Genomic DNA, 57,671 nt, shown 5'->3' on the forward strand with positions numbered 1-57,671 from the left:
GATAAAAGAGGTTGTCAATTTGATCGAGAGTTATAATTATAAAAAAATTCAGATCAACGATTCTATATCTTCGATTATTTTAGATAAGTATATCAAGTCGCTGGATCAGGGCAAAAATTACTTTTTGGCTTCAGATATCAAGGAATTTGAAAAATACAGATATACTTTAGATGATGATTTCAAAAATGGCGATCTAAGTGGCCCGTTTTTCATCTATAACGTTTATGCCAAAAGGTTAAACGAATATTTCACCTATTCTTTAGCGCAGATTAAAACCAAATACGATTTTAATCAAACCGACAGCTATGTTTACGACAGGGAGAAACAGCCTTGGGCAACTTCTTCAGCGGCCTTAAACGATACCTGGAAAAAACGTATTAAATATGAACTGATTAATTTAAATCTGGCTGGCACTGCCGAAGCCAAGAACGTAGAAACCTTAACTAAGCGTTACCAGAACCTACAATCGCAGACTTCAAAAACCAATAATCAGGATGTTTTCCAGATTTTGATGGATGCCTTTACTGAATCTATTGATCCACATACCAATTATTTTAACCCAACCAATGCAGCAGCATTTAACGAAGATATGTCTCGTTCTTTCGAAGGCATTGGTGCCCGTTTACAATTAGAAAACGAAGTCGTTAAAATTTCTGAAATTATTGCTGGCGGACCTGCATTTAAAGGCAAACAACTAAGTGCTGGCGACCGCATTATTGCCGTAGCCCAGGGTGATGGAGAATTTGTAGATGTGGTAGGCTGGAGATTGGATAACACCGTATCTAAAATTAAAGGTCCGAAAGGAACCAAGGTGCGTTTAAAAGTAATCCCAGTTGGAAAAGAAATGTCGTCTAAACCGGTAATTATCGATCTAGTTCGCGATAAAATTGTTTTAGAAGAAACATCGGCCAAGAAAAAAGTTAAAACCATTAATAGCAATGGTAAAGATTATAAAATCGGCATTATCACCCTTCCAGCCTTTTATGCTGATTTTAAAGCGGCTAATGCAGGTGATAAAAACTACAAAAGCACCACCCGTGATGTTAGAAAATTAATCGACTCCTTAAAAACTTACGATAAGGTAAATGCCATTGTAATGGATTTACGCGGAAACGGTGGAGGTTCACTAGTTGAAGCCATTTCATTAACGGGTTTATTTATCGATAAAGGACCTGTTGTTCAGGTAAAAGATTTACGCGGTAAAATTGAAGTAGATGAAGATGAAAACAGCGGTGTAGCCTGGGATGGCCCTTTTGGCGTGATGGTAGACCGTTTAAGCGCGTCAGCATCTGAAATCTTTGCCGGAGCAATACAAGATTATGGACGTGGTATTATTATGGGTAGCCAAACCTATGGTAAAGGTACCGTTCAGTCTTCTATCGATTTAAACAAACTGGTAAACCCAAGTATGTTGCAAAGGGTGGCCGGATTAATTTCTAAAGATAAAACAGTTGGTACATCCCCAAGCGGAGCAAATCCGGCTGATATTAATTTAGGACAGATTAACCTAACCATGGCTAAATTTTACCGTGTAGCAGGAAGCAGCACGCAGCATAAAGGTGTAACACCTGATGTTGTTTTCCCTTCAGTTTATCCGATGGATAAAATTGGTGAAGATACTGAATCATCAGCATTACCATGGGACGTTATTCCAAGCTCAAGCTTTAAACCGGTTGCAAATCTGACTCCTGTTAAAGCACAGTTAATCAAAAATAGCGAACAGCGTATTGCAAATTCATTGGATTTTAAATACCTGAAACAAGATATTGCGGATCTTAAAAAACGCGATACTGAAGTTTCTGTAACTTTAAATGAAGCAAAACTTAAAGCCGAGCGCGATGCGCAGGAAGCTAAAACACTTGCCAGACAGAATGAATTAAGAGCGCTGAGAGGCTTGCCTGCCATTAAAAAAGGAGATAAGATTACCAAGCAAGATGCTTTCGATTTTATTGAAGATGAATCGTTAAAAGTAATGGGCGATTTTATGCAGCAATCTGGCAACTATGTGATGAACTTAGGCGTGATGCCAAAGAATAACTAAAAAGAAATATATTCAACAAAAAGGCCGCTTTAGCAAAACTAAAGCGGCCTTTTTTATAATTGGATTTCAGAGTTGTCAACTTTAATAACCAATTTGCTAGAAAGTTGACAACTCTAAAGGCAATTTTCTCGTGGTGTCGGATATTTCTATCCGACACTGAATGACATTTATCTTTTTATTTATATTAACTGTCAGATGGTAACATCTGACAGCACTAAAGAATTACCCCTTCTTCGCCGTTGGCTCAGTCTGTTTGTTTAACTGCATGGCCATCATTTCTTTCATGGTCCTGTTCATGCCTTCACTGCTTCCATCAAGGAAAATCACGTTTCCATCACCATTCTCTGCAAAGTGTTTAATCGATTCCGTCCACATGGTAAATAAGATTACCGAAATATCCAGATTGGCTTGTTCCATTTCCTGAGCGGCTTTACTCATCCCATGCGCAACCTCGGCACGGAATAAAGCAATACCCTGCCCGCGCAACTGTGCAGCCTCACGCTCGGCAGTAGCCGCAATTTTGATAGCATTACCATCCGCTTCGGCAGCTTTGGTTTTGGTAATCAATAAGGCCTGACCTTCATTCTCAGCCGCTGCTTTTAAGTTGTTTGAAGCTACCACGCGACTCATCGAACGCATAATTTCTTCATCAAAAGTAATATCATTCAATTGAAGATCCTGAAGATGGTAACCCCATCCGTCTAAAACCTGATCAATCTGTTCCTTCACATGAAGCACAATTTCATTACGTTGTGCCAAAACATTTGCCTGCTTTTGTGTGGCCACATATGCCCTAATCGAACCTTCGATGGTTCTGATTAATGCCTGCATTAAGTTGGTTGCATCTACAAACTTAAAAGCTACATTTTTAATTGTTTCCTCATCCTGGTTCACCACAGAATACAATAGCATGGCCTTAAAATATACATTGGCCTGATCTTGCGTTACCGCTTGAAAGGATAGCTCAACCGAGCGGTTTTGAATGGAAATACGAGAATAAATCTGCTCTATTAATGGAATTTTAAAGTTTAAGCCTGGTCTTAACTGGCGGCGGTATTTACCGAAAACGGTTACCACCGCAATGGTTCCCTGTTTAACAGTAACAAAGGAGCTCAGCAGGATGATAAATCCTACCACAGCTATAATGTAAATGGTGTATTGCATAATTAGATTTTTTTATGAAGTTATAAAAAATAAATGCAATATACCTAGACCTCTAATTCGTGATGGATTTAAAAAGCGCGGTTCCGCCGGGCTAAGGGCTATATATAAAATCGTAAGGAAGTTGTTCAGCGAGCCTCCTGTTTCCCATATCCCCGGTCATCAATAACCAGTTTGGTGTTACGTATCCCATAGGATCTATCACTACACCTTCTTTATCAGTTAAATGTAACAGTGTTTTTAGGTCCACAGTTGATAACTCTTTAATTGCACCCAAACGCAACATGGTCAAACCTCCCAGCATGTTATGATTTCGTTTATATACCACCATAAGTGTATCATTAAACTTGAACGTCATTTTGTGATTTAGGCTATCGAAGCTCAAAAACTGTTTGTAATCCACCCTCGTGGTATCCCACTTTAAAATGCTGCTTTGCATCAATACTTTTTTATAATACGAGGCCGAATCAGGGTTATCTGATAATTTAAGTAACGCATTGCCAGTTCGCCCAGCCGCCATTTTAGCCGCTCTATATTGTTGCACAGCTCTAAAAACATTTTCCCGCTCTATATTCTTTACAGCGGTATAACGGTACACTTGAAAGTTTTCTTTTTCGAGCGTATTTGCATACAAGCTTCTATAAAAATGCATCCTTGATCCTAAATAATTAACCTTGATCGCTAATTGTCTGCTTTTATTTGGTTTATTGCCAAAACCATCATAATAAGCGTAAGAGCTGTAGGTAAGGTTATCATCGGTAAAGTGATAACCAAACTCATAAATATCCAGATGCACGAGGCAGTCCATAGCACTATTTTTGATCAGAATCGGCTTTTCAGCTATTACTTCCAGGTATTGTTTATCCTCATCATAATAAAATTTAATGTCGTTCGGATTCATTATTTTACAATTACGCCGATTAAACGGATTGTTACCCAATAAAAGCATCGAAAAAAGATCTCCCCATTTGTTCCAGTCGTTTTTACCGGTACTTACCGTTACTTCCATAAGGCTATTGATTTTTTCTTTTAGCAAAATGGTGTAATTGGTAAGGTTAGCACTGGTATTAACGGTTTTACTTTCGTAGCCAATAGCAGAAATCACCAGGTCGCTATAAAGCCTTTTGGTGTATAATTTAAACTGCCCTTTCTCATCGCTTGTTGCACCAATTTGGGTATTATTAAAATATACACTTGCATTTTCAACAGGCTGTTTGGTTTCGGCATTTAAAATCTTTCCCTGTATCGTAATTTGGGCAGAAACTAAAGTTACTATGCAAGAAAAGAATATGCATAAAGAGGTCTTTTTGAGTAGCGTTTTATTCATTGTTAAATATTTGGCTGATAGCGTTTGTTGTATATCTATGTAAGAATTTGATGAAGTTATAAAAAAATTCATACAAACTACATCAGGCATTTTGTAGCTTTAAGCTTTTCTAACTAACTTATATACAATGAAAATTAAATTATTTCTTCCGGCTGCCGGCGTATTGCTTTTTGCTGCCTGCCAGAATAAAAGCCATCAGGATGCCGATGTGGCGAATGCGCGCACCGAATTTTTCGATAAAGCCGGCATGGACACTACTGTAAAACCAGGTGATAACTTTTTCCTGTATGCCAACGGGAAATGGATGAAAAACACCGAAATTCCAAAAACCGAAACAGGTTGGGGTTCTTTTTACACCCTATATAACGATAACCTGAAGAACCTGAACAACATTCTGGAAAACGCTTCAAAAGCCAATGCAGCCAAAGGAAGTACTGAACAGAAAGTTGGCGATTTCTACACCAGTGGAATGGACACGCTTACCATCGAAAAGTTAGGCATCGAACCTATAAAACCGCTCTTAAGTAAAATAGAAGGGATTAAAAATGATCAGGATTTAATCAACTTTGTTGCCGATGGTTATAAAAATGGCGAAGGGGATTTATTGGGCTTTGGTGTAGAACCTGATGACAAATTAAGCACCAAAAATGCTTTATCATTTTCGCAGGCTGGCCTTACCCTGCCAGACCGCAGTTATTATTTAGAACAAGACGAGAAGGCGAAGAAAATCAGGGTAGAGTACATCAAATACATCACCAAAATTTTTAGCCTCGCTGGCGATTCTTTAAATGCAGCAAAATATGCTGATAACATTTTAAAACTCGAAACAGCAATTGCCCAGTCGCATTCAACTCCTGTTCAGCTGCGCGATCCGCAGAAAAACTATAACAAAATGACCGTGGCTGATTTTCAAAAACAGACTCCAAATATTGAATGGAAATCCGTTTTAAGTAAACTGGGCGCAAGTACTGATACTGTTATTGTTAGACAGCCAAAATATTATCAAACCTTATCAGCCCTGGTAAAAAGCCAGCCTATCGAAATCTGGAAGGAAAAATTAAAGTTTGATGCTTTAAACAGATCGGCCAATGCTTTTACCAAAAAATTCAGAGATGCTAAATTCGATTTTTTCTCTAAAACGCTATATGGTCAACAGGCGCCAACAGAAAGATGGAAAGCCATTGTAAATGCTACTGATCGCAATTTAGGTGAGCTTTTAGGTCAATTATATGCCGAAAAGTATTTTAAGCCAGAGGCCAAGGAGCGTATGTTAACTTTGGTAAACAATTTACAGAAAGTATACGCAGAAAGAATCCAGAAGGTAGATTGGATGACCCCGGAAACCAAAAAGAAAGCTTTAGAAAAATTAAACGCATTTATCAAAAAGATCGGCTATCCTGATAAATGGAAAAAGTACGATGATGTTGAGGTTTCGAAAAACACGTATTATGCAAACCTTCAGTCGGCCAGTAAACATGCCTACAAGGAAATGATGGATAAGCTGGGCAAAAATGTAGATAAAACCGAGTGGGGAATGACTCCACCAACAGTTAATGCCTATTACAATCCGTCTTTCAACGAAATTGTTTTTCCGGCAGGAATTTTACAGTTCCCGTTCTTTGAATTTGCCGCTGATGATGCCATTAACTATGGTGCAATAGGTGCTGTAATTGGTCACGAAATGACACATGGTTTTGATGATCAGGGTCGCCAGTATGATGCCGTTGGCAACCTAAAAGAATGGTGGACAAAAGCTGATGCCGATAAATTTAAAGCCAAAGCAGGTAAAGTAGAAACATTTTACAACAACTTCTCGCTGTTGGATAATCAGCATGTAAATGGTTCGTTAACCTTAGGGGAAAACCTTGCCGATATTGGCGGATTAAACATCGCCTACGATGCCTTTAAATTAACAGAACAAGGGAAAGGCGATAAAAAGATTGATGGTTTTACCCCCGATCAACGTTTCTTTTTAAGCTTTGCCCAGGTATGGAGAATTAAAACCCGCGACGAAAGCATGCGCGTGAGATTAAAAACAGATCCACATAGTCCGGAGATGTTCAGGGTAAACGGACCTGTGTATAATATGGAAGCATTTTACAAAGCTTTCAACATTCCTGCAACCGCAAAAATGTACATAACTCCGGCAAACCGTTTAGGTGTTTGGTAAGTTATCCTTCACCCCATAAAAGAAGCCCATTTCAGTTGATGAGATGGGCTTCTTTGTTTGTTTAAAACAAAATCGATCATATTTTGTCTTTACCTTATTAAATAATAAACCATATGAATGTAAAACGCACTTTTGGAACAATATTAACCGTACTGGGCATAATTGGATTAATATACGCTGGCTATGGCTTTGTTAGCCACAGCGAAAACACAAGGGGATTGATGGTTTACGGCATCATCGGACTTATATTCTTTGTATCGGGAATTGGCCTGGTGAAGAACACCAAGGACGAAAGTTAGTCAGGCTTTTCTCCTGAACTTTTTAGATAGCACAAAAAGTAAAACCGCCGCTCCGATGGCTAAAGCAAGGTAGATGCTATCTTTAGCATTTCCAGTCTTTGTGACCTGGAGTATAGTCGCAATCATACTATTGCTTCTTTTTGTGCTTGATAATCTGGTACTGGCTAAAAGCGACCAGGCAACCCGCCAGAATAATAATCCCTGCCGACAGTAAATTATCGGGGTTTTGGTTGATGTAGTAGGCTGCTGCCAGTACTAAAATAGCGGCGGCTATACCTATAATATAATGAAGTATTAATCCTTTTTTCATCCCTATGATGTTGTTTTAATCAATGATGAAGCTATCATGAGTAGTGTGGTAACGGTGTTCAAGAAGGCTTGAGCCGTTTATTCCTGTCACTAGGTGATTTAAAAAATCATGATGCTTTCATCCAACAAATATTCTGAAATAAATTGAGATTGATGTCGGAGAAAATTAATCTTTTAAACTAATCCTGTTATCTGCGAATTTTAACTGATGGCCAACAAAATCAATATCTGTCAGTTCTTTAATTCGTTTGAAGGCACCATGATTTTCATCGAGGGTTAAACGGCTAACCTTATCCTGTTTAACTGATACAATATCGGCATACAAAAAATCACCCTTAGCATTTACTTTTAACTGAAGCAAGGGCGCAATGCCGTTATTGCCTTTTAGGCTAAACATACCATAGGTGCAAAAATTACCTAAGCTGTAAGCGATGAATTTATTTTTATACACTTCAACAGCGCGGGTTACATGCGGACCATGTCCCAATACCACATCAGCACCAGCATCAATAACAGCATGTGCAAAGGCGTAAACATTCCCTCTGTTTTCTTTATAAAAAATCTCATTTTTACGGGGAACATGTTCAAACCTTGCGCCTTCACCACCACCATGAAAAGAGACAATCACAATATCGGCCATCAATTTTAGACGGGCAACCAAAGCTTTGGCGCTGTCGATTTTATTGATCGATACCGTATTCTCGTTCGGCGCAAAAGCACAGAAGGCATACTTTACATTGTCTTTTTCAAAAACTTCAAAAGGTTTATTTACCTGTCCAGCATAATGGATCTGCAGCGAGTCTAAAATCCTGGCTGTATTTTTTCTTCCCCTGGCATCAAAATCACCCACATGGTTGTTGGCGATACTCAAAACATTAAATCCTGCATCCTTGTATATCCCGGCATAACGTTCCGGCATTCTAAAAGCGTAACAGTTATTCGGGTTAATGCCATTGCATTTGTTCGAATTGCCTGAGTTAAGGAAACAACCTTCCAGGTTACCAAAAACAATATCTCCTTTTAATAAACTATCTACTGCCTGAAAACTGTTTACAGCATCATCAGGAGGGAGGTTTGTTTTGGATGGAAAAGCAGAGCCAAGCATAATATCGCCTACTGCCGTAATGGATATGGTATCTTTTATTTTTCTGATCACCGTATCTTGTTTGGCTACAGGTGTAGTAATCTGCGCATTATTGCTCGTGCAGCTAATTAAAATAATTAGCGCAAGAGCGGATATTATAAGGGTATTGATAAACTTCATTCTTGATTTAGATGTATAAAAAAATCCTCCAAAATTTCTTCAGGAGGATTGTATATGTTTTTAACTGTTAACTGAAAAATGTCAACTGATCTATTCTACTGTAAATTCTTTCTTAAACGATTCTAACACACGCCCACCTTTGTAAAAATAACGGCTGTAATAAGGTTCGTTGAGGTTGCTGATTACGACACCACGAGAGCTTGATGCATGTGCAAACCTGTTATCGCCCAGGTAAATACCAACATGTGAAATACTTCTGCTTTTAATCTTGAAGAAAACCAAATCACCTTCTTTTAAATCTTCTTTAGAAAGTGGATCTACCATACTAAAAATATCTCGCGAGTTTCTTCTGATGGTGGTGTTGAAAACTTTATCGTAAATCGCTTTAGTGAAAGCCGAACAGTCTATCCCTCTTTTGGTGTTTCCACCATAACTATAAGGTGTTCCGATCCATTCGTAAATAAATTTGTACAGTTTTAAATTCGAAGTTGCATCTACCGCAACACCCATAACCTGCGAAAAATATTGCGATGCAAGGTTGTCGGGATCATTTAATTCTTTACCAGATTCTTTTGTTTTTGTTTGCGCAAATGCGGCTGAGAGCGTGCAAATAGCAATTAGAGTAGAAAACAAAAATTTTTTAATCATGTTATACAGTTATGTTTGGGTATTCACTTACACATTAACGTACACCACATGGGCTTATTGTTGGTTGCCAAAAGTATTAATTATACAAATGTTATCCAAATGTTAGACGTTAAAAAACGAAAGTTATTAACATTTTTATTTTTTGCTCCTCATTTTTGTTCATAAACTTAGCTTAAAATTATCTTTTTAAAAAAAACGATTTAGTTCAATATTCTAAACAGGAATAAATCGGTGTTATTTTAAATTATGGAAATAAGCACATATGCAGAATTAAATTTCAGAATAAATTGATTCCATATTATGATAAAGGGCGTTGATTTAATTATAAGAAATCGCTATTAAATCGATATCGGTTCCCTGGTTTTATATTTAATTGTAAAACAACTGTTAAATCTGATTACAACCCTAATACTATGATGTTTTTACACTAAAAAGTGCCAAAAATTACAATAAAAAAATTAGATTTGCTGTCGCAAAAAACAAATACCCTAAAATGAGTGCAGTAGAAATAAATAAAGATACCTGGTTAAAGTGGTTTGAGTCGATGTTGCTGATGCGCAAATTCGAAGAAAAAACTGGCCAGTTATACGGACAACAAAAAATACGTGGCTTTTGTCATTTATACATTGGACAAGAAGCTGTAGTTGCAGGTGCAATATCTGCAATGCAAAAAGGTGATTCAATGATTACAACATACCGTGATCATGCTCATGCCTTAGCTTTAGGAGTTAGTGCTGATAGTATTATGGCAGAAATGTACGGTAAAGCTACAGGTTGCTCTAAAGGTAAAGGTGGTTCAATGCACATGTTCAGCAAAGAGCATAACTTCTACGGTGGTCATGCCATTGTTGGTGGTCAGATTCCATTAGGTGCTGGCGTTGCTTTTGCAGAAAAATACAAAGGAACTGATAATGTTAACATTTGTTATATGGGCGATGGTGCAGTGCGCCAGGGTGCATTAAACGAAACTTTTAACATGGCCATGCTTTGGAAATTGCCAGTTATTTTTGTTTGCGAAAACAATGGTTATGCAATGGGTACCTCAGTACAACGTACAACCAACATGACCGATATTTATAAAATAGGTTTAGGTTTTGATATGCCATGTGCACCAGTTGATGGTATGGATCCGGTTGCGGTACACAATGCAATGGACGAAGCGATCCAACGTGCACGTAAAGGTGAAGGACCTACTTTCTTAGAAATGAGAACTTACCGTTACCGTGGTCACTCGATGTCAGATCCGGCAAAATACCGTACCAAAGAAGAATTAGAAGATTATAAAGCAAAAGATCCGGTTGAGCACGCAAGAGAAACGATTCTTAAAGAAAAGTATGCAGATCAAGCCTGGATTGAAGAAGTAGAAGCTAAAGTAAAAGCAATTGTAGATCAGGCAGTAAAATTTGCTGAAGAATCTCCTTGGCCTGATGCATCTGAATTATACAAAGATGTATATATGCAACAGGACTACCCTTACGTAATGGACTAATATTAATAAGATTTCAATTAATTAGATATAATGGCTGATGTAATTAAAATGCCCAAAATGAGCGACACCATGACCGAAGGGGTTTTGGCAAAGTGGCATAAAAAAGTGGGCGATAAAGTGAAAAGCGGCGATGTTTTGGCAGAAGTAGAAACTGACAAGGCAACAATGGATATGGAATCTTATTGGGATGGTACGCTTTTATACGTAGGTGTAGAAGAAGGAACAGCTGTTCCGGTTGATGCCATCATGGCCGTTATTGGTAAAGAAGGCGAAGATTATAAAGCAGCATTGGAAGCAGAACAGTCGGGAAGTCAGGAGTCGGGAAGTCCGAAGTCTGAGCGCAAAGACGAAGCGCCTAAAGCTGAAGAGAAAAAAGAAGAAGCTCCTGCTCAGGGCGGTGGCTTAAGCGAAGAAGAATTAGCAGCAAAAGGTGTTACGGTTATCCGCATGCCTTTGTTAAGCGATACCATGACTGAAGGCGTAATTGCTGAATGGCATAAAAAAGTTGGCGATAAAGTAAAAGATGATGATGTGCTTGCTGATGTAGAAACCGATAAGGCAACTATGGAAGTAATGGGCTACGCAACCGGAACTTTATTACACATCGGTGTAGAGAAAGGTGCTGCTGCAAAAGTAAACGGAATTATCGCTATCGTTGGTCCTGAAGGAACTGATGTGAGCGGAATTTTAGCAGGTGGCTCAGCCCCGGCTCCAAAAGCAGAAAGTGCTGAAGCACCTAAAGCAGAAAAGTCTGCAACTGTTGCTGAAATTGAAACACCTAGAACTTCATCGTGTGGTACAACTACAGACAACGGTGATAGCCGCGTTAAAGCATCTCCTTTAGCTAAGAAAATTGCTAAAGACAAAGGGATCGACCTGGCACAGGTTGCAGGTAGTGCAGAAGGTGGCCGTATCATTAAAAAAGATATCGAAAACTTTAAACCAAGTGCAGCGCCAGCAAAAGCAGAATCTGCATCAGCTCCGGCTGCCGAGAAAGCTGCTGCTCCGGCACCAGTTATTCCTCAATATGTTGGTGAAGTTAAATTTACTGAAGCGCCCGTTTCGCAGATGCGTAAAGTCATTGCAAAACGTTTAGCAGAAAGTTTGTTCACCGCGCCACATTTCTATTTAACCATCAGTATTGATATGGACAACGCAATGGCTGCACGTACGGCTATTAATGCAGTTGCTCCTGTTAAGGTTTCTTTCAACGATATCGTAATTAAAGCGGTTGCCGTTGCATTGAAAAAACACCCTGCTGTTAACTCATCATGGGGTGGCGATAAAATCAGATTTAACGAACATACCAACATTGGTGTAGCTATGGCTGTTGAAGATGGTTTATTGGTACCGGTTGTGCGTTTCGCTGATGGCAAATCTTTATCACACATCTCTGCAGAAGTAAAAGATTTTGGTGGTAAAGCAAAAGCTAAAAAATTACAGCCAGCAGATTGGGAAGGTTCTACTTTCACTGTATCTAACTTAGGTATGTTTGGTATTGATGAGTTTACTTCAATTATCAACTCTCCTGATGGTGCAATTTTATCAGTAGGTGCGATACAACAAGTTCCTGTGGTTAAAAACGGTGCTGTTGTTCCTGGTAACGTAATGAAATTGACTTTGGGCTGCGATCACCGTGTGGTTGATGGTGCAACAGGAGCACAGTTCTTACAGACATTAAAAGGCTTATTAGAAGAGCCAATCAGGTTATTAGCTTAATCAGTTAGCAATTCACAGTTTTCAGTTTCATACTGATTACATATTAAGCCATCCCTTAGGGGTGGCTTTTTTGCGTTAAGGCGACCTACCGGTAAATGGCTAATAATTTGTTATTTTTGATTAGAACCTTAACTCAAAATAAATGAAAAAGATATTTCTTTTTGCAGCTCATCCACACCAAAAACATGAGCAGAGAAGCAGCTATTAAATATATGACAGACAATGAAGCCATTAGCACGGAAGGTGCTACTGCAGAAATTGAACGTTACATGGGCATACCTGCACAAGCTTTAGGTTATAAAACAGGTGCAATGAAAATAAGGGAGTTGAGAACCAAATATGAGAAAGAATTAGGTCCGAAGTTTAAACTGGCCGCTTTTCATACTGCAGTTTTAAAAGATGGATCATTCCCATTATCTGTTTTTGAAGCGAAAATGTATACCTGGGCGGAAAGCGAGAAGTAGTTTATATCTTTTGAATGATAAAAGAAAGATGTTTCCCGCAGATTTCGCAAAGAACGCAGATAGAATGATTCAACTCGGCGTTTTTCGTAGCGATCAGCGGGAAACATTTATCAAAGCCCATTCACTTTTCTCGATATCGACTGAGAAATGTCTGATGAATTAAAATTAACCAGTAACGCAAGTTTGAGACCGGAAAGCTTGAGGTATGTAAGCACTTGTTTATGATGTACAGGAGCAACTGTTTCTACAGATTTGATTTCAATAATTACCAAGTCATTTATTAACAAGTCTATCCTGTAGCCAGTATCTAGGGTTATACCTTCAAAAACAATCGGTAATTGCACTTGCCGCTTAACATTTAACCCATTTTCTGTTAAAACATAAGCCAGTACAGTTTCATAAGCAGACTCTAGTAGCCCTGGTCCTAATGTATTGTAAACTGTAAATATTGCTCCCCTTATTTGATAAGAGATATTGTTCTCATCCATGTTGAAAATTAGTTAGGTATTCTTAATCAGGATGATGAAATAAAAATATGATAATCTTGGTAATTATAAAAGTTGGTTCTTTGTTTTCTGTAGAATTAAAGTATATGACTCTGCGTTAATCATCTTAAATCTGCGGGAGAAAAACCCGCGAATTGTAAACCCTTTGCCAATTACTTTGTTAAATAATAAAACACCCAAATCATGGACAAAGAAAAATTGATTCAGGAAGCTTACCTGGTTGCGCATAAAATAGAGGAGAACGGCGATTTTCCGAATAATCCGAATTTGCCGCTAATGATTTACAAAGGTACCTTTAGGTTGCACCCTGATGATACTGAAGAAGTAATCAAAAGGGTTTTCGCGCAGAACGGATATACCAACGCCTGGGTAGATGGTATTTTTGATTACCACCATTACCATAGCAACACGCACGAAGTAATGGGCGTATTCTGTGGCAAAGCCGACGTACAGTTTGGGGGCGATCATGGTGTTTGTATAGAGCTGGACAAAGGTGATGTGGTTATTATCCCTGCAGGTGTAGCACATAAAAAACTGAACTCAACCGACGACTTCACTGTTGTTGGCGCCTATCCAAATGGTTTAGATTATGATATAAAATATGGCAAAGCTGAGGAGCGTCCTGAAGCAGATGAAACCATTGCCAAAGTGAAAAATCCAGACAGCGACCCTGTTTATGGAAGTAAAGGTCATTTATTTGAGTGCTGGTACAATCAAAATTGCGAAAATGTGTAAAACTCTTTCGTTTTAACCGTCTAAAATTCTTTAATTTTCGGGTTTTAAATACACTATCCTTAATATAAATGAATTTTCGATATATATGTTCAGCATTAGCCCTCTCTGTAACTTTACTAACCGCATGTTCAAGCAAGAAATCTGAAGAGAAAAAGGCCGCTGAAAAAAAAATCCGCACTAAAGACGACGACAAAGCAGATAGCCTCTTATTGGTTTATAACCCACAAAAAGGCGATAAATGGATTGCTGATTTTGTAGATAACCTGCACCGGAAATTCAATTTTAACGGCAATATGCTGGTCGCCAAAGACGGAAAAATTCTTTACGAAAAAGCCGTTGGATGGGCCGATTACCTGCACCGCGATAGTTTAACCATTAACTCAGAATTTGAGCTGGCTTCGATTACCAAAACATTTACCGGCACAGCGATTATGCAATTGGTAGAAGCAGGGAAACTTTCGTTGAACGATAATGTAAAAAAATTCTACCCCAACTTCCCATATGAAGGCATAACGGTGAAATTACTGCTTTCTCACCGCAGCGGTATGATGAATTATGTGTACTTCATAGATGATATCTGGCGTAAGGAAAAACGCAATATGAAAAAAGGCGTCACCAATCAGGAAGTAATGAATGTTATTGCTGAGCGGAAACCAAATCCATATACTAAACCCGATAACCGTTTTCACTACAATAACTCAAACTTTATGGTTTTGGGCGCCATTATAGAAAAGGTAACCGGACAACGTTATTCGCAGTATATGATGGAGCATGTGTTTAAACCTGCCGGATTAAAACATACACATGTGTACAGCACCACTGAGTATGAAAAAATTCCGGTTGATGTGGTTGGTCACGACCGCAATAGTTTTAGATACTCTGTAGCACAGAATTTTTTAGACGGTCCGGTTGGAGATAAAGGCATTTATAGTACGGTACACGATTTGGTATTATTTGATAAATACCTGAAAAACGGAAGATTACTGACCAAGAAGAGCCTGGATTCTGCGTATGTTGGTCGTAACAAACCAATAAACGGTCATTTTAACTATGGCTACGGCTGGAGGATGTTCGATGGCGACAAAATGGACAAAGTGGTTTACCACACCGGCTGGTGGCATGGTTTCCGCCATATTTATGTGCGGGATTTAGACAAAAACATTGTCATTATATTTTTAGGCAACCTTACTAACGGAAGTTTGATGCATCTTGACGAACTTTATAAACACTTCAATATGCCGGTTATCCGTAAGGGGGCTTATCATGGCAACGGCAGTTTACCGGGAAGCGACGAGGACTAATTAATATAAGGCCAGGAAAAAATCAGTATTTACGATCGGGGTTAATTGGCAAAGGCTTGTTAACGGAAGCTACGCGAACAGGACTTAATTGCTTAGCCCCGGGCGAAGCGGCATCCCTGAAGCGCAGCGAAAGGATATAGCGAAGAACGGGAACAAAGCTTAATCTGGTTGCTGTACCTGCGCTTCAAAAAACAAATATTTAGCTCACTAAAAAACAATTTACCCTAATTTCGTTTTATAATAAAAACACAAGTTATGTTCGATAAATTATTTGCGGCTCAACAAAAAGCCGAAGAAATTAAAAAACGCCTGGATACGATCTCGGTATTTGGCGAAGTAGAAAATGGTGCCATAAAAATCACCGCTACAGCAAACAAAGCCATCACCGGAGTTTCAATTGATGAGACGTTTTTGAAAAATGCCGATAAGGAAGAACTGGAAGAACTTTTGTTAACGGCTATTAATAAAGCTATGGCAAGTGCCGAACAGGTAAGCGCCGCCGAAATGCAGGCATCGGCACAAGATATGCTTGGCGGTTTAGGCGGTATGTTTGGGCAATAAGTGATACAATTGTTTTATTGTTAAATTGTTGTGTGCATTAATCTGAATGCGCAATACTAAATCCTGATACCACAATTATGAAATACACCTATTATGGCCAATCTTGTTTCTTGTTAGAGGCAGCAGGCAAAAAATTACTGTTCGATCCGTTTATATCGCACAATCCATTAGCTAAAAATATAGACATTAAAACCATTGAGGCCGATTATATCCTGGTTAGCCATGGCCATGGCGATCATGTGGCCGATTTGGTAGCGCTAGCTAGGCAAACACAAGCAACAGTTATAGCCATGCCAGAGGTAACAGATTGGGCAAGTAAACAAGGCGTTGAAAAAGTACATGGAATGAATTTTGGTAAATTTACTTTCGACTGGGGAGCGGTGCGCATGGTACCGGCTACACACTCATCGGGTTTACCAGATGGGAGTTATGGCGGAAATCCTGCTGGTTTTGTACTTGAAGTAGAGGGTAAACAGATTTACTTTGCCGGCGATACAGGTTTAACCATCGAGATGAAAGTTTTGGCGGATATTTACAACCTGGATTATGCCATCTTACCGATTGGAGGAAATTACACTATGGATGTGGATGATGCTTTGGTTGCAACGAAATATTTCGATTGCGACAAGGTAATCGGCGTACACTACAATACTTTCCCGGTAATCGAAATTGATACCAAAGCAGCTTTGGATAAATTTAAGCGGGAAAACAAAACCTTATTGCTGCCAGAAATTGGCGAAACGATAAGTTTGTAGCCTAATACGGATTACAAATCCGCCGTTCGAACAGTCGTGATTGCAAATCACGACCAACGAAAGGAGTGCAACGAAGTCGAGAGATCTATCTAGCAGATCTCTTCATTCTACTGCATTCCAGTCGATCACGACCAACGAAAATATTCATTATCTAAAATGATCGTCATGCTGAATTTAGTTCAGCATCTTTCCGGCTATTAAGACCCTTAAATGAATTCAGGGTGACGCCGCTAATATTAAATTGTTCTAAAACAAAAAAGGGCCTCCAAATTTCATTGGAGACCCTTCAAATTATAAACCTGAACCTAATTCTTTTTAGCGGCAGCAGCTTTGTTTGCTTTGTAACGCATATCAGCTGTTCCGTCTTTTTTAGTTGGACCAGCCACTTTAGTTACCGCTTTTGCTTTATTTTCTTTAAAACGCATATCTGGCGTACCATCTGCTTTTACTTTAGCAGCAGTAGTAGTGGTTTTAGTTTCTACTTTTTTAGCCTCTTGTTTTACGCCTGCTTTAACAGGTGCTGCGGTTGTTTTTACTTCTTTTTTTACAACTGTTTTAGCTTTAGCTGCAGGAGCCGTAGCTGGTGTCTGTGCAAATGCTGTTGTTAAACCAAATGCTGCGACTGCGATTAAACTCAATAACTTTTTCATAATACTTGGATTTGTTTTTTAGTAGTGATGAAGCTTCTTTGTTTCACTCGGAGGTTTCATCTTTTTCGATTTTTGTTTACTCGTTATTTGTTGATATAAAATTGATTAATCTGAATGAAGTTTTAATGAAGATAATAATTTTTAATAATTTATTACATGGTTTGGTATTATTACACTCTCGCTTTCTTAAGAATAAAGCTATAGCCTTTTAGTTAGCGATATCCCTAACTTCGGATAGTTGTTAGTTGCTGGGCACTAATTTTACATCTACTTTATCTTTCCAACTAAATTCCTTTTAGGAAGGTTCAGTTATCAAAAAAAATCATCAGTTAATCGTAAAGTTGATTGCAATTTTGATTTGCATAGCCATAGGTTCACCAAACAAAGTACCTGGAAGCCATGGAGGTGATAATTCGAGCACCCTAATGGCTTCCTGACTTAGGCTAACATGCGATGAGGAAAATATTTCAATGTTTGATAAATGGCCATCAGTATTTACCATTGCGGAACAAACTACCCGGCCAGTTAGATCGGGGTCGGGAAAACGAAGGGTTTTAGCTAGGAATTTATAAAACCTCGGATAACCGCCCTTGAAAATCGGCTCGGTTAAAATGTTTTTCTTCACTGTTGGCCGAGCATTTTGATCAAAATATGCACTCTCTGTTAAATCGCCTGTTGTATTATAAAGCTCTTTGCCTGCCAGTTGTTGGTTGAGGTAAAAGATTTTCCATTCCCCAGTTTTTAAACCCTGGCTAAAATTGCCCTGATATTTTACATGGTCCTTATTCCAAAAAGATTTAAATGGACCATCAAATTTATTGTTTAGGAAATGAATCTCTTGCGCTGTGTAGCCCAGAGAATCGTAAATTATCCATTTTCCTGTTTTAGCATTTTTATCATAATGTCCGTGGATAAAAAGCTTGCCATTCAAAAATTCCTGGTAACTCCCATTATGTACGGTCAGTTGTTCATCGGCAAAGGTCTCTTTTTTGAGTAGAACAAAATTTTTATCGGCGGTAGTTTTAACCCACGCCGTTGTATCTCTCCTATTAATTTTATAGACGCTCACATTTTCCCCTTTTGCTGGGCTGCCGCCAAAATTATAGGTAATCAGTGTATCGCTTTTTTGCGCCAAACATCCAATGGATATGAAGCAGCATACAATATACATGGAGAACGCTTTCATGTTAGTGTGCGGCCAACCAATTATCGCCCTCACCAATTTCTACCACTATTGGCACCGTTAATTTAATGGCATTGGCCATTTTATCCTGAATAATTGCTTTCATTGCTTCTTTTTCTGATCTCAGCACATCAAATACCAACTCATCATGCACCTGCATGGTCATGGTTGATTGTAAATTTTGTGCTTTCATCTCTTTATGGATATTGATCATGGCAATCTTGATCATATCAGCCGCAGAGCCTTGAATCGGCGCGTTGATGGCATTTCGTTCTGCAAAACCTCTTACCGTTTGGTTGGCAGAGTTAATGTCTCTTAAATAACGTCTTCTGCCCATTATCGTTTCTACAAATCCGTTCTCGCGGGCGAAGTTCATCGTATCGCTCATGTAACGTTTAATACCCGGATATTGCGCGAAATATTGTTCTATAATTTCGGCAGCCTCTTTACGCGGAATACCTAAGTTTTGCGATAAACCAAAAGCAGACTGACCATAAATGATTCCGAAGTTAACGGCTTTGGCATTTCTACGCTGCGTTCCATCTACCTCTTCTATACTTACGCCATATACTTTTGCTGCTGTTGCCGTGTGGATATCGATTCCTTTATTAAAAGCATCCAGCATATTCTCTTCCTTACTGATTTCGGCAATAATGCGCAATTCTATCTGTGAATAATCGGCCGATAACAAGATGTGATTTTCGTCTCTTGCAATAAAGGCTTTACGCACCTCTCGGCCACGCTCGGTACGGATCGGGATATTCTGCAAATTTGGATTGTTTGAGCTTAACCTTCCCGTTGCCGCAACAGCCTGATTGTAGGAAGTGTGCACCCTGCCGGTTTTGGGATTAACCATTAATGGCAATGCATCCACGTAGGTCGATTTAAGCTTCTGTAACTGGCGGAAATCTAAAATATCCTGTACAATATCACTTTTACTGGCCAGAGCTAATAAAACATCTTCACCGGTTTGATACTGGCCTGTCTTCGTCTTTTTAGCTTTCGGATCGAGCTGAAGTTTATCAAATAAAACCTCTCCCAATTGTTTTGGCGAAGCCAGGTTAAATTTAATTCCAGCTTTGTCGTAAACATTCTGCTCAAACTTGATAATTTCGGTTTCGAGCTCTTTAGAATAGGCTTTTAAGGTTTCGATATCAATGCGAACACCTTCTTTTTCTATATCTGCCAAAACGTAAACCAAAGGGTTTTCAATTTCTTCGGCTAATTTAGCTGCATTTAGTTCTTTTAATTTTGGCTCGAAGATATGTGCCAGCTGTAAAGTCACATCGGCATCTTCAGCTGCATAATCTACCACATCAATTACCGGCACATCGCGCATGGTGCCCTGGTTTTTGCCTTTTGCACCAATCAGCTTGGTAATGGAAATAGGCGAGTAACCAAGATAGTTTTCAGACAATACATCCATACCATGGCGGGTATCAGGATCAATCAGGTAGTGGGCAAGCATGGTATCAAAGAGTTTACCTTTTACCTCTACGCCGTACCATTTCAGCACTAAAATATCGTATTTGGTATTCTGACCAATTTTTTCAATTTCTTCATTTTCCAATACCACCTTAAACTCATCAACAATAACCTGAGCTTCTTCTCTGGCCGCCGGAACGGGTATATAATAGCCTTTACCTGGTTTTATGGAGAAAGATAAACCAACCAAATCGGCCATGTTTGCATCGGTACCTGTGGTTTCCGTATCAAATGAGATCCGTTTTTCAGCCAGTAATAATTTAATCAGATCTGCACGTTGCTCAGCAGTGTCAACCAACTGATAATCGTGTTCGGTGTTTTCAATGGTTTTAGCCGGAAGCTTTTCTGCTGGTTCTTCTTCGAGCGTATTGGTATATTGAATGGCTTCCCCTGTCTGGTTACCGAATAAATCGGTCTGCGTACCTTCCTGAAAGCGTGCTGTAGTAACCGAAAATTCATCGCCAAATACCCTGCGGCCCAAAGTCCTGAATTCTAATTCGGTAAACAACGGTTCCAATAGATCGCGGCTAGGATCGCAGAGTTCTAAGCTGGCCTCGTCCAATTCAACGGGAACATCTAATAAAATCGTAGCCAGTTTTTTCGATATTAAACCTTGTTCAGCAAAATTTTCTACGTTTTCGCGTTGTTTTCCTTTTAACTCATGCGAGTTTGCAATAATGTTCTCCATAGAACCATATTGTTTGATCAAAGCTTTCGCTGTTTTCTCGCCAATGCCTGGAATACCTGGAATATTATCCACTGCATCGCCCCATAAACCTAAAATATCGATAACCTGCAGCACATTTTCAATCTCCCATTTCGCTAATATTTCCTTTACCCCCAATATTTCCATATCGTTACCCATACGGGCAGGTTTGTAAATGAAAATATTTTCGGAAACCAATTGAGCAAAATCCTTATCAGGCGTCATACAGTAAACCTGGTAACCTTTTAGTTCAGCTTTTTTGGCCAGTGTACCAATAATATCATCGGCCTCGTAACCATCAGAGGTGATTACCGGAATATTAAAACCAGTGATTAATTTGATCACATAAGGCATGGCAGCTGCTAGGTCTTCGGGCATGGCCTGACGTTGTGCTTTATAAGCCTCAAAAGTTGTATGCCTTTCAGTTGGTGCCTCGGTATCGAAAACGACCGCAATGTGCGTTGGTTTTTCTTTCTTCAAAACATCTAACAAAGTATTGGTAAAGCCCATTACTGCTGATGTATTGATGCCTGTTGAGGTAAAACGAGGGTTTTTACTTAATGCAAAATGCGCCCTGTACATCAGCGCCATACCATCTAGGAGAAAGAGTTTTTTATTCATGTGATTACACCGGTTTAATGATTAGACCGACAAATAGATTTATCGAGTGATAAAAGTAACCAAAGTTAGTCATATCACTAAAATGCTTTTTCAACAAAAAAAATAAATTATTTATTGAAATCTCTTATTTTAAGCATCATCAAAATAAAAACGCTTTTATGAAAACTTGCTACACCTTAATTTTTTGCTTAATTGCCTGCTTAACCAAGGCTCAACTCCCATCCGATACCTTGATGACCTACATCACTTTCGAAAACCTAAAAGGACCTGATGATGCTTATGGCGCATCAATAGACCGGCCCATAGGCAGTGGGGCTTTTAAAAACATCAGCGACCGAGATAATTTAAAAGTAAGAATGGCCAAACTGGAAAATTCTTACCGCTGGCCAAATGGATCAAAAATCGATTTTACTAAAAGAAGTAGTCAGCATTCAAGTACTGGTATTGTAGATCGCTATACTTTGATAAATCCCGATTCAAAAGATACGGTATTCCTTTTTGTTGACCCTTACAAAACCGATTCTACATTTTATATCCCCAAAGGATTGGTTGTGGTTAGCAAAGCGGCTCTGGCAAAAGAAATTGCAGTACAGCTAAAAGCAATTGATGATATTAATGCGGCTAAAGATGCTTTTAGCAAAGAGCAGGAAAATATTAACAAGATTGCCAACTACATAGCCAGTAATGTAGGGCTGGTTAATTTTATTGACCGGGAAAACTTACGTAAAGTGATGACTGATACGCAGGCTGATCCGGAGCTAAAGAATTACCTGTTTAAGCTTTATGTTTTGAATAAATTTTATGCATTGGGCAAAAACATCCCCAACACAAAAGCTTATGCCTTAAATAAAATGAAAGAATCATTTATTAATTTCCAAAAAGAACATCCTGATGTAGCAGCGGGCAATATCAAAATTAACCTGAATTAGTATGTTTTGGAATTAAGTTCCGTTATTTGTGAAAAGCAATTGATCAAATGAAATTTTTATTATCTGTTTTTCTTTTCTTATTTACGCTAAATCAACTTTCAGCTCAGGATTTTATCGTTAAAAACAATGATGATGTCATCCGCGGGACGATAAAGGGAACCGATTATTTTTCTGTGTTTATCAGTGCCAATGATGAAGCGGATGTAATTTTGCCGGCAAAGGATGTTAAAAACTTCTTCTGGAACGGTGATAGTTTTGTAAGCAAGGGTTTTGCAAATGGACGCAATTTCGAATATCGTTTTGTTAAGATAATCGAAATGGGAACGGTTAATCTTTATTCTTTTGGCGGAGGCACCCTGGTTCCAGAGGTGAAAGAGAAAAAAGTAAAATTCAGGCCATCAATTGGCATTGGTACCGGAACCGGCGGTTATGGTGGCATGGGCATGGGTGGAGGTATCAGCATCGGTGGCGGACGCAGCGCTTCACCAGAAAGACCAGCAGGAGCACCCGTTATCCGTTACTTTATTGAAAAGCCTGGTGCCGGACCTTTACAGGAAGTACCCATGAAAGCGATTACGGAGGATACCAAAAAAACAGAGGTTAAAAATATTCTATTACAAAAAATCGGTGATCAGCCCGCCTTAAAAGCCAAAGTAGAAGCCGGGACAGATTTTAACAGCCGGGATGTAATTGAATGGGTGAAGGAGTATAACGCGACAAAGAAATAGCGCTAGGATTAACTGATTTCAGGATTGCAAGATCCCTTTAAATATCTTCGGGCTTTAGTTTTACATAAATTGCTAAACTGATAAGCTTATCGTTTTTAATTTCACAGCTCTCCATTGTTTTTTGATAATCAAAATCAAGTTTTTGCAAGACCCTTTTACTGTTTTCGTTTTGAGTTTCAACCATAGCCTCGATTTTTCTTAAGCCTAATTTCTCGAAGACATAGTTGCAAATTGGATTAGCTACCTCTTTAATAATACCTTTTCCCCAATGTGTGGGCAAGAGCCAGAAACCTATTTCAGCCTTTTGATCCGTTTTACTTAAATCATTAAATCCTATGGCACCTAAAGGATCAAGGCTTTCTTTATCACAGATTGCCCACCAGATACCTGTTTCATTTTTTTGAAGGTCATTGAACCAGATCAATTGCTCATTGGTTTCCTCTAGGCTTGCATAACGCACACCATAATAGCGAATCACATCAGGATGTGATAATCCTTCAAAAATAAATTTTAGATCGTCAGAACAAAATTGCCTCAATAAAAATCTATCAGTGCGTAATGTAACTGAAGCAAACATTACCTTGCGCAACAGTTTAGTAAATGATCGTTAACCATGCCGGTCGCCTGCATGTGGGCGTAACAGATCGTGGTGCCGAAAAATTTAAAGCCCCGTTTTTTCATGTCTTTACTGATTTGGTCGGATAGTTCAGTCCTTGGCGGAACATCGCTCATTTTTTCGATGTGATTTTGGATCGGTTTACCTCCAGGAACAAAACCCCACATGTATTTAGAGAAACTGCCAAATTCTTTCTGGATTTCGATAAACAGTTTAGCGTTGGTAATGGCACCGTTAATTTTTAAACGGTTGCGGATAATGCCCTCATCGTTCATTAAGCGTTCTACATCTTTTTCAGTAAAAACAGCTACCTTGTTCACATCAAAACCAGCAAAAGCTTTACGGTAGTTTTCCCTTCTTCGAAGTATGGTAATCCAGCTTAAACCAGCCTGAGCACCTTCCAGTATTAAAAACTCAAATAAGATTTTATCATCGTAAACAGGCTTTCCCCATTCTTCATCATGGTATTTGATATAAAGCGGATCGGAGCCAGCCCAGGTGCAACGGGTTATTGAGTTTTGCATAATATCACCTTTCGAAAAATTTAAATTAAAATATTCTTTACAAACTGTTAAAACAGTGATCAATAAAATGTGCTCGTCACCCTGAATTTAGTTCAGGGTCTTTCCTCAAGATATTTTTATTGCAAAAAGATGCTGAAACAAGTTCAGCATGACGCGTGCGTAAAATAAACAGCTCTAAACGCCCAACTCCGAACTCAACTCATCCCAATACTCCACAGCTCTCCTGTAATGAGGAATTACAATACTACCACCCACCAGATTGGCAATCATGAAAATTTCGTTCATCTCCTCATGGTTTACGCCGGCATCAAAACATTTACCTAAATGGTATTTAATGCAATCATCACAACGCAAAACCATTGAGGCTACCAGACCTAACATCTCTTTCGTTTTAACATCTAAAGCTCCATCAGCATAGGAGGTGGTATCCAGGGCAAAAAAACGTTTAATATTTGTGTTCGCCGTTTCCATTATCCTATCGTTCATTTTCTCACGATAGCCGTTAAATTCTTCTACAAGCTTTCCCATATTCTAAAATCTTTTTTAACTATTATTTGTTAGAGATATAAACATTTGATTATGAAAATGATATCTCCAAAATTTCATGCTGTTTTAGACTACCTATTAGTAATGCTTCTATTGGCTTCACCTGATGTTTTTGTCCTTTCTAAAACTGCTTCAACACTGGCATATGTGCTGGGCATTATTCATTTTTTATTAACAGTGTGCACTAACTTTAGTGGAGGCATTTTTAAAATTATTAACCTTAAACTTCATGGCCTTATCGAATTTTTTGTCAGTATTGTTCTTGTCATTTTAGCCTTTACGCTTTTTAAAGGAAATTTAGTTGACGAAATTTTCTACGCCTGCCTGGGCTTATTGATTTTGATTATTTTTACCCTTACTGATTATAAGCGAAGTTTACCCGTTATATTGTAATTTCTTCAATCGGATTCCAGAATACCTTTTTAAAGTTAACCACCTTATCGTTCTTTACTTCAACGCCTTCGTTTCTTAACAGTTCTTCCATTAACTCCGGAGGTTTGAAATGAAACTTCCCGGTCAGTAAACCACTACTGTTTACTACCCTATGGGCAGGTACTTTGGGGTGGGCTGTTCCGGCATAAAGCATGGCATGCCCCACCATTCGTGATGATTTTGCAGCACCCAAACTTTTAGCGATGGCTCCATAAGAGGTTACCCTTCCCTTCGGAATTAACCGGGCAATCTCATAAACCTGTTCGTAAAAGTTGGTATCCATTATTCAAAAGAAAACTGAATATAATTAATATTTTTATCGTGTAGCAAGTATTTTTTCTCGTAATAGGTTTTGATCGACAATACCTCATCAACTAGATCAGAAGTATACAGATGATCGGTATTTTTATGTACAGGCAAGCCTAATTCTGCCACTTTTTCGCAAGTATAAGCATACAATTGGTCGTTATCTGTTTTCAAATTAACATTACCTCCCGGCTTTAAAACAAGTTTATAACGGTTCAGGAATGCTGGAAAAGTCAACCGTTTTTTCTCACGGCTATCTTGTGGTTGCGGATCGGGGAAAGTGATCCAGATCTCGTCAATTTCTCCTTCGTTAAAATAATCCAGTAAATTTTCAATCTGGATTCTTAAAAAAGCAACATTGTTAATTCCATCTTCAATAGCTGTTTTGGCCCCCCTCCAAATGCGGTTGCCTTTATAATCAACGCCTATAAAGTTTTTTTCAGGGAACAGCCTGGCTAAATTCACCGAATATTCGCCTTTTCCACATGCCAGCTCAAGCACAATGGGATTCGTATTTTTAAAATGTGCTGAAGCCCAGTTTCCCTTTAAAGCTTTTCCTTGTTCCAGTTGATATACGTTTGCAAATGTTTCGATTTCTGCAAAACGCCTAAGTTTATCTTTACCCAAAAGTTTTTTTTCTGCAAAAATACAATTAAATCAATAATCGAAGTTTCTTTTGCCAGAAAGATTAATGCCATTCTTATTTAGGAATCGTATTTTTGTAGCCTATAAAAAATACCGTGGAAAAAAACGCTAAAATATATGTTGCAGGCCATCGTGGCATGGTGGGTTCGGCCATTTACCGCAAACTGCAAAAAGAGGGTTATGAGCATATTGTAACTAAAACTTCGGGCGAATTAGATTTACGCAACCAACAGGCCGTTACAGATTTCTTTGCTGCAGAAAAACCAGACTACGTATTTCTTGCCGCCGCAAAAGTGGGTGGAATTGTAGCCAACAATACTTATCGCGCCGACTTTCTTTATGAGAATTTAGCCATACAAAATAATGTAATCCACAATGCTTATGTAAGTGGCGTTAAAAAACTCATGTTTTTGGGTTCGAGTTGTATTTATCCTAAAATGGCTCCACAGCCCCTAAAAGAAGATTACCTTTTAACCGGAATTTTGGAGCACACCAACGAGCCTTATGCCATTGCAAAAATTGCAGGCATCAAAATGTGTGATGCCTACCGCGATCAGTATGGCTGTAATTTTATCTCGGTAATGCCAACAAATTTGTATGGTTTTAATGATAACTATCACCCTCAAAATTCGCATGTTTTACCTGCTTTGATCCGTAAGGTACATGAGGCAAAAGCAAACAACGAAAAAGAAGTAGTGGTTTGGGGATCGGGTTCGCCCATGCGCGAATTTTTATTCGCCGATGATTTAGCAGATGCCTGTTATTTCTTAATGCAAAACTATAACGAGCCGCACCTGATCAATATTGGTACGGGACACGATTTAACCATTAAAGACCTGGCTTTATTGATTAAAGATGTTTTGGGCTTTGAAGGAAAATTGGTGTTTGATGCCACTAAACCCGATGGAACACCACGTAAATTAATGGACGTAAGCAAACTCCACAATTTAGGCTGGAAACATAAAATCGAGCTCCCTGAGGGTATAGCTTTGGCTTATCAGGATTTCGAAAGCAGATATTAAAATAATGATTGAATGAGAGGAGGGTTGAATCACAGAATGCTTTAATCCGCTTCCATTCAATCACTCATTAATTTGCTCATTCCATAATTTTATATAGTTAGAATTTATATATTTGAAAATATAAATCAATTTTACCTATATGACTTTAGTTCAGCTAGAATATATTGTTGCTGTAGATACTTACAGAAGTTTTGTTACTGCTGCAGATAAGTGTTTTGTAACGCAACCTACCTTAAGCATGCAGGTGCAAAAACTGGAGGAACTGATTAGCGTTAAAATTTTCGATAGGAGCAAACAGCCTGTAAGCCCGACTGAAATTGGCGCCCAGATTATTGCCCAGGCCAGAATTATTTTACAGGAAAGCGGCAAGATTAAAGAACTCATCAGCAGTCAGCAGCAGGATGTTCTTGGCGAATTAAGAATAGGTGTTATCCCAACTGTTGCACCATATCTGCTGCCCGAAGTGATTTCGGCCATGCTGGATAAATACCCTGAACTAAAACTTTTAATCTGGGAATATACCACCGAAGATATTATTCACCACCTAAAAACAGGTGTATTGGATTGCGGTATTTTGGCCACACCACTTACCGACCCGAACATTACCGAAACCCCATTATATTACGAAAACTTTGTAAGCTACATCAGTAAAAACAGCAAGCTTTACAAAAAGAAAGCAGTTGATGCCGAAGATTTGAATGACGAAAATATCTGGCTTTTAAACGAGGGTCATTGTATGCGCAATCAGGTATTGAACATTTGCCGTTCCACCAAAAACAACAGGTTACAAGGACTGGAATACAACACCGGTAGTGTAGAAACCCTGGTGCGCATGGTTGATTTAAACGGAGGTGCAACATTATTGCCTGAATTGGCCATAACCGAATTAAATGCAAAACAGACCAATAAAATCCGTCATTTTAAATCGCCTGAGCCTGTGCGCGAGATCAGTCTGGTCACACATAAAAACTTCATTAAAAAGCGAATGCTTAATGCTTTAAAAGATGAGATTTTAGAAATTATCCCTAAAACCATGAAGCAAAAAAAGAAAAAAGATATTGTTGGGATATAAGTTACAGCTCGCTTCACGATCGTCATTTCGAGCGGAGTGTAACGTAGCCGAGAACCACGAAGTGCTCAGCGAAGCTAAATCTATCCTATATAGATCTCTCCATTCCACTGCGCTTCAGTCGAGATGACGACTTTTCTATAAAATTGATTATTCTACGGCATCGGAAACTAATTTCTTATCTACATGTTCAGCTAATTTATAGCCTGCTGCAGCTGGATTTTTATCCTCTAAAAAGATCAAAATAATTAATGAAATAATGGGAATTAAAAAGGAAATGAAAAACCAGAACCAAAAATTCCGGCCGGTTCTTTTTGCCAAAAAACCTGCAAGTAATTGTGGCGACAATAATAGTCCGAGCACAATGGTGCCTAGTATTATCTCTGGCATTTGTTATTGAATTAACCGATTACAAAAGCGCTAAATGCTTAAAGATCTTGTTTTTGTATTGGAGGTGCAGATAGCAATCCTTTAATATCGCTTTCCACTTCTTCCTCTTCGCCTTTTTTCTTTTTCTTGTTTTTCGCTTTTAAACCTTTACCACTTAAACGTTCCTCAATGATTTTGTCATATTCGGTTTGTTGCTCTGGTCTTAAAACATTGCGGATATTCTTCGAGGTTTCATTCTGGAGTTTATAGAATTTATCTACATCCTCTTCGCGCGAGTTGCCTGCCTGTTGTCTTTTAATTAAATCAGCCTGTTCTTTAGCCTGGTTGTAGGTAAAGCTGTAGATTACGCTTTTTTGCGTTCCATTTAGTTTTAACCGCTTATCCAGATCCTCCACATTCTTCTGTGCAATTTCCGTTGGAGTTGGTACTTTATTCTGTTGTGCACGCACCAATCCATTTACACCAACAATAATTAAAAATAAAATTACAAGCCTTTTCATTTCGAACATTTTATACCTGCGAAGTTACTTAATTATCTTAAAACAAGAAAGTCCCGATTTACATCGGGACTTCTCTCAAATTTTATTGAATGTTTTGCTTATAAAGCTTTTTTGTAAAGCTCAGCAACTGCATCCCAGTTAATTACATTCCAGATTGCCGCTAAATAATCAGGGCGTTTGTTCTGGTATTTTAAGTAATATGCGTGTTCCCAAACATCGATACCTAAAATTGGTGTTCCTTTAACTTCAGCAACATCCATTAAAGGATTATCCTGGTTTGGTGTAGAAGAAACCTGAAGTTTTTTATCAGCACCAACTGATAACCAGGCCCAGCCAGAACCAAAACGGGTAGCACCAGCTTCTTGTAATTTAGTTTTAAGATCAGCAAATGAACCAAAAGTTTCGTTAATTGCTTTAGCTAAATCGCCAGTTGGCTCACCACCTTTATTTGGACCTAAAATGTTCCAGAATAAGGAGTGATTATAGTGGCCACCACCATTGTTTCTAACAGCAGCAGGGAATTTTGAAATGTGTTTTACAATTTCCTCGATGCTCGAAGTCGCCTCTGCTTTACCTTCTAACGCTTTGTTTAGGTTGGTAACGTAAGCTTGATGGTGTTTATCATGGTGGATTTCCATGGTAGTTTTATCAATATGCGGTTCTAATGCATCGGTTGCGTAATGTAACGCAGGTAATTCAAAAGCCATAATGTTTTATGTTTAAAGATTTAAAAATGTTTCTTGTAGCAAATATAACATTAGAACGTTAAGATTTGTTCATGTTATTATCATCAAATCGTTTTCTGTGTATTGTTGTAAAGCCGGGAGGGTTAAAAAGCTGTAAGGTTCAGGGCGATAGCCAAGTGGTTTTTAATGAAAAAATTGATCTTTAATCAATCGTTGATGGTCAATGGTAAATAGCCCATTGTCTATGCACGATAAACCATGAGCCATTAACTCATCTCATCTACCGCTTCTTCGCAAAAAAATCTTTCATCAGCGTTGCACATTCTTCCGCCATTACACCTCCTTTTAATACGGTTTTAGGATGAAGCAGATTTGCATTTTTGGATATAAAGCCTCTTTTTTCTTCGCGGGCGCCATAAACAATGCGACCAATCTGTGTCCAATAACTTGCACCGGCGCACATTACACAAGGCTCGATGGTTACATACAAAGTACAATCCCTTAAATATTTCCCGCCAATGGTTTGTGCGGCAGAAGTAAAGGCCTGCATTTCGGCATGTGCAGTTACATCGTTAAAGCGTTCAGTTAAATTATAGCCACGGCCAATAATCCTGTTTTTACTGACCACGATAGCGCCGATTGGAATCTCATCATCAGCCAAAGCTTTTTTCGCTTCTTCCAAAGCCAATTTCATATAATGGATATCTTCTTCTTCGGGATCGGTATTTTCGAAATTGTAAAAACTCATGAAGCAAATATAGGCTAACACTTCCGAAGTTTAATAAGGCAAAGCGCAAGGTATCTTCAAAGGTCTAGAGCAAACACTTTAATCAGGACTATTTTAGCATGGCCTGGAAAATAACTAGCTTATTTTCCCGCAGATAGGCACTGATGGAAACCGCAGATCAAACAGATTTAAAATTGCTTAAGAAAATCTGCGTTTCTTATCCTTTTAAATCTGCGGGAAATAGGAAAACGTGTGCAAACTAGACCAACTTACTCCCGTTAGGCACTTTACTTTGCACAGCTGTTAATACGATATCGCCGTTTTCATCGGCAAAACCAGTAACTAAAAATTCGGACATAAATTTGCCGATCTGTTTTTTAGGAAAGTTAATCACCCCAACAATCTGTTTTCCGGGTAATTCTTCCAATGTATAATGTTTGGTAATTTGTGCACTGCTCATTTTTATGCCGAATTCACCAAAGTCTACCTTTACTTTATAAGCCGGCCTTCGGGCTTCAGGAAATTCGAAAGCTTCTAAAATGGTGCCCACCCTTAATTCTACCTTTTCGAAATCGCCCCATGTAATCTGTTCCATAAATAACTAATGTATTGATGGCAAAAATATAAATTATTAAATAATTCGTCTTCGTTCCAAAATAAGACAGGTTGCGTTTCAAATGGCTGCATTCAATTCAACAGATTTGATAAAAAATTTGCGATTGATATTTTTCAGGCTATCTTTATGCAACCGTTTGCATAACCAGATATTAAAAGAACATTAAAGCATGTATTTATTAGGGATTGATTTAGGTACCTCATCTATAAAGGTTGCGGTTGTTGATGCAACTACGCAAAGAAACGTAGCCAGCGCTCAGTATCCGGAAGAGGAAACGGCCATCAAATCTTTACAGTCGGGCTGGGCAGAACAATCGCCTAACGATTGGTGGCAAAATGTGCAGCAGGCCATCCTCAAATTAAATTCGACAGGCTTATTTGATCCGAAAGAAATTAAAGCCATTGGTATTGCGTACCAAATGCACGGGCTGGTTGTTGTAGATAAAAACCAGGAGGTACTCCGCGATAGTATTATCTGGTGCGATAGCAGGGCTGTGGAGCTAGGTAATGGTGCTTTTGAGGCGATTGGAAACGAAAAATCGTTAAAACATTTATTAAACTCTCCAGGCAACTTTACGGCATCAAAACTGGCCTGGGTAAAAGCAAACGAACCAGACATCTACAGCCGTATCGATAAAATAATGTTGCCCGGCGATTTTATCGCAATGAAATTAACCGGGGAAATTACAACCAGTATTTCTGCATTATCTGAAGGCATTTTTTGGGATTTTGAAAACCACGAAATTTCTAAAGATGTAATGAATTATTATAGCATTTCTGTCGATCTTATTCCAACCATAAAACCTTTATTTTCGGAGCATGGTTATTTAAAGACTGCTATTGCTCAAGCATTGGGCTTAACAACAGGCATTCCGGTTGCCTATAAATCCGGCGATCAGCCCAACAATGCGCTTTCGCTAAATGTATTAAAACCAGGCGAAGTTGCCGCTACAGCCGGCACATCTGGTGTAATTTATGGGATAAGCGACGGTCTTACTTACGATAAACAATCGAGGGTGAATACCTTTGCGCATGTAACCTTTACGGAGGAGCAAAAACACACCGGCGTTTTACTCTGCATTAATGGCACTGGTAGCATGTACCGCTGGGCAAAACATAATTTCGCACCACAATCTACTTACGCGGAACTGAATAACCTGGCATCTAAAGCACCAATAGGTAGTAACGGTTTAAAAGTACTTCCTTTCGGAAACGGTGCCGAACGGATGTTGAATAATAAATATACCGGAGCCCAGTTATTGGGCATCGATTTAAACCGCCACAATCCATCAGATATTTTCAGGGCAGTACAGGAAGGGATTGCCTTCTCTTTCCGTTATGGGCTGGATATTATGCGCGAAAACGGCATGAAACCTAAAGTAATCAGGGCCGGAAGGGCCAACCTGTTTTTAAGTGATGTATTTGCACAAACTTTTGTAGATGTGACCGGCATTCCGGTAGAACTTTACGAAAACGACGGTAGTGTAGGCGCAGGCATAGGTGCAGGGATAGGTGCGGGGATTTTTAAAAGTGCAGAAGAGGCTTTCAGCAATCACGAAGTAATTAAAACTTTAATGCCACAACATCCGGCAGCATATGAACCAATCTACCAGGATTGGAAAGAAATATTAGAGAAACAGTTAGCAATGGGTTAGTGGCTGATCGTCCATAGCCAGATCGGCTATGAACTGTTGACCAAGAAACCATCAACCAAAAAACAAAAACACATGACAAAAGTAGTAACAGGAGCAACGGAATTTTTCAAAGGCATTGAACAGATCAAATTTGAAGGTCTGGGAAGCGATAATCCATTAGCATTTAGATGGTATGATGCCAACAAAGTAGTAGCGGGCAAAACCATGAACGAGCATTTTAAATTTGCCTGTGCCTATTGGCATTCGTTCAATGGAAACGGTGCTGATCCTTTTGGTGGTGCAACGCACATTTTCCCCTGGGATGAAAAAAAAGATGCAGTAGAAAGGGCAAAAGATAAAATGGATGCAGCCTTTGAGTTTATCACTAAAATGCAGATCCCTTATTATTGTTTCCATGATGTGGATGTGGTAGATTATAGCGATGATATTGCCGAAAACGAACGCAGGTTACAGGCCCTTGTTGAATATGCCAAACAAAAACAGGCTGATAGCGGCGTAAAACTGTTATGGGGAACCGCCAATTTATTCAGCCATAGGCGTTACATGAATGGTGCGTCGACCAATCCCGATTTCCATGTACTGGCACACGGAGCGGCACAAGTTAAAGCAGCTTTAGATGCTACAATTGCCCTTGGTGGCGAAAATTATGTTTTCTGGGGAGGAAGAGAAGGTTATATGAGCTTATTGAACACCAACATGAAACGTGAGCAGGAACATTTGGCAAAATTTTTACATACCGCCAAAGATTATGCACGCAAACAGGGTTTCAAGGGAACTTTCTTCATTGAACCGAAACCATGTGAGCCTTCTAAACACCAATATGATTACGATGCAGCAACGGTAAAAGGCTTTTTACAACAGTACGATCTGTTAGCCGATTTCAAACTAAATTTAGAAGTGAACCACGCTACCCTGGCCGGTCATACTTTCCAGCATGAATTACAGGTTGCCGTAGATAATGGCTTATTAGGTTCTATCGACGCTAACCGTGGCGATTACCAGAACGGCTGGGATACCGATCAGTTCCCGAACGATATTAACGAACTAACGGAAACCATGTTAATCATTTTAGAAGGTGGTGGCTTACAGGGTGGAGGTGTAAACTTCGATGCGAAAATCCGCCGTAACTCTACTGATCCGAAAGACTTATTCTATGCACATATAGGTGGCATGGACATCTTTGCAAGGGCATTAATCACTGCAGATGCCATTCTTCAAAAATCTGATTACAAAAAAATAAGGACTGAGCGTTACGCTTCATTTGATAGCGGAAAGGGCGCCGAATTTGAACAAGGCAAACTAAGTTTAGAGGACCTGAGAAATTACGCTGCAGAAAACGGCGAACCAGCGGTACTTAGCGGAAAGCAGGAATACCTGGAAAACCTGATCAACAGGTATATTTAAAATTAAAAATCCTGCCGTGGTCTGTGTCCGCACAGGCCACCAGGCTTTAATTTAGAACGATCTGTAGAGACACAGACTCACATCGGTAAAAAATTTATTTCGCCGCAACTTCGGGTTCTTCTTTGCATTCAGAATGACAGCAAGGAGTGAATATTCAAATTAATAAACGTCATTTTAACATTTTTTAATTTAAAAAAAAGCGGAGATTAATTTATGATTTTACTACATTTAGATTTCGAAACCAAATAACCGCTATTATATTAATGAAAAACAATTTATTGGACACGAAGGATTACATTGTATTTGCAATCTACTTCGTTATTGTGGCTGCTTACGGTCTGTACATCTACAACAAGAAAAAATCCGCATCCACAGGCTCAAAAGATTATTTCTTAGCTGAAGGTTCACTTACATGGTGGGCAATCGGTGCATCTTTAATCGCCTCTAATATTTCTGCAGAGCAGTTTATCGGCATGAGCGGATCGGGCTTTAAGATGGGATTGGCAATTGCAACTTACGAGTGGATGGCTGCCCTTACACTGGTTATTGTTGCTGTTTTTTTTATTCCGGTTTACCTGAAGAACAAAATTGCCACAATGCCTCAGTTCTTACACCAACGTTACAACGGAACGGTGGCCATGATTATGGCTGTATTCTGGTTATTGTTATACGTAGTGGTAAACTTAACTTCAATCCTTTACTTAGGTGCTTTAGCTGTTAGCAGTATCTCTGGATTCGATTTAACCTTCTGTATGTATGCCATTGCAGCTTTTGCCATTGTAATTACCCTAGGTGGAATGAAAGTAATTGGTTATACCGATGTGATTCAGGTATTTTTCTTAATTCTGGGCGGTTTGGCCACGACATACCTGGCCTTAAACCTGGTTTCTACCCATTATGGTACCTCAGGTATTTTCGAAGGCTATAGCCTGATGACCTCAAAAGCATCAGAACATTTTCACATGATCTTAAAACCTGACAATGAGAATTACATTGATTTACCAGGACTAAGCGTATTAGTAGGTGGTATGTGGATTGTAAACCTTAACTATTGGGGTTGTAACCAGTACATCACGCAACGTGCTTTAGGTGCAGATTTAAAAACGGCCCGTGGTGGTATTTTGTTTGCGGCGTTCTTAAAGTTATTAATGCCGATTATTGTGGTATTACCAGGTATTGCTGCTTATGTATTGTATAAAGACGGCGCTTTCCAATCGGAGATGTTGCAGGATGGGTCTGTTAATCCGGATCGTGCTTACCCGGTTTTGTTAAACTTATTACCTGCCGGATTAAAAGGTTTATCGTTTGCGGCATTAACCGCAGCGGTTGTAGCCTCATTAGCGGGTAAAGCAAACAGTATTGCAACCATTTTTACATTAGATATTTATAAAAAAGTATTAAAAACCGATGCTTCTGAAAAGAACCTCGTTTTTACAGGTAAAATTGCCGTAGTTGTAGCCATGGTATTGGGTGTTGTTATTGCACCATACTTAGGTATCGATAAAAAAGGCGGATTCCAGTATATCCAGGAGTATACAGGTTTTGTGTCTCCAGGTATATTTGCCATGTTTATTCTTGGTTTCTTCTGGAAAAGAGCTACCTCAAACGCAGCGCTATTCGCCACTGTTGGTGGTTTCGGATTATCGTTATTATTAAAGGTTCTTCCTACTTGGACCGATCTTTCCTGGTTATCAGGAATGGGCTTCTCGGTTAAAAACGGAGTTGGTGTTTACGAAATTCCTTTCTTAGATAGAATGGGTTTTGTATTCGTATTCTGTGTGATTGGTATGGTCATTATTAGTTTGTTCGAAAACAGAAATGGTGTTAATCCAAAAGGTCTGGAAATCGATTCGAAAATGTTCAAAACCACCACAGGTTTTGCTGTTGGTTCGTTAATTATTATCGGTTTATTGGTAGCCCTTTACAGTGTATACTGGTAGGAAATATCTTTTTATTATAATTTCTAAAGCTTTTCTGGAAACAGGAAAGCTTTTTTGTTTTGATACAAATCGGTCATTTTCATCAGTAGTTATTTTTTTTTTTAAAAAGCCTATTTGAGCAAATTATGAAAGTGATCTTTTTTGGAAAGAAGGTACAGCAGCATTAAACAATGATAGTCCTGCTCTCCGTTCTTTCTGATGCTAATGTAGTGCCGATTTATCGGTAAAGGATCAGAACCACTTCGATCAGGTTTGGGTGGCAAAGAAGGTGCAACTATTTGTGGCTGCAGGGCGTAGCGAATTAGGCGATGAGACCCAAACCATTAATAGCTGTAGAAAAACGCGTTAATTAGCCCTGATTGAAGGGGGATGCCGATTTTTCATCGGCAGGAGCGGAAAGCAGGACTACAGCAACCGATAAGCACTACTGTTGCGCTCCAAGAAAAAATATTTAAATCGCAACACATTGATTTGGTTCGTGGAGACACGAATCAAGGCGTTTGCGAGTGTTTTTAATAGCAAAAGGGGTGCTGACCACACGATAGGAATCTTCGGGACAGCATGACGACTTCTATAGGTTTGAATGAATTATTGCGAACAAGGTCCGTCAGGGATTTCTTTACTGATTTTAAGCACTTTCATCACCACTAAGGTAGAATCGAAATCAGGAGAAACTGTAGCGGTATCAGATTTCGCAAAATAACCTTCTAATTCCACATATACAGGCTCGTAAGGCTTTTCGAAACCCAGGTTGCTATAAGCCAGTTCTAAGTTTTTTACACTGTCGGTAACCCAGTATTCACGCCCATCTTCGCATAAGGTAAACGACTTCATTTCGGGACCAAAACTATATAAACCTTTAACCGTTTTCAGATTACTTTTTTCTCCCTCGGCTTTATCGTTTCTACAAGCTGTAGCGGCTACGCCAAGGAGCACAACGAGTACAATTGCTTGTTTAAATAACTTCATTTTATATAGTTTGATTAATTTGATCTATCTTTTTAACACTTAAATTGGATGACAAAGCAGATGCCAAAAATGAGAAGATGCCTACTGTAACAAAAACTAAAACAAAATCTTTCCATTTTAATCCGATTGGATAAGAACTTACCAGCGTTTTGTTTACTTCATCGCCCATTTTGATAAAACCATAGGTGTGCTGAAAATAATAAAATATGAGGCCAATAATTAAGCCCAGCACACAGCCAGACATGGTGATCATCATGCCCTCAAATAAAAATATACGTTTGATTAATTTCTTACCTGCGCCTAAACTGCTCAGAATGGCTACATCCTTTACCTTATCGATTACTAACATGGTTAACGACCCTATGATATTAAATATAGCAATAATCAGGATAAAAGTAAGAATAATATAAACGGCCCATTTTTCGGTATTTAAAATGTGGTAGAGTGATTTATTTTGTTCGGCCTGATTTCTGACCTCATAATCTTTACCTGCTTTTTCAATTACCTCTTTTTGAAAATCGTCTACATCAACGCCAGGCTGGAGATTGATCTCTATTGCAGACACTTTTTTATCTTCGCCCAAAAGTTCACGCGCAAAATTTAAGGGTACAATAATGCCATTATCGAAATCTTGCTGTACTTCAAAAACACCGCTTACCCGAATGTTCTTCACCACAAAATCGTCGGCCGGGTTTAAGGTATTGGCCGCGATATCTTTCTTTGGCGAATAAATCTCTAATTCCGTAAAGGGATCAACCGTATTTACCGCTAAATAACTCTGCAGGGCAGACCCAATTACCGCATTATCGCCGCTTCTGTTATGCAATATAAAGTGGCCTTCTTTAATGGTGCTATCTAATTTGGCATTTTTCAAATAATCTAAACTTACCCCTTTAACCATTCCAACGGCCTGTTTGTTGTTATATTTTAGTAATGCATTTTCCTGCAGGACCTCCGTAAAAGCGGCCACGTCCTTATTTTTTCGGAGTGCATTAAAATAAGTTGTATTTGGATCAAAAGTTTTCCCTTTAACCGGGGTAATGGCAATTTGCGGGGTAATGGTATCGAACATGTTTAATACCACAGTTTCTAAACCGTTAAATACCGAAAGGATAATAATTAATGCAGCACTACCAACCATTACACCTACCATTGATATGCCCGATATCAGGTTAATGGCATTGGTTGATTTTTTGGCAAAAAGATACCTTTTGGCAATATAAAACGATGTATTCACAGCGGCAAAGATAGTTAAAATGTAAGATGGATGAGGTAAGACGGAAGATGTATGTAAAACCATTTTACATATTCAATCTTACATTTTACATCAAAAAAACGGGTTATGTTGTTTTTCAAAACCAATGCTTGTGGCTGGTCCATGGCCAGGATAAACTTTGGTTTCATCAGGTAAGACAAACAGTTTATCGGAAATGTTTTGGATTAATTGCTGATGATTACCTCCTGGTAAATCGGTACGCCCAATGCTACCATAAAAAAGCACATCACCACCTATTAAAATATGATCGGCTGCACTGTAAAAACAAAGGTGCGCTGGTGAATGCCCCGGAGCAAAAATTAGGGTGAGTGTGCTATTGCCAAAAGAAACAGTTCCTGTTTCGGGCAAAAAGGTATCCGGCAAGGGAGATATAGCATAACGGGTAAAACCCATTGATGGTGCATAACCGGGAACGGCATTTAAAATGGGTAGTTCGCCCTGATGAAACTGTGGTTTTAGGCCATAGGTTTCGAACACAAATTTATTGCCGAAAACATGATCGAGATGGCAATGTGTATTGAGCAACAAAACCGGTTTTAAACCTTCATTTTTGATGAAAGCGGCCAATTCATTTTGCTCAAAACCCTCGTACATACCCGGATCGATAATAACACATTCTTTGGTTTCATCGTAAAGCACATAGGTATTTTCGCTGTAAGCGTTAAAGGTGAAGGTTTTTATGGTAATCATAAGTTTTAGAAAAAATCCTGCTTCCAGGATAACAAATAATAAATTAATTTTTCCACCTGAAGGTAGAAATCAGGGTATCGATATCCTTTTTAATAAATTTAACAACGGGTTCAATGGAATCGTATTGTGGGCGCTCATTAAAATATAAAGCCCCTCTAAAATAATGTTTAGCGCTATCGGTTAAAAAAAACTGAACAGAAGAAGCTGTATTTCCTTCAATGGCATAATAAATACCATAAACCTGGTGTTCAGGGTAATTAATGAGCTTCTGATCAATTGCGCTTGCTTTTATCGTGTGTTTAAAGGCCAGTTTTCGGGCATCTTCTACCATTTCATCATATTCGCCTTTACCCGAAACATCGTAATAAGTTAAATGCAAAAAGCCATTAAACTGCTTAAAGTGCAAATTGTACCAGTTTTTTTGGGCATCGCGACTTTGATCCTGCTCTACCGCTGCATAAGTTGGGTATTCGAAAGTAAAGGGAACTGGCTTGGTAAATGTGGTGTAGTCTTTTTTAGGGAATACAATCCTGAAATATGCTTTTGGCTTTGGACTATAATCGTGGTTCTGACAAGCTGTTAGGAACAAAAGCAGGACAAAAGGTAAAAGAATAATCAATTGTTTTAATTTCATAACATTCTATCAAAGATTGCCTGCCTGCTTCAGGCGGGCTTCGTCGTTCCTCCTCGCAATGACGATAAGTTAGATTATTTATTCCAGATTGCCCAGGCCTTTTCTGCTTGTTTGTACAGCATTTCCAAACCGTTTTTAATGGCTGCACCACGTTCGGCGGCTTTGGCCAAAAACGCCGTCTCCAGCGGATTATACACTAAATCGTAGGCTAAATATCCCGGCCCAAGCAAGCTGTAATCAATTTCTGGAAAGGTATCTACATTTGGCGACATCCCCAAAGGTGTGGTATTGATCAGTAACTGGTGTGAGGCCAAAATCTCCGGGCTAACTTCCGAATATAGAATAGCACCTGGAACAGCCGTTCGCACCACCAGCTGATATTGGATATTTAATTTTTCTAAAACATACTTAACCGCTTTTGCCGCACCGCCATCGCCAAAAACAAGTGCTTTTGTATGTTGCGGCCCTAACAATGGCTTAAGCGATTCTTCAAAGCCATATGCATCGGTATTGTAGCCTTTAAGATAGTTTTTCCCTTCAAAACTTTTGATCGAAATACAATTTACAGCACCAATTTTCTCTGCAGCTTCATCTACTTCATTTAAATAGCAAAGCACGTTTACTTTATGCGGAATAGTTACATTAAGGCCACACAGCGACGGATTTTCATTCAGCAGATCGGGCAGCGATTTAATATCGGCAATAGGGAAAAGCTCATATTGATGTCCGGCTATGCCTTCATTTTGAAATTTTTCTGTGAAATATTTTTTCGAGAAAGAATGAGAAAGCGGATATCCGATTAAGCCGTATGTTTTCATAAGCGTATTTACGTCATTGCGAGGCACGAAGCCATCTTAACGCGATAGAAATACTACCAACAGATTGCTTCGTACCTCGCAATGACGATTTTTGTCTTTTATTTTACTTGGTTCAGAAAATAGTCAAAAGTATCTCCACGTAGTCCTAAACGAATAGTTTCTAAAGGAATTACTTCTGCCGGGGCAATATTACCAAGATTTACATTGCTACCGATTAATTTAATAAACCAAACTTGTTGTTCTTTTTGAGGAGCCTCCCAGATAATGGTTTCTTCAGGAATCTGCGTTAGAATTTCATCAACCAGTCCTTCACGCACTTCGCCGCTACCCCGGTAAATACCTACATTACCGCCTTCGCGGGCTTCGGCAATTACCTTCCACGATCCTGCTTCGATTTCGGCCTGCATTAATTTAATCCACTTGTATGGGGCAAATATTTTAGCGGCATCTTTACTGCCCACTTCAGAAATAACGGTTACCTGTTTAGCCAGTTCACGGATAAACTCACATTTTTTATCGTGCTCAATTTCGATAGAACCATCAGAAACTTCTGCATATTCCATCCCGTATTGATCTAATACACGCTGATAATCTGAAAACTGGTTACGGATGATAAAGGCTTCAAATAATGTTCCACCGAAATAGGTAGGAATGCCTGCACTTTTATATAAAGCTAATTTTTCTTTAAGGTTTGGTGTTACGTGTGATGTGGCCCAACCTAATTTTACGATATCTGTATGTACGCCGGCAACTTCAATAAAATCTTCAACCTGGCGTAGGCTCAATCCCTTATCCATAACCATTGTTAAGCCTTTTTGGCGTGGTTTAGCTGGACGTTCGGGAACGTTTAATAATGGATAATTCATATGCGTACAAAAGTGAAAAAAATTTTGAGATTTATTTGTTAAATTTTTCTCACAAGGTCGTTACCTTATATATCTGTTTATAACGTTCAAAATGGCACTATTATCCTGCAATTGTGGCAAATATTCAAATAAAATATAGTGTTTATCAGGGTCAGTTGTTAAAGCCGTTTCTAAATATCCCAGCGCATCGCTATAGTTCCCTAAGGCAAAAAGATAGGCTACCATCCGGTAATACAGTTCTGCTGCTTCGGGGTTATTCTTAATCGCCTCAGCCATCGTTTCCGAGGCTTCCAGTAATTTGCCCTGCTCATAAAGTACGGTACTAAAATCTAACCAGGCTTCAATATCTAAAGGATTAAACTCCAATACTTTTTCATAAGCTTCGATCGATTCATCAATCTGGCCTAATTTGTAATAAGCATCGGCCATGGCAAACCAGAAATCAGGATTTTCAGCTTCTAAATCGATTGCTTTTTTATAAAAATGCAAGGATTCGAAATAACGTTCTTCAAAATTCAGCGTAACACCAATCCCAAACCAGGCATCTGCCATTTTAGGATCCATTTTTACCGATTTTTTGTAGTATGAACGGGCTTCGTCCATTTTTTCCAGTTTTTCGTAACATTCACCAATGGCGCAATAAGTATCAGCATTGGGTTGTTCGTATTCGAAAGTCTGTTTGTAAACCTCTATGGCCTCGTCATATTTATCGAGTTGAACCAAAGCATTGCCTTTATTGAAATACGCCGAGCTAAAATCCTCTTTAATGAGAATCGCATAATCATATGCGTCGATCGCTTTTTCGAAAAGGTTCAACTTGTGGAAACTGTTGCCTAAATTATACCAGGCCGCATAAGAATACGGATCGGTATCGATGTATTGCTGATAAAACTTAATACTTTCTTCTTGTTTATCTAACACATCGTAACAGAAAGCCAGCTCATACAAACCATCCTGGTTTTCCATATTCTGCTCTAAACTGAGTTTAATATAGGTAATGGCGCTTTCATAATCGCTCATGCTCTGGTAAACATAAGCCATTTGCAATAAAATCTCATCGGTACTTTCGGCCAGTCCCAAAGCTTTTTCATAATTTTCCAAAGCCTCGTCAAAACGTTCGGTATTTTGAAAAATATTACCGCGAAGCAAATAAATATCTGGTTCAGACGGTTCTAAAAGCTCGGCTTTCTGCAAAGCAATAAAAGCCTTTTCGTGGTTGTTGGTTAAAATGTAAAGGTGAGCCTGTTTGATTAAAAACACAGTAGCATAAGGGTGTTGACTGATTGCAAAATCAACTACCTGCAAAGCTTTGACCGGATCATTTTTCTCAATGTAGAAATCTACAATGTATTCGAATGCCCCTGCATCGAAGAAATACTGATCCTGGTTGCGGAGCATTTCTTCGTAACGTTCTACCGAGCGTTGTGCATCTTCGTTGGATTCAAAAAAGAATTCTTCTTCCATATATTATACTATTAAAGAACCGTGCCAATTAGCAGAAAAACACATTATAAGTTTACAAGTTTTAATTATCCGTTTTTAAAATAATTATTAACATCAATCGGTTAAAACAGCGTAAATAGCTGACTATAAAGCGTATTGACTGTGATTAAGATGTGTGGATAATCGATAGATTTTGTGCAACATCGCGGTTCCTTTTCCCTTCTTTGACAAAAATACTATAAATTTATGGTATATACGTAATGAAGAAGTCATGAAAGGATTAGTCATTTTTGCCCTGTTTTTATGCTGTTTTGCTACAAATGGCTTTGCACAAAGCGATGAGGAAAGCGCCATCAAAAAAACCATCAACAATCTTTTTACCGGGATGAAAAGTGGAGACAGCACCTTAACCCGAAGCGCCTTTGCACCAGCAGCGATCATGCAAACCATCGCCAACAAAGCCGGTAAAGTAAGTGTCCGCACAGAATCTGTTAACGACTTTATCAAATTTATTGCCACTCCGCACCAGGAAAAGTACGATGAGCGTATTGTTTTTACGAAAATATTAATCGATGGTCCCTTGGCCGCTGTTTGGACAGACTATAAATTTTATCTCGGCGAAAAATTTAGTCATTGCGGGGTTAATTCTTTTCAGCTGGTAAAAGGAGATCAGGGCTGGCAGATTGTTTATATTATCGATACCAGGAGAAAGGATAAGTGCAACGAGTGATTTTTATAGATAAGTTATTCTTGGTTTTTGGAAAGCAAAACCAGGAGCTAGGTTATTGTTAGTCGGGCTTTTCGTTATAGTCCCGATTTTGAATAAAAATCGGGAGCTGCCACTGCAATCCCGTTTAGTTACCTGGGTTTGTGCTGCTATTTGGGGCTGGATTGGCCACCACTCGCTGTTCATAAACCTGATAGAACGGAAAGCCCGCAGCGAAGCATGAGTGAGGACTTGAAGGGATAGCAGGGCTACCGGCAGCCACAGGCACGGAACTGTTTATTTCCAAAATCTACAAATAATGCTACCAACTATAAATCGGTTTTCAATTCTATATTTCATGTTTGTTTTTTGGAAAGCAAAACCTGTAGCTTGGGTGAATGTTAGTCGGGCTTTTCGTTACGGTCCCGATTTTAAAGGAAAATCGGGAGCTGCCACTGCAATCCCGTTTAGTTACACAGGTTCGTGCTGCTATTTTGGGCTGCATTGGCCACCACTCGCTGTTCATAAACCTGATAGAACGAAAAGCCCGGAGCGAAGCATGAGTGAGGACTTGACGGGATAGCAGGACTACCGGCCGCCACAGGCACGGAACTGTTCATTTCCAAAATCTATAAATAATGCTACCAACTATAAATCGGTTTTCAATTCTATATTTCATGTTTGTTTTTTTTTGGAAAGCAGAACCTGTGTCTTAGCTTAATGTCCGTCGGGCTTTTCGTTATAGTCCCGATTTTGAAGGAAAATCGGGAGCTGCCACTGCAATCCCGTTTATAAAACACCTGTTTCTGCTACTGTTCAGGGTTGCTAGTGCACAAACCGTTTAGCAGGAAGGATTGGGAATAGAAAGAGCCGGCGATGTTTCCATGCCAGCTCTTTTCTAGATGAGATTTACCATTTATTCTTTTTCCAGATCTGCTGCGCCTTTTTTAAATAATTCGGCCTGCTTGCTCAGGTTTGCTTTTGCTTCACCGCTTACCGCAGCAGCTTGCTGTGTTTTAGCCTGCGCAGCTGCAGCATAGGCACCGGCAAGTTGTTTATTTAAATAGCTTTGTAATTTTAACCTTTCGATGGCGCTGCTAATGTTCATTATACCCTTTTCGGTAACCACAGGGTTATTATTCGCCCTCAGATACTGAAAATACTGACCAACTACAGCGAAAACTTTATTCTTATCGCCTGTTAGCATTACATTATCATAAAATGCCTGATATTCATCCTTAGGTTCGTTAATGTATAACAATGCAATTGATGGTGCAATGTGTGCTTTCGTATCTTCATCTAACAATGCTACCGCCGCGATACTCTCTTGCGGTGCCAGTTTAGACAAACCATCAACACCTGCAGCAATTACCTTATACGATCTGTCTTTTAGACTTGCCAACACTAAAGTTTTATAAGCCTGATCGCCGGTTTCAGCCAATTTCACAATGGCAGCTGCTCTTACTTCGGTATTTTTATCCGTTTTAGCAATCTGCAGTAAAATAGGCAAAGCTGCTGCTTTAATCTGAGCATCTGCTAAGTTAATGCCATCGATACTTAAAGCACGTAAATCTGCCGATTTATCTTTTAAACCTTCTAACAGCACCAGCTGACCGCTTTTAGCTTTGCTCTGCATAATAAATTGCAGGGCTTCAATTCTATTGGCATAACTCGGGGCATTTTTGTATTGGAAATAATAGTTTTCAGCAGTTTTATTGTCGTTGGTTTCGCCCACTAAAATTTTATCTGCATCAAAATCGATTAAATCGGGTTTAGCACTCACCTCAAAACTAAAATTCTGCTCACGGCTATTGATCAGGATTTCTTTTCTGATTTTTTTCCCGCCGGCATAAATATCAACTTTGATCGGCAGGGTAAAGATCTGCACGCTAGCATCTTGTGTTTGTTTAACCTTAATCGTCGCTTTACCGTTTTCGTAACCGTAATCGATACTTAAAACCGGGTGACCTCCATTGTAATACCACTGATTAAAATAAGGGCTCCAATCTTTTCCGGTAACCTCTTCCATGGCTAAACGCAACTGGTGTGTTTCGCCATTTTTAAGTGCATTGGTAGTGAGGTAACGGTTAAGCGATTTGTAGAAGGCGGCATCACCCATCTGATTTTTTAAAGCATATAAAATAATCGATCCTTTGGAGTAACTCACATTATCGAACATATCTTCTTTATCGCCATAATGAAAACGTGCCAATACCGGGCTTTCTCCATTTTTTGTCGATCCTAAATAAGACTGCAATTTACTGTAACGCGATTTATCTTCCGCATCCTGCCCTTCATCATGCCCATGCCAGATCACTTCGCCAAAGGTGGCAAAAGATTCGTTCATGGTTAAGTTAGACCACGACTCTGCGGTTACGTAATCGCCAAACCATTGGTGAAAAAGTTCATGTGCAATAGTTCCTTCTTCATTTTCATCCAATAACTCACGATCGGTTTTTTGCACCTGCTCGCCGTGTAAAGTAGCCGTAGTATTTTCCATTGCGCCCGAAACGTAATCTCTGGCGACCACTTGTGCATATTTGTTCCATGGATAATCTACCCCTAACAAATTGCTGTAAAACTGGATCATATCCGGCGTTTTGCCAAAAATTTGCTTCGCATAAGGTGCAAATTTTGGTTCCAGGTAATAACTAACTTCCTTGCCTTTATAGGTATCTTTTGTTACTTTGAATTCACCCACAGCCATCATAAACAAATATGGTGAGTGGGGAAGATCCATTTTCCAGGTATCAGTCCGGGTTCCATCTGCATTGGCTTTCTGGCTCACCAGTTTTCCGTTAGAAAGTGTGGTGTATTTCGATTTTACCGTGATCGAAATCTCTTCAGTAGTTTTCTGATCAGGCTTATCGATCGTCGGAAACCATGCCGAAGACGATTCCGTTTCGCCTTGTGTCCAGATCTGAGTTGGCTTATTTTTATCTGTGCCATCCGGGTTAATAAAATATAATCCTTTAGCATCGGTTATGGCCGCACTCCCCTTTACTTTTAATTCATCAGGTTTAGCAGTATAAGCGATATACACAGTATACTTTTCGGTATTGGTATATTTTTTATTTAAAGTGATATACAGCTTATTATCATGGTAAACATACTTAAGCGGGGTATTTCCTTTTGCGCCAACCAATGCAACAGTTTTAATATCCATTCCCTGCGCATCGAGGGTTAAAGAGTCTGTAGCGTAAAAATGAGGTTTTAAAGTAAGCCATTCTTTACCGTGAAGGTATCGTTTAGCATAATCAAAAGATACATCGAGTTTGGTATGCACCAGATCGTTAACTTTAGTTGCAGTTACCCGGTAAATATTTAGGTTGTTCGATTTTTCTACAGGCTGTTCCTGCGCAAAAAGTGGATTAGCCATAAAGGCCGAAGCCAGCAGCACGCCACAGGCAATAATTCTTTTATTCATTTTTATGTTGTTACAAATTAGCTTTACTTTAAACACGGCTGTTTGTGCTAAGTAAAAACGCAAATGTAGTCGCCTTTAGTTTGTTTTTACAAATTCATTGAAATATTTAGTTCATGCGCACACTTGCTATTTTTTTAACACCTGAAAAATTGAAGCATTAACAATGAGTGATCTTCCCTGTCAGCCGTTGATTAAAACCTTAACTACCTTAATTTCTCAATGGTTATTGATGACCAATATTTAATAAACCTAATTGGTTGCTACAGGTTTCAACACGTAACCTTTAAGCTGCAGTCCTTTTATCAAGCCTTCGGTACCCACCAAATGACCTGCTCCAACGGCTATAAATAGTGACTGGTTTTGCATCAGGGCCGGTAATTGATCCAACCATCTTTTATTCCGGTTTTTTAAGAGTTCGGTCATAAACTCTTTAGTCTCTTCATCTTGTATTTTAAAGAAATCGGTTAATTTATCGATGTTCTGGGTAAGATAATAGGTTTTTAACTCCTCCATTTTTTGCTTGCTTTTAGCAATTTCTCTCACCGATTTTAAGAGCGCTTTTTTTTGCTTCTGTAAATCGCCGTCAAATAAAAGTGCTGCCTGGTATTCGGCAGTTTCTAATCCGATCAGCGATTTCGCATTTTTTTTGGCATAATTCTGAAAACTATTATCCAGCCCTTCTCCTACATCTTTTAACATATCCGGATTGTCAAAAAGCATGATCATTAACGATACCATTGCCGGTTTATAATTATTGAGTTCCTTTAATTCAAACCCTGGTTGCCTGGTTTTAAAGTAGTCTTCTACCTCTTTAAATTCTGCTTTTGTCAATAAACTATCAAGTGTATTGTTTTTCATCATTAAAAATGGCGCCATCCTCTTTTGTATGGTACTGTCCATTACAATTTCCCCTACTACCGCATCGGCCGATTTCAATTTCTCTTGCAAAACTTTCATGGTATCCGCAAATTTTGCAGGTATCAGGTGATGTGTTCCAAATAAATAAGACGTTTTTTTTAATCCGTTACCAGAAATTTCCCACAACAGTGAGTTCGAACCCTTTGTGGTTTGCGCACAGAGCACAGTGCTGAACCCCAGAAAAATGATCAGTAATACTTTTATATTTTTCATTCTATTTTTTGTTAGGTAGTTGTTTTATTTTATCGGCATTATTTTGGAAAACTACATTAATTTACACCGCAAAACAAAAAATACTAATTTGACATCCTCTTTTATTTATCCTGTTATCTTTAAAGCAAGGTATTAAAGATTGTAGCAATTTAAGAACCTGAATGTAACCTGCTTTCTCGTATTTTTTCGTTTTTTTGTATAAATCGTTAGCTATATGACAACAGATATTCAATCCATTTTAAACAAATTGGGCATTAATGCCAGTAATGCCGCCTATAGTACTGGCAGCAATTGGGGTGGTGAACTTAATGTAAACACATTAGAAAGTTTTTCTCCGGTTGATGGCAAGCTGATTGCTTCGGCTAAGATTGCAACTGCTGATGATTATGATGCTGTTGTACTTAAAGCACAGGAAGCATTTACAGCCTGGCGTTCGGTTCCGGCTCCAAAAAGAGGGGAAATTGTGCGGCAGTTTGGTGATGCATTGCGCGAAAATAAAGATGCCTTAGGTACTTTGGTTTCTTACGAAATGGGGAAAAGTTTGCAGGAAGGCTTTGGTGAAGTACAGGAAATGATTGATATCTGCGATTTTGCTGTGGGTTTATCCAGACAGCTTTATGGCTTAACCATGCACAGCGAACGCCCAAGCCACCGCATGTACGAGCAATGGCATCCACTGGGCATTGTGGGAATCATTTCTGCCTTTAATTTTCCTGTAGCCGTTTGGAGCTGGAATACTGCCCTGGCCTTGGTTTGTGGTAATGTTTGCATCTGGAAACCATCTGAAAAAACACCTTTAACCGCCATTGCCTGTCAACATATTATTGCAAAGGTTTTTAAAGATAACGACATAGCCGAAGGGGTTTGTAATCTCATTTTAGGCGATAGGGAAGTTGGCGAACGCATGACAAATGATGGCCGCATCCCTTTAATTTCTGCCACCGGATCAACGCGCATGGGCAAAGCAGTTGGCGCCGCCGTTGGTGCACGGTTAGGAAAAAGCTTGCTGGAGCTTGGCGGTAATAATGCCATCATCATTTCAGAACATGCCGATTTAGACATGAGTTTAATTGGTGCTGTTTTTGGTGCTGTTGGTACCGCAGGCCAGCGTTGCACTTCTACCAGAAGACTAATTATCCACGAAAGCGTATATGATGCTTTTACCGCAAAACTGGTTAAAGCTTACGGACAATTGCGCATTGGCGATCCTTTAGATCAAAATAACCATGTGGGTCCATTGATTGATACTGATGCCGTTGCGGCCTACCTCGATTCGATAGCAAAATGTAAGGCTGAAGGCGGTAATTTTGTGGTAGAAGGCGGCGTTTTATCGGGCGATGCCTATACCAGCGGGTGTTATGTAAAACCGTGTATTGCGGAAGTTCAGAATGATTTCAAAATTGTTCAGCACGAAACATTTGCGCCGATTTTATACCTGATTAAGTACAAAACATTAGATGAGGCCATTGCTTTACAAAATGGCGTACCACAGGGATTATCATCGGCCATCATGACCTTGAATTTAAGGGAGGCTGAGCAGTTCTTATCGGCTAAAGGATCTGATTGTGGTATCGCCAATGTAAATATTGGTACTTCTGGCGCAGAAATTGGCGGTGCTTTTGGCGGCGAAAAAGAAACAGGTGGTGGCCGGGAAAGTGGATCTGATGCCTGGAGAGCTTATATGCGCAGGCAAACCAATACCATCAATTATTCGAATACTTTGCCATTGGCACAGGGTATAAAATTTGATTTGTAAACAATCGTTATTTGCGAGGAGGTACGACTGCCCTTCCGGACTTTTGGGAGAAGCAATGTTTTTGATTATGAGCGATCGTTTTAAGATTGCTTCCCCGAAAGGTCGGGACAAGCTGCCGGCTGAAAAGGCCTTCTCAGCAATGACGACAACTACATAAAAAAGGCACTAAATTTAAAATTTAGTGCCTTTAGGATAAAATATATGATGGAGGATTAGAATAGTTTTTCTAATAAATCTACTTGTAAATCATCGTAGCGTGATTTATTGTTGTTGGCTAAAACTGATTTATCGGTCACTTTAATTGTGCTTTCCTGAGCGGTAAAATTACCCATTTTAATTTCAGAACCTGATCCGATTAATGCCGAGGGTGTTTCTGAAGAACCGGTTAACTTTAATGATGCAGTATCTTTAAGCTCCGTTGACAGGTTAACAGCATTGGCTGTTATATCTGCAGATGCTTTATCGTTTAAAACAACATTTAAGTTTAACAGATTAAAATTGCCTGCAGTACTTACTGTTGCGGTGTTCGATGCTTCAATAGCAGTTAAATTATTGACGTGGGCAATTACAGTTAAGGTATTTTTATCGAAAGAACTGATTCTAAGTTCTTCTCCTTGTTGCTGCACCAGGGCATTTTTGGTATAATACTGATCGTAAACTTCAACGCTTTCCTTAACATCCTGAACCAGGATCAATTTAACATTTCCGGTTACTACAATTTTTGCAACATTTTTAACCTGTGTAATCGCGGTATAATGTGCATTATTTTCTGTAGCGTTTGCTACTCCTGTTGCGCTACTTAAAGTAACCATTACCAATGCAGCTGCGAATAAATTTTTAATAGAAGTTCTCATGACTTTAATATTTTATATTGTGTAATATTTTGTTTTAAATCCCTAGTTATTAGGTGGTTTTGTAATTAAGACTGCGAACGACCAAAAACGTTTCAGCCCGTTCTTCGCTATTATACCATGAGCTTGTATTTATAGACGAACGCCAAATTAACCTATACGAAAAGGGGTTGATTTTTTAAATTCAAAAAAAAATGGCCAGTCTGTTTAGCGACCAGCCATTTATTGGATACTAGGTTTAGATAGTTTAAAGCTTTTTAATCAGCAGATAACTTTTTGCCTCAAACCATAAATTGGCATCATGATCATTTTCATAATACGTACCCTGCAACGAAGTCACCACAATGGTATAGTTATACCCATTAATGTTTTTAGAAACACTCATCAGCTTCGCCGGATACAAGTATTCCTGTTTCTTACCAGAGGCTTTTAAAGCCCCGTTTTCATATGCTTTTCTAGCCTGACCGAACACTTCTTTTAAATCGATGTATAGTGCCTCTTGATTATTAACCAATAGCGAAATTTTTGAATTGATTTTATTTGTGGTTAAATCTGTACCGTAAAGCCGTGTTACTTTTTTCTCTGGGTATCCGTTTAATTCAATCAGATAATCATAGCCCTTAACGCTTAAAACCTGGTTTTCATTATTTTGAAGGGTAATGCTCACACCTGGGTCATATTCCAAAACACCTTTAACCTTAAAAATTGCTAATGCTGTATCTACCTTGTTCATCCGCATGCTATAGCGATAGTTATTGGTACCATCTATCCTTTCCTCTATTTTACTGAGGTCTTTTTTAGTAAAAGGCTGCAGCGTTTTTAGTCCATGTGTATACACAAGATACCTGATTACCGCCGGCTTTTCTCTAATATCGTCTTTTTTCTTGCTGTTCATTATCCGCTTTAAACGGCTTAGCTGCGAATATTTAGATACAGAAAAAGCACTTTGCGGACCATATGTAGCCAACAGCGAAATGATACACAAACTTATTGGGATTACCTTAATGTTCTGTTTTTTACTAAAAAGAAAATAAATGGTTATACCCGCCAGCCATAGTGCAAGTGCCGTTAAAACGTAGCGGCTTTCTGTTATACCATAATGACCAACCCTTTTCCAAACGGCAAGTAATAAAAGTACTACCAGTGGAATCATCATGACATAAAAGAACCTGGAAAATAATTTAATCCAACTATTGCCGTCCGTTTCTTTAACCGGATAAACCAGTAGCAACGATAAAATTCCAAAAACAGCATAGCCTAAAATCAAGCTTGATACCAAACCCTTTGGCAGCTCCCATAACGCAGCAATTTTGATCTCATATACCAGCAAAATCGCTAAATATATTGTTACCAGCGGAATAAGCACAAATTGAGCAAATATTTTTAAGCCTTTCGGATAACTATGATCTTCTTCCAGTAATTTATAATCAGTTGGGATTCCTGCTAAAAAGAAAGTAGTATTAAACCCGGCACTAATAATGGCAAATAAAGTCATGTATGTTTGCCATTTTATGTCGGCATTAAACAATCCATCAATGGCAACCAACGCAATTGCCAATCCTGCAAATAGTACAGCTGAGTAAAGTGCTGAGGTAAGAAACCGAAGGAAAAGCGCTTTATTAAACTGCCAGAAGCCATTTACTTTTTCTTGACCGATAAACGGTGCAAATGCTACCAGCAAATGAAATGCAAAAGCAAATAAGAAAATGCGGTAAAGATCTGCTGAATAGTTTGAAGGATCGAGACTGAAGTAAAGCAATACACCGGTCAATAAGCCGCCTAAACGTAGCAGCCACTTTTTCTTTAATGAGTATTGATTGCGTTCTGAAATTAAATCCAGTGCTAATACGAGTGTAAGCGCCAGATTTAAAATAGCAACGGCCTTTATTAAATGATCTTTTAAATTCTCATTCTGTTCTGAATAGTTTCGATAATCAGAAATATGTATATAATAACACCAGCACAATGTAGCTGCAACCGCAAAAATAATTTGTAAGGGAAAACGCTTAATTACATTTACGAATCCCAGGTATAGCTGTTGAAGAGAGGGTAATTTCATCTGATTTTTTTTACTAAAGATATCATGTTTTGTGTTTAATGGCTAAGCATCAGTTTGAAATTGTTAAAAAAGGTTAAAACATTACACACAACTAACATATTAGTTTTATATTCGTCAGATCAAACCAAATCTATCTATGAAACGTTTATTCCTCTCGTTGTGCCTTTTCGTTTTTATCACGACTTATGCAAAAGCACAGAACCTTCATACTATTAAAGGCCGAACGATTGATACTGCATCCACAACGCTTTTGTCAGGAACATCTGTTGCCGTTTTAAATGCAAAAGATTCTACGCTGGTAAAATTTACGCGGGCAGCAGAAAATGGCTCATTCGAACTTAGCGGCATTAAAAACGGGAAGTTTATTTTACTGGTTTCTTATCCGAAATATGCAGATTTTGTAGATCATTTTACGCTCGATTCTACCACCCAGGTTAAAGATTATGGAAAGATTAATCTTACCGGGATGGCTAAAATTCTTGCCGATGTAATTATTAAAGGGAACAGAACCGCTATTAAAATTAAGGGCGATACCACCGAGTTTGACCCCAAGGCCTTTAATATCGAACCCAACTCTAAAGTTGAAGATCTACTTAAACAGTTCCCGGGCTTTCAGATAGATAAGGACGGGAAAATTACGGCTCAAGGTAAAACTGTTCCGAAGGTATTGGTAGATGGGGAAGAGTTTTTTGGCGACGATCCAACACTGGTAACTAAAAATCTTCGGGCAGATATGGTAGAATCTGTTCAGCTTTACGATAAAGCCAGTGATCAGGCCAGTTTTACAGGCATTGATGATGGCGAGAAAACCAAAACACTTAACATCAAACTTAAAGAAGATAAAAAGAATGGTTATTTCGGTAAACTACAAGGCAGTTATGGTACCAAAGATTTTTATCAGGGACAGGCCATGTTTAATAAATTTTGGGGCAAAAAGAAATTTTCGGCCTATGGCATTTTAGGCAATAATGGTACGGTAGGTTTAGGCTGGGACGACCGGGATAAATATGGAGCCTCTGGCGGGATGACCATGACTGATGATGGTGGAATGTACTTTAGCAGCGGAGGTGATGATTTTGATAGTTATGACGGACAGTATAATGGCCAGGGTTTACCGGTAGCCCGAACGGGAGGCTTGCATTTCGACAACAAATGGAATAAGGATAAAGAATCGTTAAATACGAATTATAAGATTGGGTCAATCAGGGTTCAGGGTGATCGAAACTCAATCAGTCAGAATAATTTAGCATCTGGTGTGCAAAACAATACCTCAGATGAAGTTTTCGATAATGACATGTTCAGACAAAAGCTGGACGCCATGTATGAGCTAAAAATCGATACGACTTTAACCATGAAAGTTAATGTTGACGGGGCATTGAAAAAAAGCAATACCTCAAACATTTTTAAAACTTTAACTACTGGTGAAAATGACAAATTTCTAAATTCATCAAACAGGACACTAACCAATGAGGTAGACGATCAGAGCTTTAACATGAACGTTTTGTTCACCAAAAAATTAAAGAAAAAAGGACGTACCTTATCATTAAATTTAAATCAATCGATCAACAAAAGTAATAGTGAAGGTTATTTAAATTCCCTAAACACACGGGCAACCCAAACAGGAAATATAGACAGTCTTACCAATCAGTTAAAAACCAACGATATTACCAATAGTGCCTTTAAGTTAAATGCAGTATATACTGAACCACTTTCAAAAACTTTAACCGTAATTATCAACTATGGCCTGACTTTAATGAATGGAAAATCGGATCGGCTATCCTTTAATCAATCTGGCAGTGGCCGGTATGATATTTTAGATACCCTTTACAGTAACAACTTTGAACTGAACCAGACTATTAATCAGGCTGGTGCCATCTTCAACTATAAAAAAGGCAAAACCGTTATCAATTTTGGGTCGAAGTTTAGTGGTGTAAATTTTAAGCAGGATGATATTTACCACAATAAATCCTATGTAAGAAACTTTATTAATTATATGCCGCAGGCAACTTATCAATATCGTTTTTCACAGCAAAAATCACTACGGATTAGTTATAACGGGAATACCAACCAGCCTACACTTGATCAACTTCAGCCAGTTAGGGTAAATAATGACCCTTTTAATGTTGTGGAAGGAAATCAAGACTTAAGGCCGTCATTCAGAAGCAATGTTAATGCGAGTTATAACTCTTACAAAGTTTTAACCAACCAATCGATTTGGTTAAATGGTTCTTATAGCTTTACAACCAATCCCATTATCAGCGATGTAACCACTGATGGTGTTGGTAAAAGTACCTACCGTTACATTAACTACAATGATAAAATGCAGACAAACTTTTATTTGTATGCACAGATAAGCCGGAAAATAAACGCGCTTGGCGAAATAAACGTCGGTTTAAATGTTAACGCAAATGGAAATTCCTCTTATAACTTTATTACCACTGATTTAGGAAGAACCTTAAATAACACTAAAAACTACAGCTACGGCGGGGGTGTCAACATCTCAAAATACAAAGATAAAAGTTATAGTTTTTACACCAATTTTGGCCCCTCGTATAATATGGCAAGAGCAAGTATTGGCAAGAATAGTGATGGTTGGGGTTGGCGGGGCTACGCTTCGGGCAATGTGCAATTACCAGGAAAGTTTGAAATATCAACAGATGCGGAATACCAGTACAATGGAAAAACACAAGTGTTAACCGAAAGCTTTGAGCGTCTTATCTGGAATGCATCAGTAAGCAAAAAATTCTTCAAATCAGAAAACTTGAGATTCTCGGCAACTGTAAATGATATTCTTAACCAGAATATAGGTTTTAATCGTTATGCATCTAATACCTCGATTAGCCAAAGCAGTTATACGACCATCAGGAGATATTTAATGTTCTCTGTATCGTGGGATTTTAACAAAATGGGTGGCGGTCTTAAAACACAAAAATAACAAACATGAAAACTACACTAAAATATATCATCTTATTTGCTGTTATTTTCATCAGCAAGAGTTTAATGGCTCAAAATATACACTTCGTTCAAAATGGTGTAATCGAATTTGAGAAAAGGTCTAACATGTATGCTTTAATTAAAAAGAAAATTAATAAAGACAATGAAAGCTATATGGTACCTGCTTTAGATCAGTACAAAAAGAACAACCCTCAATTTAAGGTAGCTAAAAGCACGCTAAGCTTTAATAAGGATAAAAGCTTATATAAATGGCCTACGGTAGAGGAAACGGCAAATCCAAACTGGGCTGCAAGGGATGCGCTTGTTGATTTAAAAAACACCATCGCTACAGATTATAATACCCGTACCAGTATTTCTCAAAAGGCGGTTTATGAAGACACCTATCTGGTTAAAGACAGTTTACGTAAGATTAATTGGAAAATTACCGATGAAACAAGAGAAATTGCAGGTTACGAATGCCGTAGAGCCAACGCCATCATTATGGATTCTATTTATGTAGTGGCTTATTATTCAAACCAGATTGCAGTTTCTGGTGGCCCTGAATCTTTTACAGGATTACCAGGGATGATTTTGGGTTTGGCATTGCCTCACCAGAACATAACATGGTTTGCTACTAAAGTAACAGAAGTTGCCGTGCCTGAAAAAGACTTAAGCCCGCCAACAAAAGGGAAACCAACTGATAATAAGGGTTTAACCGATAAAATAACTTCAGCATTAAAAAATTATGGTCCTGAAGCGCTGGCGGAGTTAAAGGCATTTTCACTTTAAGCGATTGATTTAGTTTTTATAATTATACCTATTTTAGCTCATCATTAGTATAGCTATGTATAGTGCACTTTATAACCACATCAATAGATTTATAGATTTGAGTAACGATGAGCAGGACATTCTTGCCTCGTTTCTCAAATCTTTTTCCGTTAAAAAGAAGGCTTTTTTATTAGAGGAAGGACAAACCTGCAGGGCAAATTATTTTGTGGTAAAAGGCTGCTTAAGGCTTTATTTCATTGATATCAAGGGTGCGGAGCAAACCACCCAATTTGCGATAGAAAACTGGTGGATTACCGATTTAACCAGCTTTCTGTTTCAGGAGCAATCTGAATTTTATATCCAGGCAGCAGAAAGCACTGAAGTGATTGCCATTGAAAATCACCACTATGATGAAATGTTCCACAAATTACCCAAGCTGGAGCGTTATTTTAGATTGATCCTGCAAAAAAACCATCAGGCATCGCAAAGAAGGATAAAATTCCTCTACAGCCAAACCGCTGAAGAAAGATACCGCCATTTTAATCGTTTATTTCCAGAATTTGTACAACGTGTGCCACAGTATATGCTGGCTTCTTATCTCGGCTTTACCCCAGAATTTTTAAGCAAAATCAGAGCGAAGAAATAATCGCTTATTGACCGCAAAGTTCGCATAGAAAGAAACGCGAAGTATGCAGCGTTGGGCTTATTGATTTTCGTCATCTCGACTGGAGCTAAGTCCCGAACTTTCGAGAGAGAAATCGGTAAGTTCTGTTATTAAATAAATTACTTATAGATTTCTCCACTACGGTCGAAATGACGAATCGCCTTAATTTATCGAATAACATTAAATGGCGAACTACCAGCACTTTTAATGATGTTGGTTCGGATTTATAATCCGGATCCTTGTGCTTCGGATTTATAATCCGATTTAAGCTTTAACATTGGCTTTTTATTAAGGATTAAAAATCCTTAGTTCTGTAGACGGGATTGCAAATCCCGACTAACTTATGGTTAGAAAATTCATTTCTTAAACTACATTAAGTTTTTTGATCGTGAAGATGCAGATCTTTACATCGTAATCAAAAAACAAATAAAATGGAAAGTAGAATTGATATCCCAAAAGTAGAACCTGCAGCTTACCAGGCCATGTACGGTTTAGAGAAATATTTATCAACCAGCAAACTAGATCCAATTCTTTTAGAACTGATTAAAATG

55 protein-coding genes (2 of these 55 cut by a window edge) are annotated in these 57,671 nt (G+C 38.7%); 25 read left to right on the plus strand and 30 right to left on the minus strand.

Annotation, left to right across the window (positions count from 1 at the left end):
- Positions 1-2,041: the 3' portion of a tail-specific protease gene (locus CA265_19540; protein ARS43065.1), read on the plus strand. 149 nt of this gene lie to the left of the window's left edge; the window shows 2,041 of its 2,190 coding nt (coding positions 150-2,190); the start codon falls outside the window, past its left edge; the stop codon is at positions 2,039-2,041.
- 222 nt (positions 2,042-2,263) lie between these two features.
- Here CA265_19540 and CA265_19545 read toward each other — a convergent pair whose 3' ends face one another.
- Positions 2,264-3,205 (minus strand): protease, encoded by a 942-nt coding sequence (locus CA265_19545; GenBank protein ID ARS41725.1) that lies wholly within the window; start codon positions 3,203-3,205, stop codon positions 2,264-2,266.
- A gap of 91 nt (positions 3,206-3,296) precedes the next feature.
- Positions 3,297-4,619 carry a hypothetical protein gene (locus CA265_19550; GenBank protein ID ARS41726.1) on the minus strand — a complete coding sequence of 441 codons (1,323 nt, stop codon included), beginning with the start codon at positions 4,617-4,619 and terminating at the stop codon, positions 3,297-3,299.
- A gap of 37 nt (positions 4,620-4,656) precedes the next feature.
- Between CA265_19550 and CA265_19555 the strand changes: the two genes are divergently transcribed.
- Together CA265_19555 and CA265_19560 are read left to right on the plus strand one after the other, a co-directional pair.
- Complete coding sequence (locus CA265_19555) at positions 4,657-6,699, plus strand: peptidase M13 (GenBank protein ARS41727.1); 2,043 nt, start codon at positions 4,657-4,659, stop codon at positions 6,697-6,699.
- 113 nt (positions 6,700-6,812) lie between these two features.
- The gene (locus CA265_19560; GenBank protein ARS41728.1) at positions 6,813-6,998 is read left to right on the plus strand and encodes a hypothetical protein; all 186 of its coding nucleotides are present in this window, start codon (positions 6,813-6,815) and stop codon (positions 6,996-6,998) included.
- 127 nt (positions 6,999-7,125) lie between these two features.
- Here CA265_19560 and CA265_19565 read toward each other — a convergent pair whose 3' ends face one another.
- The 3 genes from CA265_19565 to CA265_19575 all read right to left on the minus strand — a co-directional run bounded on the left by CA265_19565 (position 7,126) and on the right by CA265_19575 (position 9,219).
- Positions 7,126-7,308: a hypothetical protein gene (locus CA265_19565; GenBank protein ID ARS41729.1), complete on the minus strand. Its 183-nt coding sequence runs from the start codon at positions 7,306-7,308 to the stop codon at positions 7,126-7,128.
- Between the two features lie 165 nt (positions 7,309-7,473).
- A complete protein-coding gene (locus CA265_19570) occupies positions 7,474-8,571 on the minus strand; it encodes a capsule biosynthesis protein CapA (protein ARS41730.1) in 1,098 nt (365 codons plus the stop codon).
- 90 nt (positions 8,572-8,661) lie between these two features.
- Positions 8,662-9,219 (minus strand): glycoside hydrolase, encoded by a 558-nt coding sequence (locus CA265_19575; GenBank protein ARS41731.1) that lies wholly within the window; start codon positions 9,217-9,219, stop codon positions 8,662-8,664.
- A 493-nt stretch (positions 9,220-9,712) separates the two neighbouring features.
- On the opposite strand from CA265_19575, the gene CA265_19580 reads away from it, so the two are divergent.
- The 3 genes from CA265_19580 to CA265_19590 all read left to right on the plus strand — a co-directional run bounded on the left by CA265_19580 (position 9,713) and on the right by CA265_19590 (position 12,891).
- Positions 9,713-10,708 (plus strand): pyruvate dehydrogenase (acetyl-transferring) E1 component subunit alpha, encoded by a 996-nt coding sequence (locus CA265_19580; protein ARS41732.1) that lies wholly within the window; start codon positions 9,713-9,715, stop codon positions 10,706-10,708.
- A 30-nt stretch (positions 10,709-10,738) separates the two neighbouring features.
- On the plus strand, positions 10,739-12,427 hold the full coding sequence (locus tag CA265_19585) for a pyruvate dehydrogenase (GenBank protein ARS41733.1): 1,689 nt from the start codon (positions 10,739-10,741) through the stop codon (positions 12,425-12,427).
- Between the two features lie 185 nt (positions 12,428-12,612).
- Positions 12,613-12,891 (plus strand): hypothetical protein, encoded by a 279-nt coding sequence (locus CA265_19590; protein ARS41734.1) that lies wholly within the window; start codon positions 12,613-12,615, stop codon positions 12,889-12,891.
- Positions 12,892-13,001: 110 nt separating this feature from the next.
- Here the strand turns inward: CA265_19590 and CA265_19595 are convergent, their stop codons facing one another.
- Positions 13,002-13,379 carry a GxxExxY protein gene (locus CA265_19595; GenBank protein ID ARS41735.1) on the minus strand — a complete coding sequence of 126 codons (378 nt, stop codon included), beginning with the start codon at positions 13,377-13,379 and terminating at the stop codon, positions 13,002-13,004.
- Between the two features lie 201 nt (positions 13,380-13,580).
- Here CA265_19595 and CA265_19600 point away from each other — a divergent pair, with 201 nt between their 5' ends.
- From CA265_19600 to CA265_19615, 4 genes are all read left to right on the plus strand, one after another.
- Complete coding sequence (locus CA265_19600) at positions 13,581-14,132, plus strand: hypothetical protein (protein ARS41736.1); 552 nt, start codon at positions 13,581-13,583, stop codon at positions 14,130-14,132.
- 68 nt (positions 14,133-14,200) lie between these two features.
- Positions 14,201-15,433, plus strand: a complete 1,233-nt coding sequence (locus tag CA265_19605) for a serine hydrolase (protein ID ARS41737.1) — start codon at positions 14,201-14,203, stop codon at positions 15,431-15,433.
- A gap of 255 nt (positions 15,434-15,688) precedes the next feature.
- Positions 15,689-15,994, plus strand: a complete 306-nt coding sequence (locus CA265_19610; protein ARS41738.1) for a hypothetical protein — start codon at positions 15,689-15,691, stop codon at positions 15,992-15,994.
- A gap of 77 nt (positions 15,995-16,071) precedes the next feature.
- Entirely contained in the window at positions 16,072-16,749 is a 678-nt protein-coding gene (locus tag CA265_19615; GenBank protein ID ARS41739.1) for a metal-dependent hydrolase, read from the plus strand.
- A gap of 305 nt (positions 16,750-17,054) precedes the next feature.
- On the opposite strand, the gene CA265_19620 is transcribed toward CA265_19615, so the two are convergent.
- The 3 genes from CA265_19620 to CA265_19630 all read right to left on the minus strand — a co-directional run bounded on the left by CA265_19620 (position 17,055) and on the right by CA265_19630 (position 21,394).
- Positions 17,055-17,399, minus strand: a complete 345-nt coding sequence (locus CA265_19620) for a hypothetical protein (GenBank protein ID ARS41740.1) — start codon at positions 17,397-17,399, stop codon at positions 17,055-17,057.
- Positions 17,400-17,724: 325 nt separating this feature from the next.
- Positions 17,725-18,585 (minus strand): hypothetical protein, encoded by an 861-nt coding sequence (locus CA265_19625; protein ARS41741.1) that lies wholly within the window; start codon positions 18,583-18,585, stop codon positions 17,725-17,727.
- 1 nt (position 18,586) lies between these two features.
- Entirely contained in the window at positions 18,587-21,394 is a 2,808-nt protein-coding gene (locus CA265_19630) for a DNA polymerase I (GenBank protein ARS41742.1), read from the minus strand.
- 158 nt (positions 21,395-21,552) lie between these two features.
- Here CA265_19630 and CA265_19635 point away from each other — a divergent pair, with 158 nt between their 5' ends.
- On the plus strand, positions 21,553-22,323 hold the full coding sequence (locus CA265_19635) for a hypothetical protein (protein ARS41743.1): 771 nt from the start codon (positions 21,553-21,555) through the stop codon (positions 22,321-22,323).
- A 47-nt stretch (positions 22,324-22,370) separates the two neighbouring features.
- Complete coding sequence (locus CA265_19640; GenBank protein ARS41744.1) at positions 22,371-23,051, plus strand: hypothetical protein; 681 nt, start codon at positions 22,371-22,373, stop codon at positions 23,049-23,051.
- A gap of 37 nt (positions 23,052-23,088) precedes the next feature.
- On the opposite strand, the gene CA265_19645 is transcribed toward CA265_19640, so the two are convergent.
- The 3 genes from CA265_19645 to CA265_19655 all read right to left on the minus strand — a co-directional run bounded on the left by CA265_19645 (position 23,089) and on the right by CA265_19655 (position 24,719).
- Entirely contained in the window at positions 23,089-23,628 is a 540-nt protein-coding gene (locus tag CA265_19645) for a GNAT family N-acetyltransferase (GenBank protein ID ARS41745.1), read from the minus strand.
- Positions 23,628-24,191, minus strand: coding sequence for a DNA-3-methyladenine glycosylase (locus CA265_19650; protein ARS41746.1), 564 nt, complete (start codon positions 24,189-24,191; stop codon positions 23,628-23,630). Before CA265_19650 ends, CA265_19645 begins: the two co-directional genes overlap by 1 nt.
- A 174-nt stretch (positions 24,192-24,365) precedes the next feature.
- Positions 24,366-24,719, minus strand: coding sequence for a carboxymuconolactone decarboxylase family protein (locus CA265_19655; GenBank protein ARS41747.1), 354 nt, complete (start codon positions 24,717-24,719; stop codon positions 24,366-24,368).
- Positions 24,720-24,770: 51 nt separating this feature from the next.
- Here CA265_19655 and CA265_19660 point away from each other — a divergent pair, with 51 nt between their 5' ends.
- Positions 24,771-25,130, plus strand: coding sequence for a hypothetical protein (locus CA265_19660; GenBank protein ID ARS41748.1), 360 nt, complete (start codon positions 24,771-24,773; stop codon positions 25,128-25,130).
- Here the strand turns inward: CA265_19660 and CA265_19665 are convergent.
- Together CA265_19665 and CA265_19670 are read right to left on the minus strand one after the other, a co-directional pair.
- On the minus strand, positions 25,120-25,452 hold the full coding sequence (locus CA265_19665) for a cysteine methyltransferase (GenBank protein ARS41749.1): 333 nt from the start codon (positions 25,450-25,452) through the stop codon (positions 25,120-25,122). The two genes, CA265_19660 and CA265_19665, sit on opposite strands and share 11 nt — an antisense overlap.
- Positions 25,452-26,102, minus strand: a complete 651-nt coding sequence (locus CA265_19670; protein ID ARS41750.1) for a tRNA (guanosine(46)-N7)-methyltransferase TrmB — start codon at positions 26,100-26,102, stop codon at positions 25,452-25,454. Before CA265_19670 ends, CA265_19665 begins: the two co-directional genes overlap by 1 nt.
- A 113-nt stretch (positions 26,103-26,215) precedes the next feature.
- Here CA265_19670 and CA265_19675 point away from each other — a divergent pair, with 113 nt between their 5' ends.
- The gene (locus CA265_19675) at positions 26,216-27,142 is read left to right on the plus strand and encodes a GDP-fucose synthetase (protein ARS41751.1); all 927 of its coding nucleotides are present in this window, start codon (positions 26,216-26,218) and stop codon (positions 27,140-27,142) included.
- Positions 27,143-27,281: 139 nt separating this feature from the next.
- On the plus strand, positions 27,282-28,214 hold the full coding sequence (locus CA265_19680; GenBank protein ID ARS41752.1) for a DNA-binding transcriptional regulator OxyR: 933 nt from the start codon (positions 27,282-27,284) through the stop codon (positions 28,212-28,214).
- A 147-nt stretch (positions 28,215-28,361) separates the two neighbouring features.
- Here the strand turns inward: CA265_19680 and CA265_19685 are convergent, their stop codons facing one another.
- The 5 genes from CA265_19685 to CA265_19705 all read right to left on the minus strand — a co-directional run bounded on the left by CA265_19685 (position 28,362) and on the right by CA265_19705 (position 31,109).
- On the minus strand, positions 28,362-28,601 hold the full coding sequence (locus tag CA265_19685; GenBank protein ARS41753.1) for a hypothetical protein: 240 nt from the start codon (positions 28,599-28,601) through the stop codon (positions 28,362-28,364).
- A 38-nt stretch (positions 28,602-28,639) separates the two neighbouring features.
- On the minus strand, positions 28,640-29,101 hold the full coding sequence (locus tag CA265_19690) for a hypothetical protein (GenBank protein ID ARS43066.1): 462 nt from the start codon (positions 29,099-29,101) through the stop codon (positions 28,640-28,642).
- A 98-nt stretch (positions 29,102-29,199) separates the two neighbouring features.
- Complete coding sequence (locus tag CA265_19695) at positions 29,200-29,808, minus strand: superoxide dismutase (protein ID ARS41754.1); 609 nt, start codon at positions 29,806-29,808, stop codon at positions 29,200-29,202.
- A gap of 259 nt (positions 29,809-30,067) precedes the next feature.
- Positions 30,068-30,535 carry a tRNA-specific adenosine deaminase gene (locus CA265_19700; GenBank protein ID ARS41755.1) on the minus strand — a complete coding sequence of 156 codons (468 nt, stop codon included), beginning with the start codon at positions 30,533-30,535 and terminating at the stop codon, positions 30,068-30,070.
- A 238-nt stretch (positions 30,536-30,773) separates the two neighbouring features.
- Positions 30,774-31,109, minus strand: coding sequence for a tRNA-binding protein (locus CA265_19705; protein ARS41756.1), 336 nt, complete (start codon positions 31,107-31,109; stop codon positions 30,774-30,776).
- A 190-nt stretch (positions 31,110-31,299) separates the two neighbouring features.
- Here CA265_19705 and CA265_19710 point away from each other — a divergent pair, with 190 nt between their 5' ends.
- The 3 genes from CA265_19710 (at position 31,300) to CA265_19720 (ending at position 36,128) form a co-directional block, all read left to right on the plus strand.
- On the plus strand, positions 31,300-32,784 hold the full coding sequence (locus CA265_19710; GenBank protein ID ARS41757.1) for a carbohydrate kinase: 1,485 nt from the start codon (positions 31,300-31,302) through the stop codon (positions 32,782-32,784).
- Positions 32,785-32,856: 72 nt separating this feature from the next.
- Positions 32,857-34,188 carry a xylose isomerase gene (locus CA265_19715; protein ARS41758.1) on the plus strand — a complete coding sequence of 444 codons (1,332 nt, stop codon included), beginning with the start codon at positions 32,857-32,859 and terminating at the stop codon, positions 34,186-34,188.
- 263 nt (positions 34,189-34,451) lie between these two features.
- Entirely contained in the window at positions 34,452-36,128 is a 1,677-nt protein-coding gene (locus tag CA265_19720) for a sodium transporter (protein ARS41759.1), read from the plus strand.
- 588 nt (positions 36,129-36,716) lie between these two features.
- On the opposite strand, the gene CA265_19725 is transcribed toward CA265_19720, so the two are convergent.
- From CA265_19725 to CA265_19755, 7 genes are all read right to left on the minus strand, one after another.
- The gene (locus CA265_19725; GenBank protein ARS41760.1) at positions 36,717-37,097 is read right to left on the minus strand and encodes a hypothetical protein; all 381 of its coding nucleotides are present in this window, start codon (positions 37,095-37,097) and stop codon (positions 36,717-36,719) included.
- 1 nt (position 37,098) lies between these two features.
- Positions 37,099-38,397, minus strand: a complete 1,299-nt coding sequence (locus CA265_19730) for a hypothetical protein (protein ID ARS41761.1) — start codon at positions 38,395-38,397, stop codon at positions 37,099-37,101.
- Positions 38,398-38,424: 27 nt separating this feature from the next.
- Positions 38,425-39,063 carry an MBL fold hydrolase gene (locus CA265_19735; GenBank protein ID ARS41762.1) on the minus strand — a complete coding sequence of 213 codons (639 nt, stop codon included), beginning with the start codon at positions 39,061-39,063 and terminating at the stop codon, positions 38,425-38,427.
- 43 nt (positions 39,064-39,106) lie between these two features.
- Positions 39,107-39,697: a gliding motility lipoprotein GldD gene (locus CA265_19740; GenBank protein ARS41763.1), complete on the minus strand. Its 591-nt coding sequence runs from the start codon at positions 39,695-39,697 to the stop codon at positions 39,107-39,109.
- Between the two features lie 74 nt (positions 39,698-39,771).
- Positions 39,772-40,515, minus strand: a complete 744-nt coding sequence (aroE, locus tag CA265_19745; protein ARS41764.1) for a shikimate dehydrogenase — start codon at positions 40,513-40,515, stop codon at positions 39,772-39,774.
- A 98-nt stretch (positions 40,516-40,613) separates the two neighbouring features.
- The gene (locus CA265_19750) at positions 40,614-41,381 is read right to left on the minus strand and encodes a phosphosulfolactate synthase (protein ARS41765.1); all 768 of its coding nucleotides are present in this window, start codon (positions 41,379-41,381) and stop codon (positions 40,614-40,616) included.
- 60 nt (positions 41,382-41,441) lie between these two features.
- Positions 41,442-42,845: a hypothetical protein gene (locus tag CA265_19755; protein ID ARS41766.1), complete on the minus strand. Its 1,404-nt coding sequence runs from the start codon at positions 42,843-42,845 to the stop codon at positions 41,442-41,444.
- A gap of 250 nt (positions 42,846-43,095) precedes the next feature.
- Between CA265_19755 and CA265_19760 the strand changes: the two genes are divergently transcribed.
- Positions 43,096-43,554, plus strand: a complete 459-nt coding sequence (locus CA265_19760; GenBank protein ARS41767.1) for a hypothetical protein — start codon at positions 43,096-43,098, stop codon at positions 43,552-43,554.
- 295 nt (positions 43,555-43,849) lie between these two features.
- Positions 43,850-44,113, plus strand: coding sequence for a hypothetical protein (locus tag CA265_19765; protein ID ARS41768.1), 264 nt, complete (start codon positions 43,850-43,852; stop codon positions 44,111-44,113).
- A gap of 333 nt (positions 44,114-44,446) precedes the next feature.
- On the opposite strand, the gene CA265_19770 is transcribed toward CA265_19765, so the two are convergent.
- Entirely contained in the window at positions 44,447-46,957 is a 2,511-nt protein-coding gene (locus CA265_19770) for a peptidase M1 (protein ID ARS41769.1), read from the minus strand.
- Between the two features lie 249 nt (positions 46,958-47,206).
- Positions 47,207-48,088 carry a hypothetical protein gene (locus CA265_19775; protein ID ARS41770.1) on the minus strand — a complete coding sequence of 294 codons (882 nt, stop codon included), beginning with the start codon at positions 48,086-48,088 and terminating at the stop codon, positions 47,207-47,209.
- Positions 48,089-48,302: 214 nt separating this feature from the next.
- On the opposite strand from CA265_19775, the gene CA265_19780 reads away from it, so the two are divergent.
- Positions 48,303-49,844, plus strand: coding sequence for an aldehyde dehydrogenase family protein (locus tag CA265_19780; GenBank protein ARS41771.1), 1,542 nt, complete (start codon positions 48,303-48,305; stop codon positions 49,842-49,844).
- Between the two features lie 212 nt (positions 49,845-50,056).
- Here the strand turns inward: CA265_19780 and CA265_19785 are convergent, their stop codons facing one another.
- Positions 50,057-50,698, minus strand: coding sequence for a hypothetical protein (locus tag CA265_19785; GenBank protein ARS41772.1), 642 nt, complete (start codon positions 50,696-50,698; stop codon positions 50,057-50,059).
- Positions 50,699-50,942: 244 nt separating this feature from the next.
- Positions 50,943-52,754: a DUF4153 domain-containing protein gene (locus tag CA265_19790; GenBank protein ID ARS41773.1), complete on the minus strand. Its 1,812-nt coding sequence runs from the start codon at positions 52,752-52,754 to the stop codon at positions 50,943-50,945.
- A 136-nt stretch (positions 52,755-52,890) separates the two neighbouring features.
- Here CA265_19790 and CA265_19795 point away from each other — a divergent pair, with 136 nt between their 5' ends.
- From CA265_19795 to CA265_19810, 4 genes are all read left to right on the plus strand, one after another.
- Positions 52,891-55,689 carry a TonB-dependent receptor gene (locus CA265_19795; GenBank protein ID ARS41774.1) on the plus strand — a complete coding sequence of 933 codons (2,799 nt, stop codon included), beginning with the start codon at positions 52,891-52,893 and terminating at the stop codon, positions 55,687-55,689.
- A gap of 5 nt (positions 55,690-55,694) precedes the next feature.
- Entirely contained in the window at positions 55,695-56,477 is a 783-nt protein-coding gene (locus CA265_19800; GenBank protein ID ARS41775.1) for a GLPGLI family protein, read from the plus strand.
- Positions 56,478-56,532: 55 nt separating this feature from the next.
- On the plus strand, positions 56,533-57,102 hold the full coding sequence (locus CA265_19805) for a cyclic nucleotide-binding protein (protein ID ARS41776.1): 570 nt from the start codon (positions 56,533-56,535) through the stop codon (positions 57,100-57,102).
- A 449-nt stretch (positions 57,103-57,551) separates the two neighbouring features.
- Positions 57,552-57,671 carry the 5' end (the start) of a hypothetical protein gene (locus CA265_19810; GenBank protein ARS41777.1) on the plus strand. It continues 315 nt past the right edge of the window, so 120 of the gene's 435 nt are visible here — the first part of the coding sequence; it begins with the start codon at positions 57,552-57,554; its stop codon lies off the right edge, out of view.

This window comes from Sphingobacteriaceae bacterium GW460-11-11-14-LB5, assembly GCA_002151545.1.
GTDB lineage: Bacteria > Bacteroidota > Bacteroidia > Sphingobacteriales > Sphingobacteriaceae > Pedobacter.

Bases quoted from the DNA above. Each gene is read 5' to 3' on its own strand.
- CA265_19720 (ARS41759.1), top strand. From the start codon at position 34,452: ATGAAAAACAATTTATTGGACACGAAGGATTACATTGTATTTGCAATC.
- CA265_19570 (ARS41730.1), bottom strand. From the start codon at position 8,571: ATGAAGTTTATCAATACCCTTATAATATCCGCTCTTGCGCTAATTATT.
- CA265_19730 (ARS41761.1), bottom strand. From the start codon at position 38,397: ATGGTTTTACATACATCTTCCGTCTTACCTCATCCATCTTACATTTTA.
- CA265_19545 (ARS41725.1), bottom strand. From the start codon at position 3,205: ATGCAATACACCATTTACATTATAGCTGTGGTAGGATTTATCATCCTG.
- CA265_19655 (ARS41747.1), bottom strand. From the start codon at position 24,719: ATGGGAAAGCTTGTAGAAGAATTTAACGGCTATCGTGAGAAAATGAAC.
- CA265_19585 (ARS41733.1), top strand. From the start codon at position 10,739: ATGGCTGATGTAATTAAAATGCCCAAAATGAGCGACACCATGACCGAA.
- CA265_19660 (ARS41748.1), top strand. From the start codon at position 24,771: ATGAAAATGATATCTCCAAAATTTCATGCTGTTTTAGACTACCTATTA.
- CA265_19645 (ARS41745.1), bottom strand. From the start codon at position 23,628: ATGTTTGCTTCAGTTACATTACGCACTGATAGATTTTTATTGAGGCAA.
- CA265_19740 (ARS41763.1), bottom strand. From the start codon at position 39,697: ATGAAATTAAAACAATTGATTATTCTTTTACCTTTTGTCCTGCTTTTG.
- CA265_19755 (ARS41766.1), bottom strand. From the start codon at position 42,845: ATGGAAGAAGAATTCTTTTTTGAATCCAACGAAGATGCACAACGCTCG.
- CA265_19610 (ARS41738.1), top strand. From the start codon at position 15,689: ATGTTCGATAAATTATTTGCGGCTCAACAAAAAGCCGAAGAAATTAAA.
- CA265_19680 (ARS41752.1), top strand. From the start codon at position 27,282: ATGACTTTAGTTCAGCTAGAATATATTGTTGCTGTAGATACTTACAGA.
- CA265_19665 (ARS41749.1), bottom strand. From the start codon at position 25,452: ATGGATACCAACTTTTACGAACAGGTTTATGAGATTGCCCGGTTAATT.
- CA265_19695 (ARS41754.1), bottom strand. From the start codon at position 29,808: ATGGCTTTTGAATTACCTGCGTTACATTACGCAACCGATGCATTAGAA.
- CA265_19595 (ARS41735.1), bottom strand. From the start codon at position 13,379: ATGGATGAGAACAATATCTCTTATCAAATAAGGGGAGCAATATTTACA.
- CA265_19615 (ARS41739.1), top strand. From the start codon at position 16,072: ATGAAATACACCTATTATGGCCAATCTTGTTTCTTGTTAGAGGCAGCA.
- CA265_19760 (ARS41767.1), top strand. From the start codon at position 43,096: ATGAAAGGATTAGTCATTTTTGCCCTGTTTTTATGCTGTTTTGCTACA.
- CA265_19710 (ARS41757.1), top strand. From the start codon at position 31,300: ATGTATTTATTAGGGATTGATTTAGGTACCTCATCTATAAAGGTTGCG.
- CA265_19805 (ARS41776.1), top strand. From the start codon at position 56,533: ATGTATAGTGCACTTTATAACCACATCAATAGATTTATAGATTTGAGT.
- CA265_19790 (ARS41773.1), bottom strand. From the start codon at position 52,754: ATGAAATTACCCTCTCTTCAACAGCTATACCTGGGATTCGTAAATGTA.
- CA265_19785 (ARS41772.1), bottom strand. From the start codon at position 50,698: ATGAGAACTTCTATTAAAAATTTATTCGCAGCTGCATTGGTAATGGTT.
- CA265_19550 (ARS41726.1), bottom strand. From the start codon at position 4,619: ATGCCTGATGTAGTTTGTATGAATTTTTTTATAACTTCATCAAATTCT.
- CA265_19705 (ARS41756.1), bottom strand. From the start codon at position 31,109: ATGGAACAGATTACATGGGGCGATTTCGAAAAGGTAGAATTAAGGGTG.
- CA265_19735 (ARS41762.1), bottom strand. From the start codon at position 39,063: ATGATTACCATAAAAACCTTCACCTTTAACGCTTACAGCGAAAATACC.
- CA265_19575 (ARS41731.1), bottom strand. From the start codon at position 9,219: ATGATTAAAAAATTTTTGTTTTCTACTCTAATTGCTATTTGCACGCTC.
- CA265_19640 (ARS41744.1), top strand. From the start codon at position 22,371: ATGAAATTTTTATTATCTGTTTTTCTTTTCTTATTTACGCTAAATCAA.
- CA265_19780 (ARS41771.1), top strand. From the start codon at position 48,303: ATGACAACAGATATTCAATCCATTTTAAACAAATTGGGCATTAATGCC.
- CA265_19555 (ARS41727.1), top strand. From the start codon at position 4,657: ATGAAAATTAAATTATTTCTTCCGGCTGCCGGCGTATTGCTTTTTGCT.
- CA265_19700 (ARS41755.1), bottom strand. From the start codon at position 30,535: ATGAGTTTTTACAATTTCGAAAATACCGATCCCGAAGAAGAAGATATC.
- CA265_19685 (ARS41753.1), bottom strand. From the start codon at position 28,601: ATGCCAGAGATAATACTAGGCACCATTGTGCTCGGACTATTATTGTCG.
- CA265_19690 (ARS43066.1), bottom strand. From the start codon at position 29,101: ATGAAAAGGCTTGTAATTTTATTTTTAATTATTGTTGGTGTAAATGGA.
- CA265_19630 (ARS41742.1), bottom strand. From the start codon at position 21,394: ATGAATAAAAAACTCTTTCTCCTAGATGGTATGGCGCTGATGTACAGG.
- CA265_19715 (ARS41758.1), top strand. From the start codon at position 32,857: ATGACAAAAGTAGTAACAGGAGCAACGGAATTTTTCAAAGGCATTGAA.
- CA265_19800 (ARS41775.1), top strand. From the start codon at position 55,695: ATGAAAACTACACTAAAATATATCATCTTATTTGCTGTTATTTTCATC.
- CA265_19775 (ARS41770.1), bottom strand. From the start codon at position 48,088: ATGAAAAATATAAAAGTATTACTGATCATTTTTCTGGGGTTCAGCACT.
- CA265_19580 (ARS41732.1), top strand. From the start codon at position 9,713: ATGAGTGCAGTAGAAATAAATAAAGATACCTGGTTAAAGTGGTTTGAG.
- CA265_19770 (ARS41769.1), bottom strand. From the start codon at position 46,957: ATGAATAAAAGAATTATTGCCTGTGGCGTGCTGCTGGCTTCGGCCTTT.
- aroE (ARS41764.1), bottom strand. From the start codon at position 40,515: ATGAAAACATACGGCTTAATCGGATATCCGCTTTCTCATTCTTTCTCG.
- CA265_19725 (ARS41760.1), bottom strand. From the start codon at position 37,097: ATGAAGTTATTTAAACAAGCAATTGTACTCGTTGTGCTCCTTGGCGTA.
- CA265_19650 (ARS41746.1), bottom strand. From the start codon at position 24,191: ATGCAAAACTCAATAACCCGTTGCACCTGGGCTGGCTCCGATCCGCTT.
- CA265_19750 (ARS41765.1), bottom strand. From the start codon at position 41,381: ATGAATTATCCATTATTAAACGTTCCCGAACGTCCAGCTAAACCACGC.
- CA265_19765 (ARS41768.1), top strand. From the start codon at position 43,850: ATGCTACCAACTATAAATCGGTTTTCAATTCTATATTTCATGTTTGTT.
- CA265_19565 (ARS41729.1), bottom strand. From the start codon at position 7,308: ATGAAAAAAGGATTAATACTTCATTATATTATAGGTATAGCCGCCGCT.
- CA265_19625 (ARS41741.1), bottom strand. From the start codon at position 18,585: ATGAAAGCGTTCTCCATGTATATTGTATGCTGCTTCATATCCATTGGA.
- CA265_19605 (ARS41737.1), top strand. From the start codon at position 14,201: ATGAATTTTCGATATATATGTTCAGCATTAGCCCTCTCTGTAACTTTA.
- CA265_19620 (ARS41740.1), bottom strand. From the start codon at position 17,399: ATGAAAAAGTTATTGAGTTTAATCGCAGTCGCAGCATTTGGTTTAACA.
- CA265_19600 (ARS41736.1), top strand. From the start codon at position 13,581: ATGGACAAAGAAAAATTGATTCAGGAAGCTTACCTGGTTGCGCATAAA.
- CA265_19560 (ARS41728.1), top strand. From the start codon at position 6,813: ATGAATGTAAAACGCACTTTTGGAACAATATTAACCGTACTGGGCATA.
- CA265_19635 (ARS41743.1), top strand. From the start codon at position 21,553: ATGAAAACTTGCTACACCTTAATTTTTTGCTTAATTGCCTGCTTAACC.
- CA265_19795 (ARS41774.1), top strand. From the start codon at position 52,891: ATGAAACGTTTATTCCTCTCGTTGTGCCTTTTCGTTTTTATCACGACT.
- CA265_19590 (ARS41734.1), top strand. From the start codon at position 12,613: ATGAGCAGAGAAGCAGCTATTAAATATATGACAGACAATGAAGCCATT.